The following is a 56694-nucleotide window of genomic DNA, read 5'->3' as shown; positions in this document are numbered from 1 at the left end:
AGCGTCAGGGTGATCCGCCCGCCATCCTTCAGAAGTGTCGAGGTACCGGGATAGATGCGGTCGACGCCGTGGAAGCTGAGCCGGCTTTCGCCCCCGAGCACCACCACGTCGCCGCTCGACAGGCGCAGCGATCGGGTCGGATCACGGCGCGACGTCCCGCCGATGCGAAACAGGCACTGGTCGCCCAGCGACACCGAGACGACGGGTGCCTCGAGGTTCCGCTCGTCGCGGTCCTGGTGCAGGCCCATCCTTGCCGCGCCATTGTAGAAATTGACCAGGCAGGCCTGCGGCGGCGTCGGATATAAGGACACCTCTTCCCACAGACGCAGCAAGGCCGCCGGAATCGGCGGCCACGGCTCCCCGCTGACGGGGTGACGCTCCTGATAGCGATATCCGCCGTCCCGGTCCGTCACCCAGCCGAGCGAGCCGCAATTGGTCATGCGGACGGACATGGGCTGGCCGGTCTTCGGCATCGCGGGAACGTAGAGCGGTGCGGCGGCCGCGACCGCCCTGATCTCGGCGACCAGCGTCTCCTGCTCCGAGCGAGAGAAATGACCGGGGAGATAGCGAAAGCCCGGGAGGAACTCATGCCCTGTCATTCGCCCGCACCGCCTGCCGCCATCTGCTTTGCCCGCAATCAGGCCTCGTTGAGGTCCGGGATCCGGAGCACCTGCCCGGAGTAGATCTTGTCCGGATCGCTCAGCATCGGCCGGTTGGCCTCGAAGATCACCTTGTGCTTGGCGCCCTTGCCCTTGCCGTAGGCGGCCTCGGCGATCTTCCAGAGATTGTCGCCCTTCTTGACCGTATGGAAGACGGGCTCCTTAGCCGGAGTCGCCGCGTTCACCAGCGCCGTCATGTCGGCCTCGGCGAGCTTCAGTCCGGACTCGGGGGCAACGATCTTGAGGTCGGCGGCCTCGACCTTGGAGATGCCGAGGGTGTTGCCGACGGCAACGACGGCCTTCTCGAAGATGCTCTGGTCGGCCACCACGCCCTTCAGGACGCATTTGTCGCCATCCATCGAAATCTCGACCTTGTCCGTGCCGAGCCCGAAGGAGTCCAATTCCTTCTTCACGGCCTCGGCTTCCGGCGGCTCGTCGTCGCCGATACCGAGCTTCTTTCCCGCATTCTTGATAAAGCTGAAGAGACCCATCGTTTTCTCCCAATCCCGGACCTGCTCGAGGTCAGCCGAACCCTTTGTCCTGCAAGAGGAAACTAGGTCAGGTGCCGGCATCGTCAACCCGAAACCGGCAGCAAGGCGCTCAATCCTTGTCAGGCTTGGCGCGCATGCGCTTGACGTCGGAGCGGCCGGACTTTTCCTTCAGTCTCCGCTCCACCGCGCCCCTGGAGGGACGAGTCTTCTTGCGCGGCGGTGGTGGTGGCTCGGCTGCCTCCAGGATCAGGGCCTTCAGGCGCTCGCGGGCATCCTCGCGGTTGCGCTCCTGGCTGCGGAACCGGTTCGCCTCGATCATCAGCACGCCATCCTTTGACAGCCGCCGTCCCGCCAGCCGGGCCGCATTGGCCTTGACCCGCTCGTTTAGCGCAGGCGAGTTCCTGAGGTCGAAGAAAAGCTGGACGGCGGTTGAGACCTTGTTGACGTTCTGGCCGCCGGGGCCGCCGGCCAGCACGAACTGCTCGACCAGCTCCCAGCCGGCAATGACGATGGAACCTTTTATGGGGAGCGGATCGCTGGCCATGGACCTTCCTTAAGTGGATGGCCCTGCATAACGCATGCACTGCAAAAAGCGAATGCCGTCCTTCAGGCCGCGGGGACCATGACGCGAAAAACCCGGCCGGAGCCGGGTTTCACGTGAATCACCGCTCGCGACGATGCTACTCGGCTGCGATCCGCAGGCCCGGTGCCGCATCGCGGACGCTGCCGTCCACGTGCTCCTCGAATTTTGAGAAGTTGGTGACGAACATGTCCACCAGCTTGCGGGCCTGGCCGTCATAGGCCAGCCCGTCCGCCCAGGTCGAGCGCGGGTCGAGGATCTTGGTGTCGACACCCGGCACGCAAATCGGAACCTCGAAGCCGAAATTGTCGTCGCGGCGGAACAGCGCGCTGTTCAGCGTGCCGTCGAGGGCTGCCGACAGGAGCGCGCGGGTGGCCTTGATCGGCATGCGGCGGCCTTCACCGTAGGCGCCGCCGGTCCAGCCGGTATTGACCAGCCAGCAGGTGACGCCGTGCTCGGCGATCAGGGTCTTCAGAAGGTTGCCGTACTCGGTCGGATGACGCGGCATGAAGGGGGCACCGAAGCAGGTGGAGAAGGTCGCTTCCGGCTCGGTGACGCCGCGCTCGGTGCCGGCGACCTTTGCCGTATAGCCGGACAGGAAGTGGTACATCGCCTGGTCCGGCGTCAGCCGTGCAATCGGCGGCATGACGCCGAAGGCATCGGCCGTCAGCATGATGATGGTCTTGGGGTGCCCGGCCCTGCCGGTCTCGCTGGCATTCGGGATGAAGTGCAGCGGATAGGCGCAGCGCGTGTTCTCCGTCAGCGAACCGTCGTTGAAGTCCGGCACGCCGTTGGCGTCGAGGACGACGTTTTCCAGAACCGTGCCGAAGCGCTGCGTCGTGGCGTAGATCTCCGGTTCCGCCTCGGCGGAGAGACGGATGGTCTTGGCGTAGCAGCCGCCCTCGAAGTTGAAGATGCCGTTCTCGCCCCAGCCATGCTCGTCGTCGCCGATCAGCGTGCGGTTCGGGTCGGCCGACAGCGTAGTCTTGCCGGTGCCCGACAGGCCGAAGAAGACCGCGGCGTCGCCGGCCGGGCCGACATTGGCCGAGCAGTGCATCGGCATGACGTTCTTCGCCGGCAGGATGTAGTTCAGTGCGGTGAAGACCGACTTCTTCATCTCGCCCGCATAATAGGTGCCGGCGATCAGGATGACGCCGTTGGTGAGGTCGCAGGCGATCATCGTCTCGCTGCGGGCGCCGTGGCGCTCGGGATCGGCCCTGAAGGTCGGCAGGTCGATGATCGTCAGCTTCGGCACGAAGCCTTCCAGGGTCTCCTGCTCCGGGCGGATCAGGAGGTTACGGATGAACAGCGAATGCCAGGCGAGCTCGGTCACGACGCGCGTCGGCAGGGCGTACTCGCTGTCGGCGCCGCCGATCAGGTCCTGGACGAACAGGTCCTTGCCGGTCGCATGCGCCAGCATGTCCTGCTTCAGCGCCTCGAAATGCGCGGGCGACAGTTCCTTGTTGTTGTCCCACCAGATCTGGTCCGTGGTGTTGTCGTCACGGACGACGAACTTGTCCTTCGGCGAGCGGCCGGTGTGCTGGCCGGTCAGGGCACGCAACGCGCCGTGGGCCGTCTTGACCGCTTCGCCACGCCCCAGCGCCTCTTCATAGAGATCTGCTTCCGTGAAGTTGTAGCGGACCGTTCCCGTGTCCTTGAAGCCGATCGATTCGAGACTGCAAGCGGGGTTGCGAATGCCCAGTTCCGTCATGGCCCAGTTTTCCTTCGCGTTTAAGGGGAGAGGGTGGATTTTCTGGGAAACTAGCTTCTGTCGCTGCGCATGACAAGCGCACTTTCAAAAAAGGCCAACAATATCAGTATATTAATCGATTTAATAAATAGTCTGACTTTTTAAATCGTTTAGAAAATCGATTTAAATGCCGGTTCGGCGAGCGGCCCTGCACGCTGTCGATCGCCCCGCCTAGACGCTTGCCACAATTTGTTCCACCTTTACCCCCAAAGGAAGCGCACCATATCGATGGCCGGGAAGAAGTGCCCAGGCAAATCAGTGAGGCGCACATGACCATGGAGACGAGCAGGATGCAGACAATCGCGCTGGTGGACGACGACAGGAATATCCTGACGTCCGTTTCGATCGCGCTGGAAGCCGAAGGATACCGTGTGGAGACCTACACGGACGGCGCATCCGCCCTCGACGGCCTTCTCGCCCGCCCGCCGCAGCTGGCGATCTTCGACATCAAGATGCCGCGCATGGACGGCATGGAGCTTCTGCGCCGCCTGCGGCAGAAGTCGGACATTCCGGTGATCTTCCTGACCTCGAAGGACGAGGAGATCGACGAGTTGTTCGGCCTGAAGATGGGCGCGGACGATTTCATCACCAAGCCGTTCTCGCAGCGCCTGCTGGTCGAGCGCGTCAAGGCGGTGCTGCGCCGCGCCTCGAACCGCGAAGCCGCCGCCGCTGGTATCGTCGTGCCGGCGAAGCCGGGCGAGGCGCAGGCCCGCTCGCTCGAGCGCGGGCAACTGGCGATGGACCAGGAGCGCCACACCTGCACCTGGAGGAACGAGCCGGTCACGCTGACGGTCACCGAGTTCCTGATCCTGCACGCGCTCGCGCAGCGCCCGGGTGTCGTCAAGAGCCGCGATTCACTGATGGACGCGGCCTATGACGAGCAGGTCTATGTCGACGACCGCACCATCGACAGCCACATCAAGCGGCTGCGCAAGAAGTTCAAGATGGTCGATACCGACTTCGACATGATCGAGACGCTCTACGGCGTCGGCTACCGGTTCCGCGAGAGCGGCTGAACGCCGGCCGGTTGGACCGAAGCGGCTGAAAGCCGCCGCCCGGATGCGATTTTGCTTGCATATCGCTAGGCGGCGGTGGCATCCCAGCCGGGACGGAGGCGGCCAGAAGCCGTTCAGGACCATTGACTGCTGTACCGCAAAACACGCTGGACAAGGAGTTGGACGACCTCGAGGGTCGCCCCGCCCCCCGGCATGGGCGCTCGTACTGGACCTATCCCTTCAAGCTGATCCGCCGGATCTTCGGCAACGCCGTCTTTTCCAGCCTGACGCGCCGGATCCTGTTCTTCAATCTCGTCGCGCTCGTCGTTCTCGTCGCGGGCATCCTCTACCTGAACCAGTTCCGCGAGGGCCTGATCGACGCGCGCGTGGAGAGCCTGCTCACCCAGGGCGAAATCATCGCCGGCGCGATCTCGGCGTCGGCCTCCGTCGACACGAACTCGATCACCATCGATCCCGAGAAACTGCTCGAACTGCAGGCCGGCCAGAGCATCACCCCGCTTCCGAACGACGAAGACCTCGATTTTCCGATCAATCCGGAGCGGGTGGCGCCCGTCCTCAGGCGCCTCATCTCGCCGACCAGGACGCGTGCGCGCATCTATGACACGGATGCGAACCTCCTGCTCGATTCCCGGCACCTCTATACCCAGGGCCAGGTTCTGCGTTTCGACCTGCCGCCGGTGGAGCCGGAGGAAACCTCGTTCCTCGACGGGTTCAACGCGTGGTTCAACCGCATCCTGCAGCCGGGCAACCTGCCTGAGTACAAGGAAGCCCCCGGCGGCGACGGCTCCATCTATCCGGAGGTCATGAATGCGCTCACCGGCGTCCGCGGCGCGGTCGTGCGCGTCACCGACAAGGGCGAACTGATCGTTTCGGTCGCGGTTCCGGTCCAGCGCTTCCGCGCTGTCCTCGGGGTGCTGCTGCTTTCGACGCAGGCGGGCGACATCGACAAGATCGTGCATGCGGAGCGGCTCGCGATCATGCGCGTCTTCGGTGTTGCTGCCCTGGGCAACGTGTTCCTGTCGCTGCTCCTGTCCAGCACGATCGCCAATCCGCTCCGCCGCCTCTCGGCGGCCGCCATCCGGGTTCGCCGCGGCGGCGCGAAGGAGCGCGAGGAAATTCCCGATTTCTCCTCGCGCCAGGACGAGATCGGCAACCTGTCGGTGGCGATCCGCGAGATGACGACGGCGCTCTATGACCGCATCGACGCGATCGAAAGCTTCGCCGCCGACGTCAGCCACGAACTCAAGAACCCGCTGACGTCGCTGCGAAGCGCCGTCGAGACCTTGCCGCTCGCGCGCACCGATGAATCGAAGAAGCGGCTGATGGACGTCATCCAGCACGACGTCCGCCGGCTCGACCGCCTGATCAGCGACATTTCCGATGCCTCGCGGCTCGATGCCGAACTCGCCCGCAGCGACGCACGGACCGTGGACCTCGAGAAGGTCCTCGGCGACCTCGTCGACATCTCGCGCCAGATCCGCAGCAACAAGAAGCCGGTGATCCTGGACTTCGTCGTCGACCGCAACGACAATCCGAAGGCGCGCTTCGACATCAGCGGCCACGAACTGCGCATCGGCCAGATCATCACCAACCTGATCGAGAACGCCCGCTCCTTCGTGCCCGAACACGGCGGGCGTATCGTCGTGCGGCTGTCGAACGGGCGAAACGGCCGGCGGATCGTCAAGATCGAGGACAACGGACCCGGAATCCAGGCGGAAGACACCGACCGCATCTTCGAGCGCTTCTATACGGATCGGCCCGACAGCGAGGACTTCGGGCAGAATTCCGGGCTCGGACTCTCGATCTCGCGGCAGATCGCCGAGGCCCATGGCGGCACGCTGAAGGCCGAGAACATCATCGACCGCAGCACCGGCGAGATCAAGGGCGCGCGCTTCCTCCTGTCCCTTCCGGCGGCGGGCCGCCGGCAATGAGCCGGGGCACGAACGTCCACGGCACGGCCATCGTCGTCGCCACCACTGGCCTGCTCTTCATCGGCCCTTCCGGCTCGGGCAAGAGCGCGGCAGCCCTTCATTGCATCGGCCGGGCGCGCCAGCGTGGCCTGTTCTCGGCGCTCGTTTCCGACGACCAGGTGCTGCTCGACGTCGCCGGCGGACGCATCGTCGCGCGCGCGCCGGCGGCGATCGCGGGGCTGGCGGAGATCCGCGGCTCCGGCATCGTCACCGTGGAGACCATCGACTGCGCAATCCTTGGGCAGATCATCCAACCTATCCGGATGCCGTCCGATGAACGCATCGCGCCCGAAGGAGAGGAACACGAAGTTCTTCCCGGCCATCGCCTGCCGTTGACCCGCCTGCCCGTTGCAGACGGCTTCGACTGCTTCGAGAGGCTGGTTCAGCTGCTGCCTTTTCTGGTCCGAAATCGAGACGCAAGCGCTGTGAAATGCCCGCTATCAGGCATTTTTAACTTGCACTCGGCCTTTTCATCGACAAGATGACCTCCCCAACGGTGGACGTCTTTTTCGCAGTGCGGTATTGGCGTCGCCTAAATGTTGGGCAATTGGAGCGGTGCTTATGATCGGACTGGTGCTTGTCACCCACGGCAAGCTGGCGGAGGAGTTCCGTCTCGCACTGGAGCACGTCGTGGGGCCGCAAGAGGCGATCGAAACCGTCTGCATCGGCCCGGACGACGACATGGACCAACGCCGGCAGGACGTGCTGGAGGCCGTGCAGCGTGCCGACCGTGGCCAGGGCGTCATCATCCTGACCGACATGTTCGGGGGCACGCCCTCCAATCTCGCGATTTCCGTCATGAACAGCGGCTCGGTCGAGGTCATCGCCGGCGTGAACCTGCCGATGCTGATCAAGCTCGCGGGCGTTCGCAACGACGGCGACATGGAGCGTTCGCTCGTCGAGGCCTCGGAAGCGGGGCGCAAGTACATCAATGTCGCCAGCCGCGTCCTCAGCGGCAAATGAAATGGATGCGCCCCAACCCATGCACGGTTCCACCCCGCCTCTCTCCAAGGATCTCCTGATCGTCAACAAGCGCGGCCTGCATGCCCGCGCATCGGCCAAGTTCGTGCAGACGGTGGATCGCTTCGACGCCGAGGTGACGGTATCCAAGGACGGCATGACGGTGGGGGGCACCTCGATCATGGGCCTGATGATGCTGGCGGCGAGCCCGGGCTGTTCGGTGCACGTCACCGCCGCCGGGGCGCAGGCCCATGAGGTGCTGGCCGCGCTCGAGGCCCTTGTCGCCAATCGCTTCGGCGAGGAAATGTAACGCCCAACGTCAATATAAAGATATAAAGACTTCTTTATATCATTGTTGCCACCCCCGATGTTTCCTGCTAAGCGTGCGCCAGACCGCGGACGGGCGGAGCCGCCTGCGCTGGCGTTCGCGCCGTTCAGTCCGGCTGGCGCCTCGCGCCGCGCCGGGACACGCTTCAATTCAGTCTGGAGACACGCATGAGCAACACCAAGGACTATCACGTCGCGGACATCGGCCTTGCCGACTTCGGCCGCAAGGAAATTGCGATCGCGGAAACGGAAATGCCGGGGCTGATGGCCTGCCGCGAAGAGTTCGGGGCCGCCAAGCCGCTGAAGGGCGCGCGGATCACCGGATCCCTGCACATGACCATCCAGACCGCCGTTCTCATCGAAACCCTCGTCGCTCTCGGCGCCGAGGTTCGCTGGGCCTCCTGCAACATCTTCTCCACCCAGGACCATGCCGCCGCCGCCATTGCAGCCGCCGGCATCCCGGTCTTCGCGGTGAAGGGCGAGACGCTCGAGGAATACTGGACCTATACCGACCAGATCTTCCAGTGGGCCGATGGCGGGCTCTCCAACATGATCCTCGACGACGGCGGCGATGCGACCATGTACATCCTGCTCGGCGCACGCGCCGAAGCCGGCGAAGACGTGCTCTCCAATCCGGGTTCGGAAGAAGAAGAGATCCTGTTCGCCCAGATCAAGAAGCGCCTGAAGGCCTCGCCCGGCTGGTTCACCAAGCAGCGCGACGCCATCAAGGGCGTGTCCGAGGAGACGACCACCGGCGTCAACCGTCTCTACCAGCTTCAGCAGAAGGGCCTGCTGCCCTTCCCCGCGATCAACGTCAACGACAGCGTGACCAAGTCGAAATTCGACAACAAGTACGGCTGCAAGGAATCGCTCGTCGACGGTATCCGCCGCGGCACCGACGTGATGATGGCCGGCAAGGTCGCCGTCGTCTGCGGTTATGGCGACGTCGGCAAGGGTTCGGCTGCCTCGCTGAGCGGCGCCGGCGCTCGTGTGAAGGTCACGGAAATCGACCCGATCTGCGCGCTACAGGCCGCCATGGACGGCTTCGAGGTCGTCCAGCTCGAGGACGTCGTCGGTTCGGCCGATATCTTCATCACGACCACCGGTAACAAGGACGTCATCCGCATCGAGCACATGCGCGAGATGAAGGACATGGCGATCGTCGGCAACATCGGCCACTTCGACAACGAGATCCAGGTCGCCAGCCTGCGCAATCTCAAGTGGACGAATATCAAGCCGCAGGTCGACATGATCGAGTTCCCCAAGGGCAACCGGATGATCCTTCTGTCGGAAGGGCGCCTGCTGAACCTCGGCAACGCCACCGGCCACCCGTCCTTCGTCATGTCCGCCTCGTTCGCCAACCAAGTGCTCGCGCAAATCGAGCTCTACAAGAACGACGGCAAGTACCAGAACGAGGTCTATGTCCTGCCGAAGCACCTCGACGAGAAGGTGGCTCGCCTGCATCTTTCCAAGCTGGGTGCGAAGCTGACCGAGCTTTCCCAGGATCAGGCGTCCTATATCGGCGTCACGACTGCGGGTCCGTTCAAGGCCGAACACTACCGGTACTGATCCTTACCCGACTTATCCACAATATGTGGTTAGCCGCAGCCTTGACAGGGCTGCGGCTTCTTTTTTGCCCGCGCGCCTTCCCGACGATTCGGGATGGAAGTATGGTTAATGTCGTTGATTCGACGCCATGATGGGACCTCGGATGCTGCTTGTCGCTTGCGACATGGAGCGGTTCTGTATCCCCATCGGCTGCCGGCCTTCGCCGTTTCGGGCGGGCCGCTGGGGCGTCGGATCTGGGATGTCTTGTCGATCAGGCGGCAAACAGACGGAGACATACCGGGGATGATGTCGGAATTGAAAAAGGGCCTCTCGGGCCCGGGTGCTGGCGCGCCCATGACGATCGCCACGCGGATCAGGACGATCTGCGAAACCAGCCTGAAGGCATTGAAATATCACAAAGGGTGGCTGCGGTTTCTGGCGGCCGGCTCGGCACTGTCCGTGTTCGCGACGCCGGCGCTGGCGCAGGAAGCCGTCGGCGCCACGCGACTTCTCGGTTCGTCCGAAGTCATCACCTTTTCCGTTCTTCTCGGCGTGGTCTCGGCCGCACTGTTCTCCGCCGTCTGGATGATCCGGCAGCGCGGGCGGCTGGAAGACGAGATCGGCGCGCTGCGCGCCACCGTCTCGGACGCCAAGCACCGCAATGCCCGGCTCCAGGCGCTGATCAGCGACAAGAACCGGCGCATCATCGTCTGGGACGGCCTTTCGCAGCGTCCCGAGATCCTGGGGCAATTGCCGCCGGAGACCGGGGCGCCCGCGGCCGACGCCGATTTCCTGGCGCTGGGGCGATGGCTGAAGCCGGCTTCGGCGGCCGAAGCCGAGCGGGCGATCGAGACGCTGCGCTCGCAGGCCCAGAGCTTCGACCTCATCGTGGAGACGACCCGCAACGAGATTATCGAGGTGCAGGGACGCGTTTCCGGCGGGCAGGCGTTCGTGCGTTTCGTCGCGCTGAACAATCTCCGTCGCGAGGCGGCGGAACTGCAGCTCGAACGCGACCGCCTCGAGCAGTCTCTGACAGTGTTCCAGCACCTGCTCGATTCGCTCGACCTACCGGTCTGGCAGCGATCGAGGGAAGGAACGCTGGTCTGGGCGAATGCCGCCTACGGCGAGGCGGTCGAGGCCCGCGACGCGCAGGAAGCCGTGCGCGAGGGCCGCGAGCTCCTGTCTGCCGTTGCCCGCGAAAAGATCAAGGCCACCAATACGCCGTTCCGCGACAGGGTCTCCACCGTGGTCCAGGGCAAACGAAGCTTCTTCGAGGTCGTCGATGCCCGCTGTGCCGCGGGCTCCGCGGGAATCGGGCTCGACATTTCCGAGGCGGAAGCGATCCGGGAAGAGCTCCAGCGCACACTGAAGAGCCACGCAGAGACGCTCGACCATCTGGCCACGCCCGTCGCCATCTTCGACGGCAGCCAGCGCCTGCAGTTCTACAACCAGGCTTTCCAGAGCCTCTGGAATCTCGATACCGCGTTCCTCGAGCGGCGGCCCGACCATGGCGAGATGCTGGACCGCCTGCGGGCGGCCTCGAAGCTGCCCGAGCAGCTCAACTGGCGGCAGTGGAAGGACAAGGTGCTCTCCGTCTACCGGGCGATCGATACGCAGACGGAACTCTGGCACCTGCCCAACGGTCAGACGCTGCGCGTCTTCGCCACCGCCCGGCCGCAAGGCGGCGCAACCTGGGTTTTCGAAAACCTGACCGAGAAGGTCGATCTGGAAACGCGCTACAATACCCTGGTGCAGGTCCAGGACGACACGATCGACCATTTGTCCGAGGGCGTGGCCGTGTTCGGGCCCGATGGCCGTATTCGCCTTTCGAATCCCGCCTTTCGCGCGCTCTGGGGCGTCACCGAGGCGCAGGCGCAGCCGGGAACGCACATCCGCGCCATCGAACAGGCTTGCGCGCCCTCCTATGACGGCGCCGACGGGTGGAAGCGCTTCGGCCGCATCATCACGAGTTTCGACGACGAGCGCCCGTCCTATCGGGGCCTGCTGGAGCTGCATACCGGCCTGGTGCTCGATTTCGCGGTCATCCCGCTTTCCAACGCGCAGACCATGCTGACCTTCGTCAACATCACCGACAGCGTACGGGTCGAGCGGGCGCTGACGGAGAAGAACGATGCGCTGCGCAAGGCGGACGCGCTGAAGAACGATTTCGTCCAGCACGTTTCCTACGAACTGCGCTCACCGCTGACGAACATCATCGGATTTGCCGACCTCCTGAAGACGCCGTCCATGGGGGCGTTGAACGAACGACAGGCCGAATATGTCGACCACATCGCCACTTCGTCCGCCATCCTGCTGACGATCGTCAACGACATCCTGGACCTTGCGACCGTCGATGCCGGCATCATGGAGCTCGAGCTCTCCGATATCGAGCTGTCCGACCTGCTCGAGGACGTGGCGATGGAGTTCTCTGACAGGCTGCAGGAGAACCATGTGTCGCTCGACATCGTCGCCTCGGAAAAGCTGGGCGGCATCGTCGCCGACCACCAGCGCCTGAAGCAGATCCTGATCAAGCTGCTCGCCAACGCCGCGAATTTTGCGGCCGAGGGCACGGCCATCGAATTGAAATGCTGGCGTGACGGCGAGGATTTCGTCTTCAGCGTCTCCGACAACGGACCCGGCATCCCGCAGGACGTGCTGCGCACGGTGTTCAACCGCTTCGAGAGCCACGGCCGCCGCGGCGGCGCGGGCCTCGGGCTTTCCATCGTCGAGAGTTTCGTCAGCCTGCATCACGGCACCGTCACCATCGACAGCCGCGAGGGCGAGGGCACCTGCGTCACCTGCCGGATCCCGCCCGGATCACTGCCGTCGGTCGTGGCGGCGGAATAGGCCATGTACACCGTGACTATTCATCTTGCCGACGAAGCCGAGACCATACGCTTCGGCGAGGATCTGGCGCGCGCCGTCCGGCCCGGCGACCTGATCGCCCTGTCGGGCGATCTCGGCGCCGGCAAGTCGACCTTCGCCCGCGCGCTGATCCGCGCCGTTGCCGACGATGAATTCCTCGAGGTGCCGAGCCCGACGTTTACGCTCGTACAGAGTTACGCGCTGCGCATCCCGGTCGCCCATTTCGACCTCTATCGCATTGCCGACGCAGCCGAGCTCGACGAACTGGGCCTCGACGAGGCGCTGGAAGACGGCGTCTGCCTGGTGGAGTGGCCGGAACGGGCAGCTGAGGCCCTGCCCTCCTCCCGCCTGACCTTGCGCTTCCTGCACGAGGGTCCGGGCCGGCGCGTCGAGATCGAGGGGCCGGAGGAACTCGGCGCGCGAGTCAGTCGCACGCTCGACATCCGTGCCTTCCTTTCGAAATCCGGACTGGCCGCGGCCCGTCGCCGCCACCTGACGGGCGATGCCTCGATCCGGGCCTACGAACATGTCTATGCGGACGGGCAACGCCTCGTGCTGATGGATTCGCCCCGCCACACGCCAGGGCCGATCCTTGCGGACGGCAAGTACTACCAGCAGATCGCCCACATCGCCGAAGACGTCCGCCCGTTCGTGGCGATCGCCGCCCATCTCGGTGCCCGCGGCTTCGCGGCACCTGCGGTCTATCATCGCGACCTCGACCGCGGCATCCTGCTGATCGAAGACCTGGGCCAGGAGGGCGTGCTCGACGGCGAGGGCCGGCCCGTTCCCGAGCGCTACCTCGAGAGCGCCGGCGTTCTCGCAGCCCTGCACGCCCAGCCGATGCAACATGCCGTTCCGGTCGGGGACGGTACGGACTACCGGATTGCCGATTTCGATCACGACGCGATGCAGATCGAGGTCAGCCTTCTGACCGACTGGTACCTGCCCTGGCGGGCGGGGGCGCCGGCGTCTGATGCGCTGCGCGCGGAATACCGGGCGATCTGGAGCGATCTGGTGGTCGCGCTGGCCGGCGCCGAGAAGAACCTGCTGCTGCGCGACTTCCATTCGCCGAACATCATCTGGCGGCCGCAGGCGGTGGGCATCGACCGCGTCGGCATCATCGACTTCCAGGACGCGATGATCGGACCGACGGCCTATGACGTCGCCTCGCTGGTGCAGGATGCGCGCGTGGACATCCCGAAGGACCTCGCAGGCCGGATTCTCGACCACTACCTTGCGCTCAGGGAAGGATCCGGCAACTTCGACCGCGACGCCTTCCTGGAGGCCTGGCACATCATGGCGGCGCAGCGGAACTGCAAGCTCGCCGGCCTCTGGGTGCGGCTGATGCAGCGCGACGGCAAGCCTTCCTACATGAAGCACATGCCGCGAACCCTGGATAACCTGCGCACGGCCCTGGCACATCCGCGCCTCTCCCCCTTGCGCGACTGGTGCGGAAAGGCTGGAATCCTGTCCAACGAATCATAGGGACGGATGCCGCGATGAAGATCGAAAACGCCATGGTGCTTGCGGCCGGGCTCGGAACGCGGCTGCGGCCCGTGACGAACACCATGCCGAAGCCGCTGGTGCCGATCGCGGGCAAGGCGATGATCGACTACGGCCTCGACGCGCTGGAGGCGGCCGGCGTGACGCAGGCTGTCGTCAACGTCCATCATTTCGCGGGCCAAATGATCGACCATCTGTCGCGCCGCAATCGCCCCGAAATCCTCATCTCCGACGAGACCGAGGCGCTGATGAACTCCGGCGGCGGGCTTGCCAAAGGGCTGAGGCTGCTGGGCTCCGAGCCGGTCTTCGTCCTCAACGCCGACCTGTTCTGGGTCGGGGAGCGGGCCGACGAGAAGACCAACCTGCGGCGGCTCGCCGCCTTCTTCGACCCGGACCGCATGGACATGGCGATGCTGTGCGTGCGGCTGGAGAACACGACGGGGCACAACGGCCGCAACGACTTCTCGATGGATGCCGATGGCCGGCTGATCCGCTTCAGCGATGGCGACGGCGAGCCCGTCGTCTATGCCGGGGCGATCGCCATGATGCCGGCGCTGCTCGACGACGCGCCGGACGAGGCCTTCAACCTCAACATCTACTTCGACCGGGCGATCGCGGGCGGCCGGCTCTATGGTCTCATCCTCGAAGGGCACTGGATCACGGTCGGCACCCCCGAAGCGATTGCCGAAGCCGAGGCGGTCATCGGCAGGCTGGCGGGTGCTGCATGAACGCGCGGCGGGACAGCCCCGGCAACGTGTTCTCGATACACCCGGGCCTGCCGTTCCTGAAGACGCTGGCAGAGAGGATCTGCGACGGCACGATTATCCGCGGCTTCCGCCACGACGAGAACGACCCGCTGTCGCTTGCGGACATGACGATCTACGTGCCGACCCGGCGGTCGGCACGAACGCTCCGGTCCGAGTTCGTCGATCTGCTCGGCGGGCGCTCCGCCATCCTCCCCATCATCCGCCCGCTCGGCGAAACCGACGACGACAGCGGCTTCTTCGACGAAGCGGCACCGGCCGCGCTCGACATGGCGGAGCCGCTTTCCGGCCCGGCACGCCTGCTGGAACTCGCGCGGCTCGTGCTCGCCTGGCGCAACAGCCTGCCGGCGGCGATCACCGCCGTGCACGCCGAGAGCCCCCTGGTCGCGCCCGCAAGCCCCGCCGATGCGATCTGGCTCGCCCGCGAGCTCGCCGAGCTGATCGACGCGATGGAGACGGAGGAGTGCGACTGGGACGCACTCAAGACCATCGATGCCGCCGACCACGCGCAATGGTGGCAGCTGACGTTGGCCTTCCTGAAGATCGCCAGCGAATACTGGCCGGCGCGGCTCGACGAGCTCAGTCGCTCGTCTCCGTCGATCCGCCGCAATGCGATCCTGCATGCGGAGGCAGACCGCTATCGCGATACGCCGCCGTCCGGACCGGTGGTCATTGCCGGCTCGACCGGCTCCATTCCCGCCACCGCGCGGCTGATCGAGGCGGTTGCGGGGATGCCGAACGGCGCCGTCGTGCTGCCCGGGCTCGACTTTTCGATGTCGGACGACGACTGGCGGCTGGTCACGCACGACCCGCTGTCCGGCGAACCCTCGCGCGAGGCGTCGAACCGCAGCCACCCGCAATACGGTCTCAGCCGGTTGCTGCAGCGGCTCGGGATCGAACGCCCGATGGTCGTTCCGCTCGGCACGCCGGAGACCGCATTGGCGGCGCGCGCCGACCTCTTGTCCCGGGCATTGCTGCCGGTTCATGCCACCGCAGGCTGGGAGCAGCAGCGGCAGGCCCTGCAGGATGACCAGACGCACGGCGCGTTCGACGGCGCCTGCCTGGTCGAGGCGGCGAACGAGCGCGAGGAGGCGACCGCGATCGCGATCGCCCTGCGGCTGGCACTCGAGGAGCGCGAGGAAAGCCAGGCCGCGCTGATCACGCCTGACAGGAAGCTTGCCCGGCGTGTTACGGCGGAGCTCGCCCGCTTCGGCATAGAGGCCGACGATTCCGCCGGCACCCCGCTGCTTTCCACCGCCCAGGGCACGCTCACCCGGCTGCTGCTGGAGGCGACGCTCCGACCGGGCGATCCGGTCGCGCTCGTCGCCCTGCTGAAGCATCCGCTGGCCCGCTTCGGCCTTCCGGCGGAAAAAATGCGCGACGCCGCGACCGCGCTGGAGCTGCTGGCACTGCGTGGTGGCACGGCCGAGGTCGACATCTCCGCTCTCGAGCCGCTCCTCGATGCGGCCATCAAGCGGCATGCGGCCGACCGGAAGCCGCCGGAATGGCGCAAGGCCATTACCGACGCTGCGGCACTGGAAGCGCGCGACCTCGCCCGGCGGATCGCCGCCGCGGTCGAGCCACTGGCCGGCGTCCTGGTGCGCCACGGCCGCACGGGACGGCGCTTCACGACGGCGCTTGCGATCTCGGAATGGACCGAGCGAACCGGCCGGGCGCTGGAAGCGGTCGCGATCGACGAGAACGGCAATCTGGCCGGCCTCTGGTCCGGCGAAGCAGGCGACGGGCTGGCTTCGCTGCTCAAGGGCGTGATCGAGGCCGACGGACAGCTCGAGGCGGACGGTCCGCAATGGTGCGATGCGCTGGAAGCGATCAGCGCCAGCGAAACGGTGAAGCCGCGCTCGATGCGCCATCCGCGTGTCTTCATCTTCGGCGCACTCGAATCGCGCCTGCAGAGCGTCGATACGATCGTCATCGGCGGGCTGAACGAGGGCACCTGGCCGGGGCAGACGACGAACGACGCCTTTCTGTCGCGCTCCATGAAGGCAAGCATCGGGCTCGAACCGCCCGAGCGGCGCATCGGCCAATTGGCGCACGACTTCCAGATGGCCTGCGCGGCGCGGAACCTGGTCCTCACCCGGGCGACACGCAGCGGCACCTCGCCGACGGTCGCCTCGCGGTGGCTGCAGCGGCTGCTCGCGGTCGGCGGTCCTTCGCTGGCTCAGGACCTGCGAAAGAGGGGCGCGGACCTGCTGCACTGGACCGCACTGCTGGATCGACGCCAGCGGCAGCCGGCAGCAAAGCGGCCGGAGCCCAGGCCGCCGGCCGACCTGCAACCGAAAAGCTATTCCTTCAGCGAAGTCGGCCGGTTGCGCCGCGATCCTTATGCCATCTATGCGCGGCGGATTCTGCGCCTCCATCCGATCGCGCCGTTCAACGTCGATCCGGGTGCCGCCGAGCGCGGCACGCTGTACCACCGCATCGTCGAGCGCTACGTGCGCGAGCAGCCCGGCGACAGCGAGGACGGGGAGCTGATGCGCCGGATCACGACGGAGGAGTTCGACCGCATGGCGCTGCCCCTGCATATCGATGCGGTCTGGCGGCCGCGCTTCCAAGCCGTCGCGAGCGCATTCCTCGCCTGGGACGGCAAGCGCCGGCAGGTGCTCGACAAATCCCTGACGGAGGTGCCTGCCTCGCTCGATCTCGCAATTGCCGGCATGCGGCTCACCGGCATCGCGGACCGCATCGACCTGCGGACCGACGGCCGCGGCGACCTGATCGACTACAAGACCGGCAGTTCGCCCTCGCTGAGGATCGCTCGTGCACTCCTCGATCCGCAGCTGCCGCTAGAGGCGGCGGCCCTGAAGCGCGGCGCCTTCAAGGGCCTGCCGTCGATGCCGCCCGGCGACCTGACCTATGTCCGCCTCAAACCCGGTGATCGCTTCGACGACGAGGTCGTCAACAACGAGCACGCCAGGCCGACGAAGGATCGACAGCCGAAATCCGCCGAGGACCTTGCCGACGATGCGATTCTCCAGCTGGAGAAGCTGCTGACACAGCTGCTTTCCGGCCATTACGGCTTCGCCTCGCGCGTCATTCCGGAAGCGGAACGGGAATTCGGCGGCGAGTATGACCACCTGGCGCGCGTGGCCGAGTGGTCGACGGCCGAAAGTTCTGAGGGAGAAGAGGATGCTTGACGCAGAGCGCCCGCCCGCCGACGATCCCGGCGCCTGGCTCGGCTGGACGAGCCGCATGCAGGCGGCCGCATCCGATCCTACCGGTTCGGCATGGGTCTCCGCCAATGCCGGCTCGGGCAAGACGCACGTGCTCACCCAGCGCGTGATCCGGCTCCTGCTCGCCGGGTGCCGGCCATCGGCCATCCTGTGCCTGACCTATACCAAGGCGGCGGCGTCGGAAATGTCGAACCGCGTGTTCGAACGCCTGGCCGAATGGGCGGTGCTGCCGGACGACGCGCTTTCTCGGCGTGTCGAGCAGATCGAGGGTGCCCCGCCCGACCGGTTGAAGCTGGAGGAAGCGCGCCGCCTGTTCGCGCGCGCATTGGAGACGCCGGGCGGACTGAAGATCCAGACGATCCACGCCTTCTGCGAGGCGCTGCTGCACCAGTTCCCGCTGGAGGCGAACGTTGCCGGCCATTTCGCCGTGCTCGACGACCGGGCCGCCGCAGTGCTACTCGCCGACGCCCGCCGCTCGCTCCTGACCGCGACCTCTGCGGAGGACGACGCCGCGCTCGCCGAGGCGTTTGCGACCGTACTCGAGATCGCAGACGACACTGGTCTCGATCGGCTGGTCGAGGACATCGTTGCCAATCGCAGCGCTATCCGCGCCTTCATCGAGCGGGCGGCCGCCCTTGGCGGCACCCGCGCCCTGCTGCGCGAGCGACTCGGGTTCGGGCCAAAGGACGATGCCGAAAGACTGGTCGAAGCCTTCTGGCCGCCGCCCGGCTTCGATGCTGCTGTCTTCCGCCGCTATCTCGACACCGCGCTCGAACTCGGCTCCGACACGGTCAAGGCGAGTGCTGCCGATCTGGCCGCCCTGCCCGAATTGCCGACGGCCGCCGGACGTCGACGGGCCCTCTGCGATCTCTTCTTCAACGGCGGTGGAAAGCCGGCCAGCCTCGACCGCGCCTTCCTGTCCAAGAAGGTGAAGGACCGCGATCCGGAGTTCGAGCCGTTCTTCGTCGACCTGCAGGCGCATGTGATCGCCTGCGACGACCGCCTCCGCCGCTTCCGCATGTTCGAGGCGACCAGCGCGGCCCTCGTGATCGCAGAGCGACTGATCGGCGACTACGAGGACCTCAAGCGCGGGCGCAGCCTGCTCGATTTCGACGACCTGATCGAGCGTGCCGCCACGCTTCTGACCCGCAGCGACGTTGGCGCCTGGATCCACTACAAGCTCGACCAGGGGATCGACCACGTCCTCGTCGACGAGGCCCAGGACACGAGCCCGCGGCAATGGGAAATCATCGGCGCGCTGACCAGCGAATTCTTCGCCGGTGCCTCGGCCCGCCAGGCAAACCGCACCGTCTTCGCCGTCGGCGACGAGAAGCAGTCGATCTATTCCTTCCAAGGGGCGCGCCCGGAGCGTTTCGCCCAGGAGGGGCGCAAGGCGGCGCGGCGCGCCGGGGATGCCGACGCATTCTTCCGCTCGATCCGGCTGCTGCTGTCCTTTCGCTCCACTCGCGACGTGCTTACTGCCGTCGACCAGGTGTTCTCGGTCGCCGACCATGCACGCGGGCTTTCTCCCGATGGCGACGCCGTCATCCATGCCTCCAACCGCGGCCAGGAGCCCGGCGCGGTCGACCTATGGGAGGTGATCGCACCGGCCGAGACCATCGACGAGGACGACTGGACCGCGCCGTTCGACGCCGTGCCGGAGAAGGCACCGGTGAACGTCCTGGCAAGGCGCATCGCCGACACGCTCGCAGGCTGGATCGGACAGGCGACGGTGACCGAGAAGGGCGTATCGCGACCCATGCGTCCCGGCGATGTCATCGTGCTGGTGCGCAAGCGTGACGCCTTCGTCAACGCGCTGACCCGCGCCCTGAAGCAGCCTCACAACATTCCCGTCGGCGGCGCGGACCGGCTGGTGCTGAGCGGCCATATCGCCGTGCAGGACCTGCTCGCACTCGGGCGTTTCGCGCTCCTGCCGGAAGACGACCTGTCGCTTGCGGCCCTTCTGAAAAGCCCCCTCCTTGGGCTTTCCGAAGAACCCCTGATGGACCTTGCGGCACGGCGACCGGAGGCGACCAGCCTGTGGCAGCACCTTCAGTCGCAAGCACCGCAAGACCTGTTCCTCGGTGCCGTGGTGCGCCAGCTGGAGGCGTTCATCACCATCGCGCGGGAACTCCCCGCCCATGATTTCTACGCGCGGGTCATCGGTGTCCTGGGCGGACGCGCCGCGTTTCTGGCGCGACTGGGGCAGGAGGCCGGCGAGATCATCGACGAGTTCCTGTCCTTCGCCCTCGATCAGGAGGAAAACGGCCTTCCCGGCCTGCAGGCCTTCATCTCGACGCTGGAGCTCGAGGCCCCGACTGTCAAGCGCGAGCAGGACAAGGGGCGAAACGAGGTGCGCATCATGACGGTGCATGCCGCCAAGGGTCTGGAGGCCCCTGTCGTCTTCCTCGTGGACAGCGGCGGGGCGCCCTTCACCCACGCCCACATGCCGAAGCTGCGGTTCCTCGCCGCGGGCGGGGACGACGCCGGCGGGCTGCCCGCATGGCTGCCGGTCAAGGACCTCGGCAACGACATGACCGACCTCGATGCGCAGCGCATCCGCGCGCAGGCGGAGGAAGAATACCGCAGGCTTCTCTATGTGGCGATGACGCGTGCTGCCGACCGTCTCGTCGTGTGCGGTTATCGCGGCAGGCGGCCGAGCAGCGGCACCTGGCACGAGATGGTGACCGCCGGGCTCTCCAGCGACGCGCGCTGCAGCGAGGCGCAGTTTTCCGCCGGATCGGATACGTGGTCCGGTGCGATCTGGCGCGAGGCATCGCCGCAGGCCGGCACACCCCGCGAGGCCGTCGCGGATGTGACCGAGGCGGGGGCGCCGCTGCCGCAAGCGCTGGGACGCCCGCTGCCGCCGCAGCGCCGCCTGCCGCGTCCGCTGAGCCCGTCCGGCGCCGCCGCGGTGATCGATACGGCCGAGGCCGACCTGATGGTCGGATCCGCGCTCTTCGCCACCCATGCGCCTTCGGGCGCAGGCCGGGCACTGGAACGCGGCCGGATCCTGCACCGGCTTCTGCAGGTCCTGCCCAGCCTGCCGGCACCGGATCGTCCGGCTGCGGCGGAGCGCTATCTCGAACGGGCGGTGCGGCACTGGCCGGGCCGCGATCGGGCTCGCCTCAGCGCCGACGTCGCCACGATCATGCAGGAGCGGTCGCTTGCGGCGATCTTCTCGCCCCTCAGCCGTGCGGAAGTCGAAATCATGGGAACGCTCGGCGTGGGACGCACCGACTATGCGGTCTCCGGCCGGATCGACCGGATGGTGGTGACGGAGGACAGCGTCGAGATCGTCGATTTCAAGACCAACAGGCAGCCACCGGCGAGCCCCGCAGACATCCCCTTCGAGCATCTCGCGCAGCTTTCGATCTACCGCGCCCTGCTCGCTCCCCTCTATCCCGGCCGGGCGATCCGCTGTGGGCTCGTCTATACCGAGGCGCCTGCGATCTACTGGCTCGAGGACGAGGCGATGACGCGAAGCCTTGCCGAGCTGGCGACAAAGTGAGATACCAACCATTGAAATGGCAGCCGCCGCGCATCACATGAAATGCAACTTCAATTTGCCAAGGAGCAGCCCCTCATGGCCACCGTGAAAGTCGACAATTCCAATTTCCAGGCCGAAGTCCTCGATTCCGCCGAGCCGGTGGTCGTTGATTTCTGGGCCGAATGGTGCGGCCCGTGCAAGATGATTGCGCCTGCGTTGGAGGAGATCTCCGCGGAACTCGCCGGCAAGGTGAAGGTTGTCAAACTCAATATCGACGAAAACCCCGAGCTTGCAGCCCAGTTCGGCGTCCGCTCGATCCCGACGCTCGCCGTGTTCAAGGGCGGCGAAGTGGCCGACATCAAGGTCGGCGCGGCACCGAAGACGGCACTGTCGTCCTGGATCTCGACCGCCGCCGCCTGAGCCTCACGCAAGATATCGAAATTCAAGGCCCGGCTCGTCCGGGCCTTTTTCGTTTCCGCAGGGAAGAATGACGGAGCCTGCCGATTCAGGTCGGCGGCGTGCCGTTGTCGGCGAGCACATCGCCGATGAGATAGAGCGAGCCGCCGATCAGGATCCGTGGCGCCACGGCATCCTCCTCGACGATACGGCCGATCGCCTGCAGCGCCTCGGCCACCGATGAGACCGGTTCCGCCTCGAGGCCGGCATCGACGGCATCACTTGCGAGCACGACCGGATCGATACCGGCGTCCGATCCGCGGATCGGTACGGTGAAGACACGTTCGGCGATGCCACGGAAGGCATCGAAATAGCCGACCGGGTCCTTCGTGTTGATCATGCCCGTGACCAAAAACAGCGGACGCGGATCGCGCTCCTCGAACGTGGCCATGGTTTCGGCGATCACGACGCCGGCGCCGGGATTGTGGCCGCCGTCGACCCAGATCTCTGAGGATCCCGGCGCGGCCTTCGCAAGCGCACCGGCGTGGAGCCGCTGAAGGCGCCCGGGCCACTCGACCGAAACGACACCCCGTTCGAACGCCTGCTCGGTGACCGGCAGGCCGGTCGCCTTGACGGCGCGTATCGCGGCTGCCGCATTGGCATACTGGTGCCGGCCCAGAAGCTTCGGCGGCGGCAGGTCCATCAGGCCGAATTCGTCCTGGTAAACCATCCGGCCGAACTCGCCATAGGCCAGGAAATCCTGCCCGTAGACCGTGTAGGGACAGGAAAGCCGCTCCGCGGTCGCGATCAGGACATTGCGCGCAGCCTCCTCTTCCTGATGGCCGATGACCACGGGCGAACCCTTCTTCATGATGCCCGCCTTCTCGGCTGCGATCAGTTCCACGCGGTCACCCAGATAGGCCTGGTGGTCGAGCGAGATCGGCATGATCACAGACACCGCCGGCTTCTCGATGACGTTCGTCGCGTCGTAGCGACCGCCGAGGCCGACTTCGATGATCGCAACGTCGGCCGGATGCTCGGCGAAGAGCAGAAAGGTGACCGCCGTCAGGATCTCGAAGACCGTAATCTTCTGCCCGCCGTTGGCCCCTGCCACGCGACGGACCGCATCTGCCAGAACCGGATCCGAAACGAAAGCGCCGCGCCCGCCCTTGCGCCCGAGGCGATAGCGCTCGTGCCAGTTGACGAGGTGGGGAGAGGTGTGGACGTGAACCGAAAGGCCGGACGCCTCGAGGATGGCACGGCTGAATGCCGTGACCGAACCCTTACCGTTGGTGCCGGCGACATGAATGACCGGAGGAAGGCGCTTGTGCGGGTCGCCGAGCGCAGACAGCAGCCGCGTGATGCGGTCAAGCGACAGATCGAAACCCTTCGGATGCAGCGCAAGGAGCTTGTCGATCTCCCGCCCCGCCTCTGTGGTGTCGGCCGCCTCCATCGCGCCACCCGCTCGCGCGCGGTTCAGGCGCTGGCGGCGATGGCGACGACGCCAGCCGCCTTGGTGGTTTCGGTCACAGGCTTCTTGGTCAGGATCCGAAGCAGGCGTGCCAGCGTTCCGGGAATGTCGTGGCGCTTGATGACCATGTCGACCATGCCGTGCTCCAACAGGTACTCGGAGGTCTGGAAGCCTTCGGGCAGCTTCTCGCGGATCGTCTGCTCGATGACGCGCTTGCCGGCAAAGCAGATTTCGGCGCCCGGCTCGGCCAGGTGGATGTCGCCGAGCATGGCATAGGAAGCGGTCACGCCGCCGGTCGTCGGATTGGTCAGGACGACGATATAGGGCTGGCCCGCTTCCTTCAGCATTTCGACGGCGACGGTGGTGCGCGGAAGCTGCATCAGAGACAGGATGCCTTCCTGCATGCGGGCGCCGCCGGAGGCCGGGAACATGACCAGCGGGCACTTCTCGGAGATGGCGCGCTCGAAGGCCTTGACGATCGCCTCGCCGGCGGCCATGCCGAGCGATCCGCCCATGAAGCCGAACTCATGCACGACCGCGACGAGCTTGACGCCGCGCACCTTGCCGACGCCGGCCAGGATCGTGTCCTCCTGCTCGGTCTTGATGCGGCTGTCCTTCAGGCGGTCTATGTATTTCTTGGAATCACGGAACTTCAGCGGGTCCTGCGCCACCTTGGGCTGCGGCAACGCTTCGAAGGCGCCGTCGTCGAACAGGTCCTTCAGGCGGGCCTTCGCCGGCATCTTCATGTGATAGCCGGACGCCGGAATGACCCACTTGTTCTCTTCGAGGTCACGATGGAAGACCATTTCGCCCGTCTCAGGGCACTTGATCCAGAGGTTCTCGGGAACCTCCCTGCGGCCCAGCATCGAATTGATCTTCGGCCGAACGTAATTTGTGATCCAGTTCACTGAAGCTACTCCTGAATTTTCGCCCCTATGTGGGGATTTATTCCGCTGCCGCAACCCGGGCGCCGCGCACGCCGGATGCAAGGCTGCGCACCAGCGCCTCGACGCCAGCCACGGTCGCTTCAGTGGCGGCGCCGTCCGCCGTCAGGCTGGAAGCGATCTGGTTGACGATGGCGCTGCCCACGACCACGCCGTCCGCAGACGCGCCGATGGCACGCGCCTGTTCCGCCGTCTTGACGCCGAAGCCGACGCAGACCGGGAGTGTTGTGTGGTCCTTGATGTGCCGGACGGCGCCGCCGATCACGGACGGATCCGGCAGGGCGGAACCGGTGATGCCGTTCATCGAGACGTAGTAGACGAAGCCGGAAGTGTTCTCCAGTACGGTCGGCAGCCGCTTGGCATCCGTCGTGGGCGTCGCCAGGCGGATGAAGTTGATGCCGCGGCGGAGCGCCGGAATGCAGAGTTCGTCATCCATCTCGGGCGGCAGGTCGACGACGATCAGGCCGTCTATGCCCGCTTCGAGCGCATCCTCGAGGAAGCGGTCGACACCGTAGATGTAGATCGGGTTGTAGTAGCCCATCAGCACGATCGGCGTGTCTGCGTCCTCCAGCCGGAAGTCGCGCGCCATCTGGATGGTCTTGGCCAGTGTCTGGCCGCCCTTCAGCGACCGCTGTCCGGCCACCTGGATGGCCGGCCCGTCGGCCATCGGATCGGAGAACGGCATGCCGAGCTCGATGACGTCGGCGCCGGCCGTCGGCAGCGCCTTCATGATGGCGAGCGATGAGGCATAGTCCGGATCGCCGCCCATGAAGTAGGTCACGAGTGCCGGGCGGCCTTCAGCCGCGAGAGCGGAGAATCGTCTGTCCATGCGGGCGGTCATCTTAGAGCTCCATGCCGAGGATCTTGCCGACGGTGAAGATGTCCTTGTCGCCGCGGCCGGAGAGGTTCATCAGGATGATTTCGTCCTTGCCCATGCCGGGTGCGCGCTTGATCACCTCGGCCAGCGCATGGCTGGGCTCAAGGGCGGGAATGATGCCCTCGATGCGGGTAAGAAGCTGGAAGGCCTCCAACGCCTCGTGATCCATGATCGGAACGTATTCCGCGCGGCCGACGTCGTTCAGCCACGAATGCTCCGGGCCGATGCCGGGATAGTCCAGGCCCGCCGAAATCGAGTGGCCTTCCTTGATCTGGCCGTCGCCGTCCTGCAACAGGTAGGTGCGGTTGCCGTGCAGGACGCCCGGCGAGCCCGCGGTGATCGAGGCGCAGTGCTCGTCGCCGTCGAGGCCCTTGCCCCCGGCTTCGACGCCGACCATCTTGACGCCCTTGTCGTCGAGGAAGGGATGGAAGATACCGATCGCGTTCGATCCCCCGCCCACGGCGGCGATGACGAGGTCAGGCAGCCGGCCTTCCGCCTGAAGGATCTGCTCGCGGGCCTCGCGGCCGATCACCGCCTGGAAGTCGCGGACCATCTCCGGATAGGGGTGCGGGCCGGCGGCGGTGCCGATCAGGTAATAGGTGTCGTCGACATTGGTCACCCAGTCGCGCAGCGCCTCGTTCATGGCGTCCTTCAGCGTGCCACTGCCGGCTGTGACCGGCTTGACCTCGGCGCCGAGGAGCTTCATGCGGAAGACGTTCGGCGCCTGGCGCTCGACGTCGGTGGCGCCCATGTAGACGACGCAGGGCAGGCCGAAGCGCGCGGCCACCGTTGCCGAGGCCACGCCATGCTGGCCGGCACCGGTCTCGGCGATGATGCGCGTCTTGCCCATCCGCTTGGCAAGCAGGATCTGGCCGATGCAGTTGTTGATCTTGTGGGAGCCGGTGTGGTTCAACTCCTCGCGCTTGAAGTAGATCTTCGCACCGCCGAGATGCTCCGTCAGGCGCTCGGCGAAATAGAGCGGCGAGGGCCGGCCGATATAGTGCGTGCCGAGATGGCCCAGTTCCTTCTGGAATTCCGGATCCGTCTTCGCTTCGTCCCACTTCTCCTGCAGTTCCAGGATCAGCGGCATCAGCGTCTCGGCGACGAAGCGGCCGCCGTAGATTCCGAAACGGCCGTCCTCGTCAGGACCGCCGCGAAACGAATTCAGATAGGGTGACTGGTTCACATCCTGCTCCTTGCGGCAACGGCCCGACCGGTCGCCCGCCGCAACGCCTCGAAAAACTCTTCCATCCTGCCGAGGTCCTTGACGCCCGGCGCGCTTTCCACGCCGGACGACACATCGACGCCGGGCGCCCGCGTCGCCGTGACCGCCTCTTCGACATTGTCCTTGTTCAAACCACCGGAAAGCATGTAATCGACGCCGCCGTCAAGCGCATCCATCAGCGACCAGTCGAAGGAAACGCCGTTGCCGCCGGGCAATTGCGAGCCGGCGGGCGGCTTGGCGTCGAACAGGAAGCGGTCGGCGATACCGGCATAGGCCTCGACCTTATCGAGGTCCGCGGCCTCCCGGACCGAGAGGGCCTTGATCACCGGCAGGCCATAGACCGCCTTGATCGTCAGCACGCGCTCGGGCGTTTCCTTGCCGTGAAGCTGGAGGATGTCCGGGCGCAGAAGCGAAACGATCTCATCGAGTTCGTCATTGTCGGCATCGACGGTAACGGCGACGATCTTCGCGCGCCCCCTGACCAGATCCGCCAGCCCGGAGGCATCGGCAGGCTCGATGTTGCGCGGGCTCTTTTCGAAGAAGATGAAGCCGACATGAGTGGCGCCGAGATCGACGGCGCGCAGCACGGCTTCCGGCGTCTTCAGGCCGCAGATCTTGATATCGATGCTCTTGCCGACATTGCTTTTCATGAGCCACGGAACTCGCATGAAACGGCCGCGGAGTCGAGGACATTTGCGCGCCCGCGACGGCACGTCAGTCGAAGTCGAGGGCGTGCAGCATCGTGCCGTTCCGCTTCAACCAGCGCTTGGCCTCTTCCACCCTCGGGCATAGTTCGCGGCAGAGGCTCCAGAAGTCCGGACCATGGTTCATTTCGCGCAAATGCGCGACCTCGTGGGCCACCAGATAGTCTAGCACGAAGGGCGGAGCCATGACGATGCGCCAGGAAAAGCTGAGCGCGCCATCCGCCGAACACGACCCCCAGCGGCTGCGGGTATCGCGCAGCGTCATCGAGCGAACCTTGCGACCGATCCTGGGCGCATGGAAGGCGACGCGCTCCTGAAGGTCCCTGCGGGCCTCCTTCTTGAGATAGTCGCTGATGCGCCGCGGGACATGTTCGCTTTGCCCGCTGACGCGCAGGACCGCCTCGCCGTCGACCGTCACCGCCTCCGTCAGCCCGCGCAGCATGCCGGTCTCCTCGATGCGATGGGCGACGCCGCGGATGAAAAGATGGTGGCCGTCGGCAAGGGCGCTGCGGCTGGAGAAGCGCGCGAGCTTGGTCATCAGCCAGGCATGATGGCGATCGAGGAAGTCACGGATATCGCGCTCGGGCAGGCCGGTGGGAACCGTCATCTTCAGCGCCCGGCCGCCCGGTTCGATCCGCAGGGTAAGCCGCGTCGCCTGCGCATTTCGACGGATCGTCAAGGGCACGGAGCGGCCGTTCACCTCGACCGCCCGCATTTCCGGCGGCGGGGGGGTGCGCAATGCACGACGGGGCTTCAGGATCGAGGAGAACATAGCGCTCCTTCATAGCCGATTCGCGTGGCCTTTGAACCAAGCAAAACCGGCGCCACAGGGGCGCCGGCGCAGCATGACGTTTCAAGACGTTCGGCCCGTTCAGGCGGCCGGGAAACCCGGCACCGTGCCGCCATTGCCGGAGCGGCGTTCGCGCATGAAGCGGTCGAACTCTTCCTTGTCCTTCGCCTTGCGCAGTTCGCGCATGTAGGCGTCGAACTCCTCGCGCATCTCGTCGAGCTTGCGGCGCTCTTCCTCGATGCGGCTCAGTTCGGCTTCGCGCCATTCGTCGAAAGCGACATTGCCTGTTCCCGAACTCTGGCCGAAGCCCTGGCCGCGGAAACCGCGACTACGCCCGCGGCATGCGGAAAAGAAGCCGTCCGCGGCGTTGTTCGCATCCTTCTTGAAACTCTTGAGGCGCTCGCCGAAAACGATGTAGGCAAGCATGGCCAGGCCGAGAGGCCAGAAGACCATAAAACCCAGCACCATCAGCGCGACGGTCGCAGGCGTCCAATCCGGACGCAGCAATGCAGACTGGTTCATTTGCAATCTTCCTCACATTCGCCGGACCGCCACCGTGGCGACCGATGATTTCGATGTGGTAAGACCATGAACACGCTTCAAGGCAATGCCCGACAGAATCGGGCAAGCCCATGAAAGCCCCACAACAATTCGACCGGCTGCCTACTTGCCTCCGGCCCTGCCGCCCTTGATGACGCGCGGCACCGGTCGCTTTTCCCGCCGGTTCGCCTCGATGAACGAAACGATGCGCGGCGCGATCTCACGCCGGAAGCGCGAGCCGTTGAACACGCCGTAATGGCCGACATCGGGCTGCATGTAGTGCAGGCGGCGGCTGTCGGGGATGTTGGGGCAGATCGTCTGCGCCGCCTTCGTCTGGCCGACGCCGGAAATGTCGTCGTTCTCGCCCTCGACCGTGAGCAGCGCGACGTTGCGGATCGCACCCGTATCGACGCGGCGCGAGCGATGCATCATCTCACCCTTCGGAAGGGCGTGCCTCATGAACACGGTCTCCACCGTCTGCAGGTAGAACTCGGCTGTCATGTCCATCACGGCAAGGTATTCGTCGTAGAAGTCGCGGTGTTTCTCGGCCGCATCGCCGTCGTTCTTGACGAGGTGCTCGAAGAACTCGTTGTGGGCGATCAGATGGCGATCGAGGTTCATCGACATGAAGCCCGACAGTTGCAGGAAGCCGGGATAGACCATGCGCATGAAGCCCGGCTGTGGCCACGGCACCGGCATGATGACGTTGTCGCGGAACCACTCGATGGGCCGCTCTTCGGCCAGCCTGTTGACGGCCGTCGGATTGACGCGCGTATCGATCGGCCCGCCCATCAGCGTCATCGAGGCCGGCGCCAGCGGATCGCTGTCCTCCTCCATCACCGCGACGGCGGCAAGCACGGGCACAGACGGCTGACAGACCGCGATCACATGGGTATCGGGCCCGAGCGCATGCAGCATGTCGATGATGTAGTCTATGAAGTCGTCGAGATCGAACGATCCGTCCGAAAGCGGCACCATGCGGGCGTCAACCCAGTCGGTGATGTAGATCTCGGCGTGCGGCAGGAGAGTCTCGACGGTTCCGCGCAGGAGCGTCGCGTAGTGGCCCGACATCGGCGCCACCATGAGTATCTTCGGGTCGGCTCGATGTCCGCCGGGCAGCATGCGTTCGAAATGGACGAGGTTGCAGAACGGACGCTGCCAGACGACCTTTTCGTGGACCGATACGGGCTGGCCGTCGACGGTGGTCGTGTCGAGACCGAAGGCCGGCTTGCCGTAGCGCCGCGTCGCCCGCTCCAGTACTTCCAGCCCGGCCGCCATGGTTCGCCCGAAACAGGTGTGCGAAAGCGGATTGAGGGGGTTGCTGTAGGCGAGCCGCATGTGGTCGGCGACGGCGCGCCAGGGCGCCATCATGGCATGGTTCAGTTCATAGAGCTGATAGTACATGGGAAGAAATCCCTGTCGTGACATGAGGAAACCGGAGTTTCCCTGAGCGCTTCCAGGCTCGGGTGATCCAGCCCTTCATGCAATTGCCAACAGGGTATCATGTTTCCGTTGCGGTGCAACAGAACAGGAGACCGATTGATTCTCAAGCGGTCCACCCCCCATCGATCACATAGGCCTGGCCGGTCGTATAGCTTGCGCCGGCCAGATAGACGGCGAGATCGGCGATTTCCTCCGGCGTTCCGAGCCGTCCCATCGGCTGGCGCGCGATGAAGGCGGCACGCGCTGCCTCATAGTCGCCGCCGGCGCGCATGCGCTCCTGCAACGACGGACTTTCCACCGTACCCGGGCAGATCGCGTTGCAGCGGACACCCTGTGCGACATAGTCGGCGGCGATCGATTTTGTCAGGCCGATCACGGCCGCCTTGGTGACCGAATAGGCGAAGCGGTTCGGAACGCCCTTCACGCTGCTGGCCACCGAGGCCATGTTGACGATCGCACCGCCGCCGCGGGACAGCATGCCTGGCAGAAAGGCGCGGGCCGTGCGCACCATCGCGCGAACGTTGAGATCCCAGGCGAACGCCAGGTCCTCGTCGCTCGTCTCCAATACGGTCCCGCCGTGAACGACGCCTGCACAATTGAACAGGATGTCGACGGGACCGATCTCGGCGGCGGCATCCTTTACCGCCTGGTCGGAGAGTACGTCGAGAAGGCGTGTCTCGATCCCTTCGGCGGCGAGCGACTCCACCGCCGCCGCGTTGATGTCGGTGGCAATCACCCTGGCGCCGGCGCGCTTATAGGCGAGCGCCGAGGCGCGGCCTATCCCCTGCCCGGCCGCCGTCACCAGCGCTGTCTTTCCTCCCAGATCCTGGCTCATAGTCTTTTCCTCGTCACTTGATCGAAACAGGCCGAACGATGATGGATGCGCACGGGGTCAGCGCGCAACCCTCACTACTGCCTTTATAAGTCCGTCCTTCGTCGTCGCCCAGCGCGGCAGGTCCGCCGGCACGGCCTCCAGCGTGGTGCGGTGCGTCACCAGCGCCTCGACCGGAACATGGCCCGCCTCGATGGAGGCAACCACATGCCGGAAGTCCTCTGCGGTGGCGTTGCGGCTGCCGACCAGCGTCATCTCCCGTTTGTGAAACTCGGGGTCGGCGAAGCGAATGTCGTCCTTCACGACGCTGACATAGACGAGCGTGCCGCCATGAGCGACATAGGCGAAGGCAGCTTCCATCGACTTCGCATAGCCCGTCGCATCGAACACGACGTCGAAGCCCTCCGCGTCGGTGATGTCCGCCAGAGCCGATGCAACGTCCGCATCCGCCACCACCCCGCTTTCGAAGCCGAGCCTGTCGCTCGCCATGGCGAGCCGCTCCGTGGAGGTGTCGAGCAAGGTGACGTCGTGGCCGGCGATGCGGGAGAAGAGCGCCGTTCCGAGCCCGATCGGACCGGCACCGATCACCAGCGACCGGGATCCTTTCGGCATCTGCGCCCGGCGGACGGCGTGGGCGCCGATGGCAAGAAACTCGACGGTAGCGGCCGCCTCCAGCGACAGGTTGCCCGCAGGGTACAGATTCATTGCCGGCACCACGATCTCGTCGCAGAAGGCGCCGTCGGTGTGCACGCCCAGCACCCGGATCGCCACACAGCAATTCGGCTTACCTTTGCGGCAGGCCACGCAGGAACCGCAGGAGATGTAGGGGTTGACGATGACCGGCTGGCCCGCCGCCAGGCCGGATCCGGCGGGAGCCTCCACCACGGTGGCGGAGACTTCGTGGCCCATGACGCGCGGATATTCCAGGAAGGGGTGCTTGCCCTCGAAGATATGATAATCCGTGCCGCAGATCCCGACATGGCTCACGGCGATGCGGGCCCAGCCTTCGGGGATGGCGGAGGGGGACGGCCGTTCCACGAGTTCGAGCCGCCCCGGCTCCTGGCAGACGATGGTGCGCATTTCGCAATTCTCCCGGCCGTCAGCGGCTTCCGCGACGGCGAAGCTGGTCGAAATAGACGATGATGATGATCAGCAGGCCGGTGATGATACGCTGCCAGAACGAATTGACGTTCAAAAGGTTCGCACCGTTGTTGATCGTCGCCAGGATGAACGCGCCGATCAAAGGGCCGTGTACCGAGCCGACGGCGCCGAAGAGACTGGTGCCGCCGATCACCGTGGAGGCGATCGCCTGCAGTTCCCAGCCTTCGGCCTGGGTGGCGTTACCGATGCCGATGCGCGAGGCGAGCAGGACGCCGACGAAGGCGGCGCATGTGGCCGACAGGATGTAGGCCGTGTAGATCGTGCGGTTGACGTTGACGCCGGACAGGCGCGCCGCCTCGCTGTTCGAACCGACGGCGAAGAGATAGCGTCCCCAGCGGCTCAGATGCAGGAAGATATAGGCCGGCACGGCAATCAGGATCACCATCCAGAACAGGCTGGGGATGCCGAGGAAATCGGCGCGGGCGAAATTGGTAAAACCTTCGTTGGTGATCGAGATCGTCGATCCGTTGGTGATCAGCAGGCCGACCCCGCGCAGGGACGTCAATGTTGCCAGCGTGATGATGAACGGCGGGAGCCCCATGCGGACGATGCCAAAGCCGTGGAAGGTGCCGATGGCGACGCCCATGAGAAGCGTTAGCGCGATCGCGATCCAGAGCGGAACGCCCGCCTGCAGGAGCCAGGCAAGAATGACGGTCGAAAAGCCGACGATCGCGCCGACCGAGAGATCGATGCCGGCGGTGATGATGACGAAGGTCTGGCCCACGGCGAGGATCGCCGTCATCGCGCCCTGCCGCAACAGGTTGGAAATGTTCAGTGGCGTCCAGAAGCTGGCGGTGCCGATGCCGAGTGCGATCCAGAGCGCGAGCAGGAGGCCGATCAGCGTCAGACTGAAGAGGATGTTCATCCCGCGCCGCGGGGCGGCAGCCGGGCTCTCCGTTGTAGTGATGGTCATTCTTGCTTCTCCCGCTTCAATCTCAATTCTGGCTCAGACGCCTATTGCCTCGCCGAGCACGTCCTCGTGGGTTGCGGCGTGGAAATCGTGGCTGCCGACAAGCCTGCCGCCCCGGAATACGTGCAGCCTGTCGGCAAGCTCGTAGACTTCCGGCAGGTAGGAGGAGATGAGGATGATGCCGGCCCCCTCCTTCAAAAGCTTTGCGAAGAGCCGGTAGATCTCCGCCTTGGTGCCGACGTCGACGCCGACCGTCGGCTCGTCGAAGATGAACAGCTTGGCACCATGGCTCAGCCACTTGCCGATAACGATCTTCTGCTGGTTACCGCCGGACATCGACGACGCCGGCACGCGCCGGCTCGGCGTCTTGATGGCGAGGTCGCGGATCTGCCTGTCGGCGTTCGCCGCCTCCTCGGCCCGACCGATCACGGGGCCGCGGCTCAGCCGCCCGAAGACCGGCAGGTTGATATTGAGGCCGATCGGCAGGTTGAGGCAAAGGCCCTGGTCGCGCCGGCTTTCCGGAGCGAGCGCGATCCCGAGTTCCATCGCGTCGCGCTCGTTGCGAATCTTCACCTTGCGGCCCATCCAGTGGACTTCGCCCGCCGACAGCGGATGGCGTCCGTAGAGACCGAGCGCGAACTCGCTGCGGCCGGCGCCGATCAGCCCGTAGAGGCCGACGATCTCGCCGGCCCGGACGGTCAGCGAGATATCCTCGAAGCCCGGCCCGGACAGCCCGCGCGCTTCCAGGATCGGCGCGCCGATCGGGATGTCTTCCTTGTGGTAGATCTGCTCGATCGAGCGATTGATCATCAGCGCGATCAGCTCGCTCTCGTTGGTCTCGCCGATCGCCCGCGTGCCGACATGGGTTCCGTCGCGCAGAACTGATACGCGGTCGGCCAGCTCGAAGACCTCTTCCATCCGATGACTGATGTAGACGATCGTGACGCCCTCGCTCTGCAGGCGGCGGATCAGCTTGAAGAGCTGGGCGGATTCCTGTCGCGTCAGGTAGGCGGTCGGCTCGTCGAAGATGAGGAACTGCGTGCCGCGCATCGCTGCGCGCGCGGTGGCGACGAGTTGCTGCTGGCCGATGGTCAGCGAGCCGAGGTCGGCTGCGGCCGGGAGGTAGAAGCCGAGGTCGTCGAGGACGGACTGCGCCATCCGCTCCATCTGCCTCTTGCGCATCAGCCCGTGCCGCTCGACTTCGTCGCCGAGGAAAAGATTGGCTGCGACCGACAGGTGCGGGCAGAGGACCACCTCCTGATGCACGGCATTGATGCCGCGCGCGATCGCCTCGTTGGGGGTGGAAAGGGCGACCGGATGGCCGCACCAGAGCACTTCGCCGGCCGTCCGCGTGATGACGCCGGTCAAAAGCTTGATGAGCGTCGACTTGCCCGCGCCGTTTTCCCCGACGATGGCGTGGATCTCGCCCGCCAGAAAGGTGATCGTCGCCGGCTTCAGGGCCTGCACGTAGCCGTAGTTCTTCTGAAGGCCCTTCAATTCGAGGATCGGCGTGCCCGCCGGCACGCGGCTGCCTTCCGTCAGAAGAGCGCTGGCCTCGTCGTGGCGATGCGCAATATCCTCCAGCCGGGTCATGGTGCTCTCCTCCTGCTTGCGGCCTTTCCAATCGCCCGGCGCAAGCGCCGGACGGTTCCGCGATCAAAGTCGGGAAACCGCGCCGGCGGGAAACCGGCGCGGCTGCCCTTGGGTCAGTTGACCTTCGGGTTGATGAGCGCGTCGATCTTGGGCTCGCTCATGTTGGCCTTCGTCACCAGGTTGGCGCCGGTATCGACATTGGCCTCGACCTTCTCGCCCTTGGAAACCGCCAGCGCCGTCTTCACGCCGTCGTAGCCCATGCGATAGGGATCCTGCACCACGAGGCCGGCAAGCGCGCCGTCCTTGAGGAAGCCGATCGTCTTGTCGTCGCTGTCGAAGCCGATGACCTTGATCTTGTCGCCGAGCTTGTTTTCCGAGATCGCCTGACCGACGCCCTGCGCCATGATCAGGTTGGAGGCGAAGACGCCGACGAGGTTCGGATTGGCGGTGATAAGGTCGGTCATCATGTTGAGGCCGGTCGTAGCCTGTCCGTCCGCATACTTGTCGGCAATGACCTTCAGGCCCGGATACTTGGTCTTGACCTGGTCGAGGAAGCCCTCGCGGCGCTGCTCGAGCGAGCCGGCACCGGGCAGGCTGGTGATGATGGCGACTTCGCCCTCTTCCTTGCCGGTGGCTTCCTTGATGGCGGCGGCCAGACCGTCGGCGGCAATGCGACCGCCCTGGACGTTGTCTGTCGTCAGGAACGAAGAAAAGGCCTTCGAGTCGGCGCCGGAATCGATGCCGATGACCGGAACGGACTTTGCGGCCTCGTCGACCGGCTTTCCGAGCGCCTTGAATTCGGTCGGCGAGATGACGACGGCGGCCGGCTTGCCGGCGACGGCATTCTCGAGAATGCTGATCTGGCCGTTGATGTCGGCCTCGGACTGGGCGCCGAGTTCCGGCACGCTCACGCCGAGATCCTTGCCGGCTGCGCGTGCACCGGCAAGAACGATCTGCCAGTAGAACGATGTGGTGTCCTTCACGATAATCGGGATGGTGACGTCCTGCGCGAACGACGCGGCGGGCGTCATCGTCGCAAACACGGCTGCACCGGCCAGCGCGGTGAATGTGCGTCGCGACAGAAGCTGCTTGGCAATGCTCATCAGGGTTCTCCTCTCAGGGTGCGTTCTCCTCCAGTGAAACCGAACCGCTGAACGCGAGCGGACGATTCTTATCGATAAAATACATTTATGTTCGCGGCCGGTGTGGAAAGATCGGGTCGTAAGCCCCAGCGCCCCCAGGCCATCGCGCTCCTGCGCATACGGCCCGGGCGCAGCCCGCTATCGATTTCCTCCTTCGCGACGCCACCGCCTCCACGGTGACATGCAGCCCCAACAATCAGGCGATGCTCAATTGAAACAATAGTTCCGCCAAACTGTCAACATGGAATGTTCATTCCATTTTGACGTTCCGTCCCCGGCTCCGTCAGACCTTGAAGACTTCGTGCGGATGCAGCACGCCCTTTTTGAGAATGATGTTGCCATAGAGCCGAAACTCGGTCGTTGCGATGATGTAGGCCGCCTTCCGCGTCATCTCGTAGAAGGCGAAGCGTTCGACCGACCGAACGGTGAAATCACCGGCCAGGCGGTTGACGATGTTCTGGAATTCGACGCAAACCGGCGGCACCGCGTCCGGATCGCCGACGACCTGCATCCGCCAGGCGACGTCCGACACGAACGTATCGAGCGGCATGTGGGCGAGGACGGCCTCGGTCATGGCGAGCGCATCGACGCCATCGGCGCGGATGACTTTCGGCCCCATCGAATGGGCCGGGAAGTTCGCGTCCACGATGGCGATATCGTCCCCGTGCCCCATCGACTGCAGCGCGTGCAGGAGATCGGGGCCGAGCAGGGGGTGAATGCCTTTCAACATGCGTATGCTCCTGAATATCTTTCAAATCTGCCGGCAACCCTATTGCCGCACCGCCTCGGTTCCGAGCGGCGGAGCGACCAGAGTATGGCCGTCGGCTTCCATGTAAAGGGCTTCCGGCACCGTGATCCGGGTGAGTTCGGCGTTACGGTGCAGGCTGGACGGCTTGGCCGTGCCCAGAAGCACCGAAGCGACCGCAGGATGCCGCAGAGGAAACTGCATCGCGGCAGCCGCAAGCGGCACGCCGTTGATGCTCGCCAGTTCCTCAAGGGCGCGCACGCGCGCCACGACGTCGTCATTGGCGGGCATGTAGTCGAAATGCGCACCCGCGACCGCGCCGGTCGCCAGAATGCCCGAGTTGAACACGCCTCCGACCACCAGCGAAGTCTTCAGTTCCTGGCAGAGCGGAAGCAGTTCCTCGACTGCAGAGCGATCCAGAAGCGTGTACCGCCCGGCCAGCAGGATGCAGTCGATCGGCGCGCGCTTCATGACCTCCAGGCAGACAGGCACCTCGTTCACGCCGAGGCCATAGGCCTTGATGGTGCCGGACGCCTTCAGTTCCTCGAGCGCCTTCAGCCCGGAATCCATCAGCGCCTTGAAATGCGCTGCATTGCGCTCGGCGCCATGGGTATAGGCACCGATGTCGTGAACATAGAGGATGTCGATGCGGTTGAGCCCGAGCCGCGTATAGCTCAGTTCCAGCGAGCGCATGATGCCGTCGTCGCTGTAGTCGTAGCGCACATCGAAGGGCAGCGGATCGACATAGCCGTAGTCCGTCGGCACCTTGTCGTCGTCCACCGGAAACATGATCCGGCCGACCTTGGTGGAGAGCACCCACGCGTCTTTCGGCTTGGCGCGAAGGAAATCGCCGGTCGCGCGCTCGGCAAGGCCGAAGCCATACCAGGGCGCCGTATCGAAGTAGCGCATGCCCTCGTCCCACGCTGCTTCCAGCGTTGCGATCGCGGTGTCGCGCGGGCAGGGACGGTAAAGGCCGCCGAGAGCAGCCGTTCCGAAGCTGTACTCGCCCACGGCGAGGCCCGTCGTACCGATGGTCCGTGTCCGCATCGCTGCCTCCCGCTGCGCGCTTGCACCCCTCACTCCCAGGTTGCGCGCAGAACAATCCGACTTCTGTCTTTTATCTACAATAGACAGATCAAGGTCAATGGGTATTATGGGCGACGGGAGGATCACATGCAGGGACCGGCTCCGGCATGGCCGGAGGACAGATCCGGCGAAGCCCGTCCATGCGCTGGATTATTTTTCCGCCGCCACTTAAACGAGCAGATCTCAACCCGATCGATCGACGAGAGCCATGGCCAAGCAGAATACCGTCTTCAAGGATGCCTTCAATCGTTGCCTCGTTCTCCTCGATACGAGCAGTGCGCTCGCATCCGAACCGGAGCTCGGCAACAAGCTTGGGGTCAGCCGCACGACGATCCGGGCAATCTTGACGCGGCTGGAAGAGATCGGGCTGATAGAATGGTCGAAGCGCCGCAAGGTCGTGCTCCGCAAGCCCGTTGCCGCCGACTACTTCCCGACCGCGGAAACCGATTCGCTTTCGGAGATCATCGAGCGCAGCTTCATGCGCCGCATTCTTGCCGGCGGCGCCGAACCGGGCATGCAGATCAACGAGCTGGAGCTTGCCCGCGAGATCGGCACCGGCACCACGAGCGTGCGGGAATTCCTCATCCGGTTCAGCCGCTTCGGGCTGATCGAGAAGCGCCCGAACAGCCACTGGGTACTGAAGGGGTTCACGCCGGAGTTCGCGCTCGAGCTGACCGAGGTGCGCGAAATGTTCGAGCTGCGCTCGGCCGCCGCGTTCGCGCATCTGCCGGACGACCATCCCGCATGGGCGGAGCTGGACTCTATAGCGGCCCTCCACCGCGAGATCCTTGCCGACGTGGACAACCGCTACCGTGAATTTTCCGAGCTGGACGAGCGGTTTCACCTGCTCGTGCACCGGGCCTCGCGCAACCGGTTCATCATCGATTTCTACGACATCATCGCCATCGTCTTCCACTATCACTACCAGTGGAACAAGACGAATGCGCGCCAGCGAAATGCACGGGCGATGGAGGAGCATCTGGTCTACATCGACGCGCTGAAATCGCGCGATCCCGCACGGATCGAGGATGCCTGCCGGCGGCACCTGAAATCGGCCCGCGAGACGCTGCTGCAATCCACCAACTGAGCTGCAGGATCCGCCTCAGTATCCGCCGCCCTTCTGGTCTGCTCCAACGGGCAGGCCCAGGAAGGTGCGGCGCAGGCCGTCAATCGATCTCACCAGGCAATTGACGTCGGTGCCGATCGCCATGAAGTCCGCGCCCATCGCCCGGTACTCGTGCGCCTGGTCGACCGCCACGGTCATGATCCCGCGCGCCTTTCCATGCCGGTGGATGCGCAGGAAGGCGTCACGGATCGCCTCCTGTACGGCTGAGGCGGACGGCTGGCCCAAGTACCCCATGTCCGCGGCCAGGTCGGAGGGGCCGATGAAGACGCCGTCCACGCCCTCGACCGCGGCGATGTCGTCGAGCGCCTCGAGACCGGCGCGGCTTTCGACCTGCACGATCAGGCAGATCTCTTCGTCGGCCGTGGCGAGGTAGTCCGGTATCCGGTTGAAATCGCTGGCGCGTCCAAGTCCGGCGCCGACGCCGCGGATGCCCCGGGGCGGATAGCGCACGGCCCTCACCAGCGTGGCTGCCTGCTCGGCGGTCTCCACCATCGGGATCAGGAAGGTCTGTGCGCCGAGATCGAGCAACTGCTTCAGCAGCCATGCCTCGCCCATCGGCGGTCGGACGATCGGGTGGCTCGCGCTGCCGCGCAAGGCGCCGAGCTGCGCCCCGATCAGCGGCATGTCGTTCGGCCCGTGCTCGCCGTCGATCAGCAGCCAGTCGTAGCCGCTGCCGGCGGCAATCTCGGCGGCGTAGGCGCTGCCGAGCGCCACCCACAGACCGAGCTGGAATTTTCCCTCGCGGAGCGCGGCCTTGAACGGATTGGTGGGAGCGGGCATGCGCAAATCCTCCTCGACTGCAATAAGATCAGTGACCATCGGCCGACGGTGCGCCGGCCGATGGAGAGTCGAGCGTCGTCAACCGATGCCGCCGAGGCAGACGTACTTCATCTCGGTGAACTCCTCGATACCGTACTTCGACCCCTCCCGGCCGAGGCCCGACAGCTTGACGCCGCCGAACGGCGCTTCCGCCGTCGAGATCAGCCCGGTGTTGACGCCAACCATGCCGTATTCCAGCGCCTCGGCGACGCGGAAGACGCGTGCCAGATCCTTGGCGTAGAAGTAGGAGGCGAGCCCGAACTCGGTATCGTTCGCCTGCGCAATGACGTCCGCCTCGTCCTTGAAGCGGAAAACGGGCGCCACCGGCCCGAACGTCTCCTCGCGCGCCACCGCCATATCGGATGTTACACCGGTGATAACGGTCGCTTCATAGAATGTGCCGCCTAGCGCGTGGCGCTTGCCGCCCTGGACGACGCGCGCACCCTTGCCGAGCGCGTCGGACACATGCTCCTCGACCTTGGCGAGCGCCGCCTCGTCGATCAACGGACCGAGAATGACGCCTTCATCGAAGCCGTTTCCGGTCTTGAGCTTTGCGACCGCAGCGGCCAGCTTTTCGGAGAACGCATCATAGACACCCTCCTGCGCATAGATGCGGTTGGCGCAGACACAGGTCTGGCCGTTGTTGCGGAACTTCGCGATCAAGGCACCCTCGACCGCCGCGTCGAGGTCGGCGTCGTCGAAGACGATGAAGGGTGCATTGCCGCCGAGCTCGAGCCCCAGCTTCTTGATCGTCGTCGCGCTCTGCCTGTAGAGCTCGGCGCCGACCTCGGTCGAGCCGGTAAAGGTGAGCTTGCGCACCGTCGGGTTTGCCGTCATCTCGGCGCCGATCTCCCTGGCGGATCCGGTGATGACGCTGAACAGCCCCGGCGGCAGGCCGGCGCGTTCGGCAAGGACCGCGATCGCGATGGCGGAGAACGGGGTTTGCGAAGCCGGCTTCAGAACCATGGCGCAGCCAGCGGCGAAGGCCGGCCCTGCCTTGCGGGTGATCATCGCATTGGGGAAGTTCCACGGGGTGATCGCGGCAACCACGCCGATCGGCTGCTTCATCACCAGGATGCGCTTGTCCTTCTGGTGGCCGGGCACGATATCGCCATAGAGGCGGCGCGCTTCTTCGGCGAACCATTCGATGAAGCTTGCGCCATAGGCGATCTCGCCCTTGGCCTCGGCCAGGGGCTTGCCCTGTTCCATCGTCAGGATACGGCCGAGATCGTCCTGGTTGGACATCATCAGCTCGAACCACTTGCGAAGGATGATGGAGCGCTCCTTGGCCGTGCGCGCGGCCCATTCCTTCTGCGCCTTCTCGGCGGCGGCGATCGCCTCCTTCGTCTCGGTCGCACCCAGTTTCGGCACGTAGCCGACGCGTTCGCCAGTCGCCGGATTGTTCACGGCGATTCCTGTCGCAGGGTCGGCCTCGATCCAGCGCGTGCCGACGAGCGCCGCCTGGCGCAGGAGGGTTGGATCTTTGAGGCTCATGGTGCTGTCTCCCTGTTCACGACCTTGAATTCCCGGATGCGGTTATAGGCTCTTTTCCGCCCACTCCACAATGCGGCGAAGGCTGTTGCGGCGACCGCGCCCGGTCGACATCGGTCGCGCGTCGGTGCATCCTGCCCCCGTCAAGGGCCCTTTCAAGGACAGCAACACTGGTGGTGAAATTTATGCATGAGATCAATGGCCGCACGGCCGATCACGACATTCATCCGGTCTTTCTCGAGCGATGGTCGCCCCGCGCCTTCACCGGCGAGGCGATGCCGCAGGAGGACCTTCTGCGCCTGTTCGAGGCCGCGCGCTGGACGCCATCGGCGAGCAACCGCCAGCCCTGGCGCCTCGTCTACGCCCATCGCGGCACAGAGGCCTTCCAGGCCATCCTGTCGACGCTGGACGAGGGCAACCGGCGCTGGACGCCCAATGCCTCGGTTCTGGCCGTGATCGTTTCCAAGACCCACAACCGCACCGCCTCCGGGGAGATCCGCCCCGCCTATACGCATGCCTTCGACACGGGTGCGGCCTGGAGCGCGCTGGCGTTGCAGGCGACGTTTTCGGGCTACCACGTCCACGCCATGGCGGGGATCGATCGCGACAAGGCGATGGCGGCTGCCGGTGTGCCGGAGGGTTACCGGGTCGAGGCGGGCCTCGCCATCGGCAAGATGGCGCCGAAGGAAACGCTGCCCGAGGACCTGAAAGCCCGTGAAGTTCCAAGCCAGCGCCACCCGGTCGAGGCCTTCGCCTTCGAAGGCCGCTTCAAGCCGGACTGACGGCGCAGCCGGAGATCAAAACAACATCTCCTGCGCCGGTCCGACGGGCACGATTCCGGTCGGGTTCAACGAGGCAATCGAGTAATAGCCGCGCTTGATGTGGTCGAGGCTGACGGTCTCGGCCACGCCCGGCCAGTCGTGCATGCGCCGGACGAAGCGGCGCAGGCGCGGATAGTCGGCCAGCCGACGCAGGTTGCACTTGAACAGGCCGTGATAGGCAGCGTCGAAGCGGACGAGGGTGACGAACAGCCGGATATCGGCCTCGGTGGGATGGTCGGCGAAGAGGAAGTCCCTCTCGCCGAGTTCGCCGTCGACCCAGTCCAGCGTCGCGAAAACGTCGAGGAAGGCTTCCTCGTAGGCAAGCTGCGTGGTAGCGAAGCCGGCGCGATAGACGCCGTTGTTCAGGCCCGGATAGATGCGGGCGTTGAACGAATCGATCGCCTCGCGACGGGCCGGCGGATAGAGATCGATCGTCCTGGTCGCGAGCGATCCGAAACCGTCGTTCATCATGCGCAGGATGTCGGCTGATTCGTTGTTGACGATGGTGCCGCGCTTCCTGTCCCAGAGAACGGGCACCGTGGCGCGGCCGGTGTAGTGCGGGTCGGCGCGGGTGTAGATCTCGTGCATGTAGCTGGCGCCGTTGACCGTGTCCGCGGTCGCACCGGGATAGTCTCCGAAGCGCCAGCCTTCCCTTGTCAGGACCGGCTCGACGACCGAGACGCCGATCGTCTCCTTCAATCCCTTGAGGCTGCGGCCGATCAGCGTGCGGGACGCCCAGGGGCAGATGTAGGCGACGTAGAGATGGTAGCGGCCGGGCTCTGCGGCAAAGCCGCCCTCGCCGGTCGGCCCGGGCGCGCCGTCCGGCGTTACCCAGTTGCGAAAGCCGGAGACCTGGCGGACGAAGCCGCCCTTTTCGTCCTTCGCCTGCACCGGATGCCAGTCGGCCGTCCATTTTCCATCCACCAGCATGACGTGCTCCCGTCTTCCATATCCATGACGGCCGTGCCGCCCAGCCGATCGGCGGGCGGGATTCGGTAGCGACCGTCCCGCGTGGCCGCATATTGACCCGTCCCGGCAGCTTCCGCCATGGAAAAACCCCGCACCGGGCGGCGCGGGGTTCACTTTATTATCCGGATTCTCGACCTGCCTTCACGCGCGAGGGCACGCGTCAGATGTCGAGGTTGGCAACGCTGAGCGCGTTGTCCTGGATGAACTCCCGGCGTGGCTCGACCTCGTCGCCCATCAGGCGCGAGAACAGTCCGTCGGCGTCGGTGGCGTCCGCGACGCGGACCTGCAACAGCGAGCGGACGTTCGGATCGAGCGTCGTTTCCCAGAGCTGGTCGGCGTTCATTTCGCCCAGGCCCTTGTAGCGCTGCAGCGACAGGCCCTTGCGGCCGGAGGCAAAGACCGCATCGAGCAGGGCGCGCGGTCCGCTGATCTCGGTTTCCAGGTCCTTGCGCTTCAGCCGGGGCGGAATGGCGTAGATATCCTTCAGCCGCACGGCCATCTGGTCGATATGGCGGGCGTCGGACGAGCCGATCAGCGCCATGTCGAGATGAGCGAACTCCTTCACGCCGCGCACGGTGCGCTCGAACTTCAGCCCGCCATCGGCTGCAATCGCGCCCGTCCAGCCGCGCTCGGTCTCCTCGGCAATCAGGTCCAGCCGGCGGGCGACCTCCTCGGCCATCTCGGCATAGGCCTCGCGGTTGTGGCTGAGCTCGAGGTTGAGCGCGCCGCAGATCGCTGCCTGCTCGACGATGGAGCGACTGTAGCGCGAATGCAGGCCGTCCAGCAGCGAGCGCAGGCGCAGCGCGTCCTGGATCACCTCGCGCATGTCCTGTCCGGCGCGCACCTCGCCGGAACCCAGCTCCAGCGTCGCCTCGTCGAGGCCGGCGTTGATCAGGTAGTCGTCGAGGGCCTTCTCGTCCTTGAGATACTGCCCCGACTTGCCGCGCGCGACCTTGTAGAGCGGCGGCTGGGCGATATAGAGATGGCCGCGTTCGATCAGTTCCGGCATCTGGCGGAAGAAGAACGTCAAGAGCAGCGTGCGAATGTGGGCGCCGTCGACGTCGGCGTCCGTCATGATGATGATCTTGTGGTAGCGCAGCTTTTCCGGATTGAATTCGTCCTTGCCGATCGAGGTGCCGAGCGCGGTGATCAGCGTTCCGATCTCCTGGCTCGACAGCATCTTGTCGAAACGAGCCCGTTCCACATTGAGGATCTTGCCGCGCAACGGCAGGATCGCCTGGTTCTCGCGCGAACGGCCCTGCTTGGCCGATCCTCCGGCCGAGTCGCCCTCGACCAGGAACAGCTCGGACTTGGACGGATCGCGCTCGGAGCAATCGGCAAGCTTGCCGGGCAGCGACGAGATGTCCAGCGCGCCCTTGCGACGGGTGAGCTCGCGCGCCTTGCGGGCGGCTTCGCGCGCTGCGGCGGCCTCCACGACCTTGCCGACCAGCACCTTGGCATCGGAGGGATGCTCCTCGAGCCAGTGGCTCAGCGCCTCGTTGACGAGGCTTTCGACCACGGGCCGGACCTCGGACGACACGAGCTTGTCCTTGGTCTGCGAGGAGAATTTCGGATCCGGCACCTTGACCGAGAGAACGGCGGTCAGGCCTTCGCGGCAGTCGTCGCCGGTGAGCGACACCTTTTCCCTCTTCAGGATGCCGGAGCTCTCCGCATAGGAGACGACCTGGCGGGTCAGCGCGCCGCGGAACCCGGCGAGGTGGGTGCCGCCGTCGCGCTGGGGAATGTTGTTGGTGAAGCAGAGCACGTTCTCGTGGTAGCTGTCGTTCCACCACATCGCCACTTCCACGGTGATGCCGTCACGTTCGCCGCGGATGGAAACCGGCTTGGCGACGAGCGGCTTCTTGGCCCGGTCGAGATAGCTGACGAAAGCCTCGAGCCCGCCGTCATACATCAGCTCGTCCTGCTTGACGTCGGAATGGCGGCGGTCGGTCAGAAGGATGCGGACGCCGGAATTCAGGAACGCGAGCTCGCGCAGGCGGTGTTCGAGCGTCGAATAGACGAATTCGATATTGGTGAAGGTCTCCGGGCTCGGCAGGAACGTCACTTCGGTTCCGGTCTCGCTGCCGCATTCGCCGGTCACGGCCAGCGGACCGTCGGCGACGCCGTGGGTGAAGCTCATTTCGTGAATGCGCCCGGCGCGGCGGATCTTCAGCTTCAGCGCCACCGACAGCGCATTGACGACCGAAACGCCGACGCCGTGGAGGCCGCCGGAAACTTTGTAGGAGTTCTGGTCGAACTTACCGCCGGCGTGCAACTGGGTCATGATGACCTCGGCGGCGGAAACGCCTTCCTCCTTGTGGATGTCGGTCGGAATGCCGCGGCCGTTGTCGGTCACGGTCACGGAGCCGTCGGCATTGAGCGTGACGGTGACGATATCCGCATGTCCGGCCAGCGCCTCGTCGATGGCGTTGTCCACGACCTCGTAAACCATGTGGTGCAGGCCCGAGCCGTCATCCGTGTCGCCGATATACATACCCGGGCGCTTGCGCACCGCATCAAGGCCCTTGAGCACCTTGATGGAATCTGCGCCGTACTCGGCCGGGCCGTTGTCGGTCTCGGGTGTATCAGTCATGGGGGATGTCTTTCCAGCGTACCTGAGGACATGGGAAACGGCGAATCACCGACCTTCCAGACCCGTGAATATAGGGATTCAGGCCCGGTTTTCCAAACGATGTGGCCGCCAATAGCGGCAGAAATCAGGGGATCACGTCGATTTAGAGCGCGAATTGCAAGCCTTTTCGAGAATGCCCGCCAGGCGCCTGATCGTTGCCGGCGGCAGATCGCGGATTTCGGCGGAAAGGCGGTTGGCGAAGGCGGTATATTCGGGCGGCAAGCCGGCGGTGTCGACCGTGATGCGGGGATCGGAAATCCGCGCGATCCGGAACAGTTCCTCAGCCTCGTCCCAGATGATGTTGAAGTAGCCTGCGACCTTCTGCAGGAACTCAAAGCTCGGCGTGCCGCGCCGACCGTGCTCGAGGGCAGAGAGATAGGCCGGCGAGACGCCCAGCGCAGCGGCCATCTCCTTCTGCGAGACACCTTTCCTCGACCGCAGGTGGCGTACCGCCACGCCGAAGGGGGTGGTCATTCGCGCTCTCCCCTGGCCCTTGCCAGCCGCACGTAGAGCGCGCCCTCACCGCCGTGGTTTCGGGCGGCAGTCTCGTAGGACGATATCAGCGGGCGAAATTCCGGCAGCGAGAACCACAGCGGCACTGCCCGCTTGAGGGCGCCGTCGCTGCCGATGGAGGCGCCCTTTCCGGTAATCACCAGGACATGACGCAAGCCGCGCATGTGCGCCTGCATCAGGAAGCTCAAGAGAAACCCGTGCGCCTCGCTCTGGATCATGCCGTGCAGGTCGACGCGCGCCTCCAGCGACAGGTGACCTTTCGCCAGCTTGCGCTTGACCGGCCGTTCGAGCGGATAGTGCTTCTTCTCGCTTTCGCGGGCGTTCGTTATCCGGATTCCCGCATCATCCGATTGAGCCTTCTTCGATGCCGGCTTTTCACCAGCCGGCGAAGCGACGTCCGTAACGGGCTGGAAGGTCGCCTCCAGCATCTCCAGGTCCTGCATGCGGCCGGGAAGCGCCTTTGCGCTCCTGGCGACCTTGCCCCAGAGGATCCGGTCCTCCGTGCTGAGCGGCTTATCCTTCGCCATGGTGAAATCTCGCGGCGATCGACCTTGGAACGAAGACGTAGAAATCCGCCGCGTTGCGGACATTGCCGGCAAGCGATCCGGCGATATCGCCCGACCCGGTGAAGATGTCCCCGCGCGCAGGACCGACTATCGCCGACCCGGTGTCGAGCGCCAGCATGGTCCGGGCGAACGGCCTGCCGCCGTCCAGATGGGTCAGGTTGTCGCTGCGGATGAAGAACGGGGTGGCAAAGGTGTGGATCAGGCGGTCGACCGCAAGCGAGCGTCCGGCAACGATCGGCACCTTGGCTGCAGCGACCGGGCCGAGATGCAGGTCCTCGACAGGCGCATCGCGGAAGAAGATGAAGGAACGGTTGTGCCAGAGCACATCGTCTACCTGCTCCGGATGCCGGGCGAGCCAATCCCTGATCGAGGCCATGGAGACCGTCGCCGCATCGATTTCACCGCGCTCGATCAGGAGCTTGCCGATCGGTGAGAAGCGGTGCCCGGTCTTGGCCGCATAGGTGATGCGCCGGACCGCGCCGTCGGGATAGATCAGGCGGGCCGCCCCCTGGACGTGAATAAAGAAGACATCCACCTTCGAGCGCGCATAGGCGATCTCGAGCCCGCGAGCTGCGAGCAGGCCCTGCTCGATCGCCTTGCGATCCGGATATTCCTCGATTTGACCTTCCCGCAGGCGCGCAAAGGCGAAATAGGGATCGAGCCCGGGTGGCCGGTTGCTGTCGTCGACATCGACCAGGTCGTCCGGACGCCGGTAGAAGGGGAAGCGGAACGCTTCGTCCGGCTCGGCTTGCACCTCGACCTCCGGCTCGTAATAGGCCGTGACGAACCCCTGTTGGCCGTCGATCCTTTCGATCAGGAAGGGCTGGAACCACTGCTCGAAATACGCGCGCGCTCGTGCGGCGTCCGCCGGCGCTGCCTCGCTCGCAGCCGCAAGCGCCGGCAACAGGTCCGCCGCGGCGATGCCCAGCGAACCGGTGCGATAGGGTTTGTTCCCCGCGATATGGTCGCGACAGTTCGACATGGCCCCGAGAATCGCCGTCGGGTCGTCTTCCACCCATCCGGGCAGAGCAGGGAAGGCGACCGGCTTCAGACGGAATTCCATGATCGCGCCGATCAGCCTTCGGATTCGGTGGCGATCAGCTTCCAGTTCGGATCGCGCGAGCGGATGTCGCGAGCGAAAGTCCAAAGGTCGTTGACCTCGGCCACCGTGTCGGCATCGCCGTCCGTCAGCTTGCCCGCCTTGTCGTAGGTCGCCGAGATCAGCTGGCTGATGACGCGCACCGTGACATTGACCTCGTTGTCCTTGGCTTCGGCCGATACGATGTCCGCCTTCTCGATGCCGACGAAGTTGGACTTGACCACCTCGCCCTTGGCCTCGCGGTCGGCGATGGCGGCGTCGAAGCCTTCGTAGACCTCGCGGGACAGGAGGTTTTTCAGCGTCTTGCGGTCACCGTCGGCAAAGGCGACGACGACCATCTCGTAGGCAAGCTTCGCGCCGTTGACGAACTCCTTCGGATTGAAGGACGGATCTCTGTCCACCACGCGGCGGAGCGATTCGTTGAGCGGCGTTCCGGCGGGCGTGAAGGCATCGACGCTGGCATAGGCGCCCTCTTCGCCTTCGGTTCCATCCCGGCGCGGCAGCGTAACGACCTTGCCGCGTTCGGGAGCGGCGGCCGGGTCGGCGGGGTCGCGACGCGAATAGGGGTCAAACGGCGGTTTTTCATTCCCCGTACGTCGGCCGAGTACATTGCGCAGCTGCAGGAATATCACCACCGCCGCCACGAGGAAGAAAATCGTTACAAAGTCGAATGAGCCCATGTCGATCCGGAACCGCCGTTCATCTTTTCTGAGTTGCCCCCCATATAATCCGCAAAAGCCCAATCTTCAAATCGAAGCCGAGGCGATTGTACGAATAAGCATCACTTAACCTTGACCGCGACGTTCCGTCCGGGGACAAAGACCGCTGATTATCCCTCGGCGCAGGAGACCAGGCCAGAGAACATGACCCGATCGATCACAGCCATCCTGCTGCTTTTGCTTCCATTTCTCGAGATAGCGGGCTTCGTCTTCGTCGGGCGGCATATCGGTATCGCCTATACGCTGCTCCTCGTCGTCGCTTCCGTGATTATCGGCATGATCGTCCTGCGCCGGCAGGGATTCCAGGCGCTCACCAGGCTCAGGCAGCGCGATCTGCCCCGCGACATGCCCGCCGAACGCTTCTTCGGGACCGCCTTGGTGCTGCTCGCCGGGCTACTTCTGATCGTCCCGGGGTTCATTACCGACGCGATCGGCCTCTTTCTGCTCGTGCCGTTCTTCCGCCGCCTCGTTGCCCGGCGCCTCGCCTCCCGCGTGGTCGTCGTCAATGTCGATGCCGCTGCACAGCCGCGCGATCCACCGCCTGCGAAGCCGAGAACGATCGACCTCGATTCGGACGACTACAGGCGCGACGACCAGCAGTGACCCCTTCGGCGGCGCGCGGGCCGCAGGGTTGTAAGCCCCCCGGCGAAATGCTAGATGGCTGCCACGATTTTATGTCCCCGAGGAAAGTCCCATGGCAACCGACAATGCACCCGCCAACAGCGCGGCCAGCCCGTCCATTAATATCCTGGCACAGTATGTGAAGGATCTTTCCTTTGAAAACCCGGGCGCCCCGCGCTCGCTGCAGGCGCGCGACAAGGCTCCCTCGATCAACATCAACGTCAATGTGAACGCCAACCCGCTGTCGGAAACCGAGTTCGACGTGGTGCTGTCGCTCACCGCCGAAGCCAAGGACGACAGCAAGGTCCTGTTCAACGCCGAACTCGCCTATGGCGGCGTGTTCCGGATCGTGGGCTTCCCGCAGGAGCACATGCTGCCGGTCCTCTTCATCGAGGCCCCTCGGCTGCTGTTCCCGTTCGCCCGCCAGATCATCGCCGATGCCACCCGCAACGGCGGCTTCCCGCCGCTGATGATCGACCCGATCGATTTTGCACAGATGTTCCAGCAGCGCATGGCCGAAGAGCAGCTCAAGGCCAAGGTCGCAAGCAATACGAACTGATCGACCATTCGATCCAGTCGAGAGCGCCCGGCACCGCCGGGCGTTTTGCGTTCCGGACTACTCCTGGTCACCCGCAGACTGCTGGTATTGCAGCCAGATCGCCTTGTCTTTCATCTTCGCCACCATGGCCGCATGTGCTGCCAGATCGGCTTCACTGATGCGATCCGGCAGCGGGCGCGGGCGTTGGGCGATCGGCAGGACGATCTCTTCGCCATCTGCCTGGTCGAGCCGTTCCCGCTGTTCGGCTACTGCAAGGCCGAGCGCGGCCTGACGGCCGCCGATCATCTCGATATACACCTCGGCGAGAAGCTCGGAGTCGAGAAGGGCGCCGTGCTTGGTGCGGTGGGAATTGTCGATACCGTAGCGCCGGCAGAGCGCATCCAGTGAGTTCGGTCCCATCGGATGCTTGCGCCGCGCCAAGGCAAGCGTGTCCGTCACGCGATCGCTCGGAACCGGCGGGATGCCGAGGCGCTCGAACTCGGCATTGATGAAGCCCATGTCGAAGTTGGCGTTGTGCGCGACCCAGCGCGCATCGCCGAAGAAGTCCTGCAACTCGGCGACGATGCCGGAGAAGAGCGGCTTATCCTTCAGCGACTCGTCGGTGATGCCGTGGATCGCAAGCGCGTCGGGATGGACCTTCCTGTCGCCCGGATTGATGTAGACATGGAAGGTCCGGCCGGTGGGAAAGTGATTGTCGAGTTCGATGCCGCCGATTTCGATGATCCGATCAGCACGATTATCCAGGCCGGTCGTTTCCGTATCGAAGATGATTTCACGCATGGGCGCCGCTTTTCCCCTTCAAGATGTCGACGATGAGTTTCACCTGTTTGCGTGCGTCTTCAAGACCGTTGTCGGACTTGACCACAAAATCCGCTCGCTGCCGCTTCTCCGCATCCGGCATCTGCCTTGCCATCAGCATCGCGAACTTTTCTTCCGTCATCCCCGGACGGGCGAGCACGCGCTGGCGCTGCAATTCGGGTTCGCAAGTCACCACCAGAACCTTGTCGACACGCTCGTCGGCGCCGGTTTCGAACAGCAGCGGGATATCGAGCACGACGAGGGATGACCCGGCCGCCCGTTGCCTCCAGAGAAAATCCGCCTCCTTCTGGCGAACCAGCGGGTGGACGATGGCCTCCAGCCGGGAAAAGCCGGCCGGCCGGGCTGCTAGCTCTGCCGCCAGTGCCTTGCGATCGACGATGCCGCCCTTGATCGCAGCTGGAAACGCCGCGCCGACGGGGCCGACTGCCTCTCCCTGATAGAGCGTGTGGACCGTCGCATCGGCATCATGCACGGGCACGCCGAGTTCGCGGAACATGCCGGCGGTCGTCGACTTGCCGGTTCCGATCGAGCCGGTAAGACCGAGGACGATCATCCGTGGCCCTCCATATCGGCTATGATTCGCCGGCGAAGGTCGTCATCGACCGTGGGCCGCACGCCGAACCATTTTTCGAAACCGGGTGCGGCCTGATGCAGGAGCATGCCGAGCCCGTCGACCGTCTTCAGGCCGTGGCGCTCCGCCTGCGCCAGGAAGGGCGTCTTCAGCGGAACGTAGACAATGTCGGTCACGATCGCGCCGCGCGCCAGGCGGTCGAAGTCGAGTTCCGGCGCAGGCATTCCATCCATTCCGAGCGAGGTCGTGTTGACGAAGAGCGCGGCTCCGCTCATCACCTCGGCGAGGGCGTCGACGGGATGGGCATGCAGCCTGTCGCCGAACCAGTCGGCCAGCTCCCGGGCACGGCCGACGGTGCGATTGACGACATGGATCTCCCCGATGCCGCGGTCGCGCAATGCCTGGAGCACGGCTCGGCTCGCGCCTCCGGCACCCAGGACGACGGCGCGATCGATGCGATCCCAACCGGGCGCCCGTTCGTCGAGATTGGCCACGAAGCCGTAGCCATCGGTGTTGGTGGCATGGACCAGGCCGTCTTCCAGCCACACCGTGTTGCAGGCGCCAAGCTCCTCGCTGCGTTCATCCGGCCGATCCGCCAGACGGAATGCGGCTTCCTTGTGCGGGATGGTCACGTTGCCGCCGACGAAGCGGCCATTCTTCAGGTCCGAGAAGAATGCGGCGAATGCCTCCGGCGGAACGTCGAGCCGCGTGTAGCTCCCGGCAATCCCGAGCTTGTCCAGCCAGTATCCATGGATCAACGGCGAGCGCGAATGGTTGATCGGATGGCCGACGACGAAGGCGCTGTTAACCAATGTTTCACGTGAATCACGCATCGATCGCCCCCATCGCTCTCAGTTGGGCGAGGAGTGGCAGCATCGGCAGGCCGATGATCGTGAAATAGTCACCGTCTATGCCCTCGAACAGCTGGATCCCCTCGCCTTCCATCTGATAGGCGCCCACGCTTCTCAGCACCTTGTCACCAACCCGCGCCAGATGCCGGTCTATGAAAGCCTCGGTGAGCGGCCGCATGGTCAGCCGCGCCGTGGACACATGCCGCCATTTGACCTCGCCGTCCGCGACGATCACCACGCCGCTGTTCAGCGCGTGGGTCTTGCCGGAAAGGGCCGCGAGATGCTCCCTCGCGTCTTCAAGGTCGGCCGGCTTGTGAAACACGCGGCCCCCGAGCGACAGGGTCTGGTCGGATCCGATGACGAGGCAGCCCGGATTGGTCGCGCCGACGGCCCTGGCCTTCGCCTCGGCCAGATGAAGCGCGGTCTCGGAGGGTGTAGGCGACAGCCGTTCCAGCTCGACCTCGATCGCACGTTCGTCGATCTCTGCGGCAATGGCCTTGAAGGTGAGCCCGGCATTTTCCATCAACGCGCGACGGAACGGGCTCTGGGATGCGAGAATAAGAGGCTTGGTCATGGGTTTGGTCATGGGCGGTCCCGGTTTTCACTCAGCGGGACTAGCGAAGTCTGGGCCTGAGAGCAACAATTGCCGCAGCCGTCTCCTCGATCGACCGGCGGGTGACGTCGATGAGCGGCCAATTGTTGCGGGCGCAGAGCGAGCGGGCATACTTCAATTCTTCGGCGATCTGGGCCCGGTCGGTATAGTCCTCCCCCTTGAAATCCTTGGCCGATCCGAGAACCCGGTTCTGCCTTACCTGGGCGACGCGATCGGTCGTGGCGATCAATCCCACCACGAGCGGCTTGTCGACCTGCGACAATCGCTCCGGCAGCGGCACGCCGAGCACGATCGGAATATTGGCCGTCTTGATGCCGCGATTGGCGAGGTAGATGCTCGTCGGCGTCTTCGAGGTGCGGCTGATGCCGACGAGGATGACGTCGGCCTCCTCGAGGTCCGCGGGCAGCTGTCCGTCATCGTGGTCCATGGTGAAGTTGAGCGCCTCGATGCGGGCGAAGTACTCCGCATCCATCACATGCTGGGCGCCGACACGGCGGCGCGAGACCGCGCCGAGATAGGTTTGGAACACATCGATGATGGGTTCGAGGACCGAGACGCAGGGCAAGCCCATTTCGCGGCAGCGCTGGTCGATGATGGCCGAAAGCTCGCTGTCGACGATCGTATAGAGGACGATGCCGGGGGCCGTGTCGATCGCGTCGAGCACCGGCGTCAGCTGCTTCCTGTTGCGAATGAGCGGATAGACGTGTTCCAGCGCCTGTGAGGCCTGGAACTGGGCCGCAGCGGCGCGCCCGGCCGCAATCAGCGTCTCGCCAGTCGAATCGGAGATCAGGTGAAGGTGAAAGTAGTTTTTCGGGTTCTCCACATGATCCTCCGTGGGCTGTTGACAGGCCGGGACAGGAGAGCCGGTTCGGCGGCTTCAGGCGCCGCCTCGTGGAAAACTGCCGACTTTTCCACAAAACGGGTTTCGCTGGAAAACGGACCGGGTCGGATGTGGACAAATCGCGGCGAGTGACATTGTGTCACGCGATTGCGGATGCTGTCCACAGGATGTTCGGATCGCTCGGTCCTTTAAGGCTCTGAATCCGCCGCCTTTTCTCACCTGTCCACATCGACGCCGATTTGCCGCGAGATCTCTCCCGTTACAAATGCGGCCGAGGGATCTCCATGGCTTTATGTGGAGGGAATTTAATCCTTGATAGTCACCGACTCTAAGAAATAGAAACCTCTTCAATATAGATTTCTTTGTTTAGAGGGAGCGCGCAAAGGCGATGACCGGCACGCGAAAAATCGTCGAAGTCCTGAACGGAAAAACGATCTCCCCTCCTCCCTTGTGGCTGATGAGGCAGGCGGGGCGCTATCTGCCGGAGTACAGGCAAACGCGGGCCAAGGCCGGAAGTTTCCTCGATCTCTGTTATTCGCCGGATCATGCCGTGGAGGTCACTCTGCAGCCGATCCGGCGCTACGCTTTCGATGCGGCGATCCTGTTCTCCGACATCCTGGTCATTCCTGACGCCCTGAAGCGCGAGGTTCGCTTCGACGAGGGCACTGGACCGCGCCTGAGGCCGCTGGAGATCGACGAGATCCGCCCGCTGGCATCGATGCCGGTGATGGACCATCTTTCCCCGGTGATCGAGACTGTCCGCCGTCTCCGGCGCGAACTGCCGCAGGAGACAGCCCTGCTCGGCTTCTGTGGTGCGCCCTGGACGGTGGCGACCTACATGATCGCCGGGCACGGGACGCCGGACCAGGCACCGACGCGGTTCTTCGCCTACAAGGAACCTAAGGCCTTTGCCGCCCTGCTCGACATCCTGGCAGAGAAATCGGCGGAATATCTGGTGGCCCAGCTCGACGCGGGGGCGGATGCCGTGCAGATCTTCGATTCCTGGGCGGGCGTGCTCGGCGAGGCCGAGTTTGCCGCCTATGCGGTGAAGCCGGTCCGGCGTATCGTCGATCTCGTGCGGGCGCAGCGACCACAGGCGAAGATTATTGCGTTTGCCAAGGGCGCTGGGCTGTTCCTGAAGGACTATCGCCAGGGCACCGGGGCGGATGCGATCGGGCTGGACTGGACGATCCCGCTGTCGTTGGCGGCCGAGCTCCAGAAGGACGGCCCGGTGCAGGGCAACCTCGATCCGCAGCGCGTCGTTGCCGGCGGTGCTGCGCTCAACGAAGGGATCGACGCCATCCTGGATGCGCTGGGCAACGGTCCGCTGATCTTCAATCTCGGCCACGGCATAACGCCGCAGGCGGACCCGGCGAATGTAGCAGCGCTGGTTCGGCGGGTGCGGGGACAGGTCTGATGAGCGAGCGCCAGACGGGCCCCACGGTCGGCCGGCATGCCCGGATCCGGGCGGCGGTCGTCATCGTCCTGTTCACGCTCGGAGTTGTGGCGCTTGTTTTCCATCCGCCGGAGAATCTCTACCTCTGGCTGAAGGCGTTGCACATCGTTGCGGTGATCTCCTGGATGGCGGGGTTGCTCTACCTGCCGCGCCTGTTCATCTATCACAGCGACGCCGCCCGCGGCTCCGAGGCGTCCGAGACGTTCAAGGTGATGGAACGGCGGCTCTACCGGGTCATCATGAACCCGGCGATGATGCTGACCTGGTTGCTGGGCCTCTATCTCGCCTGGTCAGTCTATGGCTTCCATGGCGGCTGGCTGCACGGAAAGCTGGTGCTTGTGCTGCTCCTGACCGGGGTGCACGTCTTTTTCGGCCGGTCAGTCAAGGCCTTCGCGCGGGACGACAACAGGATCACCGCGCGCCAATGGCGGTTTCTCAACGAAATGCCGGCGCTTTTGATGATTGCGATCGTGATGCTAGCCGTGGTAAAGCCGTTCTGAGGACGCCTTACGGATCCGGCCGGGTCCATTCTCGGGAAAATTTACGAGGCCCTTGCAGGCGTTGCCCTGAATCGCTATTTTCGCGTTATCTCATCTCTCGTGGCATGTGTATCCCGCATCGTGAACTGCCTCCCTGCAGCTCAGTCTTGACCCGCACGCCAATCCCCAATCCTGAAATCACGCATGGTCCCCCTTCATGGCTGAAATGAAGCTACAAGAACTGAAAAACAAGACGCCGACCGATCTCCTGGCATTTGCGGAGTCGCTCGAGGTCGAAAACGCCAGCACGATGCGCAAGCAGGAGCTGATGTTCGCGATCCTGAAGATGCTGGCGGCGCAGGACACGGAGATCATCGGCGAAGGCGTGGTCGAGGTTCTCCAGGACGGGTTCGGCTTTCTGCGCTCGGCGAATGCGAACTATCTCCCGGGTCCCGACGACATCTACATTTCCCCCTCCCAGATCCGGCGCTTCTCGCTGAAGACCGGCGATACGGTCGAGGGGCCGATCCGCGGGCCGAAGGAAGGCGAGCGCTACTTCGCGCTGCTGAAGGTCAACACGATCAACTTCGACGATCCGGAGAAGATCCGCCACAAGGTTCATTTCGACAATCTGACGCCGCTCTATCCCGACGAGCGCTTCAAGATGGAGCTGGAGGTACCGACGTCGAAGGACCTCTCTCCCCGTGTCATCGATCTCGTGGCGCCGCTCGGTAAGGGTCAGCGCGGGTTGATCGTAGCACCGCCGCGCACCGGCAAGACCGTTCTGTTGCAGAACATCGCGCATTCGATCACCGCCAATCATCCCGAGTGCTATCTCATCGTTCTTCTGATCGACGAGCGCCCGGAAGAAGTCACCGACATGCAGCGTTCCGTGAAGGGCGAGGTCGTCTCGTCGACCTTCGACGAGCCTGCGACGCGGCACGTGCAGGTCGCTGAGATGGTGATCGAAAAGGCCAAGCGCCTGGTCGAGCACGGCCGCGACGTCGTGATCCTGCTTGATTCGATCACCCGCCTCGGACGCGCCTACAACACCGTCGTTCCGTCTTCCGGCAAGGTCTTGACCGGTGGTGTCGATGCCAATGCGCTGCAGCGGCCGAAGCGGTTCTTCGGTGCGGCGCGCAACATCGAGGAAGGCGGCTCGCTGACGATCATCGCAACGGCGCTGATCGACACCGGAAGCCGCATGGACGAGGTGATCTTCGAAGAGTTCAAGGGTACGGGCAACTCCGAAATCGTGCTCGATCGCAAGGTCGCCGACAAGCGGATCTTCCCGGCCATGGACATTCTCAAGTCCGGTACCCGCAAGGAGGACCTGCTCGTACCGCGTCAGGATCTGCAGAAGATCTTCGTGCTTCGCCGCATTCTGGCACCCATGGGGACGACCGACGCTATCGAGTTCCTGATCGACAAATTGAAGCAGACGAAGAACAACGGCGACTTCTTCGATTCAATGAACACCTAAATGGTAAGCCGGATTTTTCTTCGGATTCTGTGGTGAATAAGGCGGAACCTTCTGGGTTCCGCCTTTTCCGTATCTACCAAACCAAGTCGGAGCTATGCTTCCATACTGGACGCTACGGCCGCATTCGTGTATTGCGTGCGCCGACTGGTTGATCGCCCAACGACTGCGCGATCGAAACCGAATTCTCCGCACTCCCGGGTGACACATGGTCGGAAACGACACCATCTTCGCGCTTTCGAGCGGGGGGCTCCCCTCTGGCGTTGGCGTTGTCCGCGTCAGCGGGCCTGATAGTGCGTCCGTGATCCGTACGATGACGGGGTCGCTGCCGGCGCCCAGGCGTGCAGAGTTGCGCTCGATTCGGTCCCGAAACGGTCTATTTCTGGATCAGGGGCTCGTCATCCACTTTCCGGGTCCCGCATCCTTTACCGGAGAAGATTCGGCCGAGCTACATGTTCATGGCGGTCGCGCCACCGTCAGGGCCGTGCTCGACGCCCTCGCCGAGTTTCCCGGGCTGCGAGCTGCGGACGCCGGTGAATTCAGCCGTCGTGCCTTTCACAACGGCAAGCTCGATCTCGTCGAGATCGAGGGGCTCGCGGATATCGTCGCTGCGCAGACGGAAATGCAGCGCCGCCTGGCTCTGGAGCACGCATCGGGTGGCGTCTCCCGCCTCTAC

At 64.8% G+C, this 56694-nt stretch carries 52 protein-coding genes (2 of these 52 only partly in view); 20 read left to right on the top strand and 32 right to left on the bottom strand.

Annotation, left to right across the window (positions count from 1 at the left end; genetic code table 11):
* The 4 genes from GGQ64_RS11770 to GGQ64_RS11755 form a co-directional block, all read right to left on the bottom strand.
* On the bottom strand, positions 1-599 hold the 5' portion of the coding sequence (locus GGQ64_RS11770; protein ID WP_183804119.1) for an alpha-ketoglutarate-dependent dioxygenase AlkB family protein. The gene continues 19 nt to the left of window position 1, outside the view; only the first 599 of its 618 coding nucleotides appear in the window; it begins with the start codon at positions 597-599; its stop codon lies beyond the left edge, outside the window.
* 38 nt (positions 600-637) lie between these two features.
* Positions 638-1150, bottom strand: a complete 513-nt coding sequence (lysM, locus tag GGQ64_RS11765) for a peptidoglycan-binding protein LysM (RefSeq protein WP_183804116.1) — start codon at positions 1148-1150, stop codon at positions 638-640.
* 109 nt (positions 1151-1259) lie between these two features.
* A complete protein-coding gene (gene arfB / locus GGQ64_RS11760; protein ID WP_183804113.1) occupies positions 1260-1694 on the bottom strand; it encodes an alternative ribosome rescue aminoacyl-tRNA hydrolase ArfB in 435 nt (144 codons plus the stop codon).
* Between the two features lie 136 nt (positions 1695-1830).
* Positions 1831-3441: a phosphoenolpyruvate carboxykinase gene (locus GGQ64_RS11755; protein WP_183804110.1), complete on the bottom strand. Its 1611-nt coding sequence runs from the start codon at positions 3439-3441 to the stop codon at positions 1831-1833.
* Between the two features lie 329 nt (positions 3442-3770).
* Here GGQ64_RS11755 and GGQ64_RS11750 point away from each other — a divergent pair, with 329 nt between their 5' ends.
* The 12 genes from GGQ64_RS11750 (at position 3771) to trxA (ending at position 21534) form a co-directional block, all read left to right on the top strand.
* Positions 3771-4496, top strand: coding sequence for a response regulator transcription factor (locus GGQ64_RS11750; protein WP_183804311.1), 726 nt, complete (start codon positions 3771-3773; stop codon positions 4494-4496).
* A gap of 158 nt (positions 4497-4654) precedes the next feature.
* Positions 4655-6427 carry a stimulus-sensing domain-containing protein gene (locus GGQ64_RS11745; protein WP_281380518.1) on the top strand — a complete coding sequence of 591 codons (1773 nt, stop codon included), beginning with the start codon at positions 4655-4657 and terminating at the stop codon, positions 6425-6427.
* Positions 6424-6951, top strand: a complete 528-nt coding sequence (locus tag GGQ64_RS11740; protein ID WP_183804107.1) for an HPr kinase/phosphorylase — start codon at positions 6424-6426, stop codon at positions 6949-6951. The genes GGQ64_RS11745 and GGQ64_RS11740 overlap by 4 nt, the downstream gene beginning before the upstream one ends.
* A gap of 76 nt (positions 6952-7027) precedes the next feature.
* Positions 7028-7429 (top strand): PTS sugar transporter subunit IIA, encoded by a 402-nt coding sequence (locus tag GGQ64_RS11735; RefSeq protein WP_183804104.1) that lies wholly within the window; start codon positions 7028-7030, stop codon positions 7427-7429.
* 19 nt (positions 7430-7448) lie between these two features.
* Positions 7449-7736: an HPr family phosphocarrier protein gene (locus tag GGQ64_RS11730; protein ID WP_183804101.1), complete on the top strand. Its 288-nt coding sequence runs from the start codon at positions 7449-7451 to the stop codon at positions 7734-7736.
* A 185-nt stretch (positions 7737-7921) separates the two neighbouring features.
* Complete coding sequence (gene ahcY / locus GGQ64_RS11725; RefSeq protein WP_183804099.1) at positions 7922-9322, top strand: adenosylhomocysteinase; 1401 nt, start codon at positions 7922-7924, stop codon at positions 9320-9322.
* Between the two features lie 285 nt (positions 9323-9607).
* On the top strand, positions 9608-12148 hold the full coding sequence (locus GGQ64_RS11720) for a sensor histidine kinase (RefSeq protein ID WP_183804096.1): 2541 nt from the start codon (positions 9608-9610) through the stop codon (positions 12146-12148).
* Positions 12149-12151: 3 nt separating this feature from the next.
* Positions 12152-13651: a tRNA (adenosine(37)-N6)-threonylcarbamoyltransferase complex ATPase subunit type 1 TsaE gene (tsaE, locus tag GGQ64_RS11715; RefSeq protein WP_183804093.1), complete on the top strand. Its 1500-nt coding sequence runs from the start codon at positions 12152-12154 to the stop codon at positions 13649-13651.
* A gap of 14 nt (positions 13652-13665) precedes the next feature.
* Positions 13666-14397: a nucleotidyltransferase family protein gene (locus GGQ64_RS11710; protein WP_183804081.1), complete on the top strand. Its 732-nt coding sequence runs from the start codon at positions 13666-13668 to the stop codon at positions 14395-14397.
* The gene (addB, locus tag GGQ64_RS11705) at positions 14394-17588 is read left to right on the top strand and encodes a double-strand break repair protein AddB (protein ID WP_183804079.1); all 3195 of its coding nucleotides are present in this window, start codon (positions 14394-14396) and stop codon (positions 17586-17588) included. Before GGQ64_RS11710 ends, addB begins: the two co-directional genes overlap by 4 nt.
* Complete coding sequence (gene addA, locus GGQ64_RS11700) at positions 17581-21135, top strand: double-strand break repair helicase AddA (RefSeq protein WP_183804078.1); 3555 nt, start codon at positions 17581-17583, stop codon at positions 21133-21135. Before addB ends, addA begins: the two co-directional genes overlap by 8 nt.
* Positions 21136-21210: 75 nt before the next feature.
* A complete protein-coding gene (gene trxA, locus GGQ64_RS11695) occupies positions 21211-21534 on the top strand; it encodes a thioredoxin (protein WP_183804076.1) in 324 nt (107 codons plus the stop codon).
* 85 nt (positions 21535-21619) lie between these two features.
* Here the strand turns inward: trxA and GGQ64_RS11690 are convergent, their stop codons facing one another.
* The 15 genes from GGQ64_RS11690 to GGQ64_RS11620 all read right to left on the bottom strand — a co-directional run bounded on the left by GGQ64_RS11690 (position 21620) and on the right by GGQ64_RS11620 (position 36934).
* Positions 21620-22963, bottom strand: coding sequence for a bifunctional folylpolyglutamate synthase/dihydrofolate synthase (locus tag GGQ64_RS11690; RefSeq protein WP_183804073.1), 1344 nt, complete (start codon positions 22961-22963; stop codon positions 21620-21622).
* A 23-nt stretch (positions 22964-22986) separates the two neighbouring features.
* Positions 22987-23889: an acetyl-CoA carboxylase, carboxyltransferase subunit beta gene (accD, locus tag GGQ64_RS11685; RefSeq protein ID WP_183804071.1), complete on the bottom strand. Its 903-nt coding sequence runs from the start codon at positions 23887-23889 to the stop codon at positions 22987-22989.
* Positions 23890-23926: 37 nt separating this feature from the next.
* Positions 23927-24766 (bottom strand): tryptophan synthase subunit alpha, encoded by an 840-nt coding sequence (trpA, locus tag GGQ64_RS11680; protein ID WP_183804069.1) that lies wholly within the window; start codon positions 24764-24766, stop codon positions 23927-23929.
* Position 24767: 1 nt separating this feature from the next.
* Complete coding sequence (trpB, locus tag GGQ64_RS11675; RefSeq protein WP_183804067.1) at positions 24768-25988, bottom strand: tryptophan synthase subunit beta; 1221 nt, start codon at positions 25986-25988, stop codon at positions 24768-24770.
* The gene (locus tag GGQ64_RS11670) at positions 25985-26677 is read right to left on the bottom strand and encodes a phosphoribosylanthranilate isomerase (protein WP_183804065.1); all 693 of its coding nucleotides are present in this window, start codon (positions 26675-26677) and stop codon (positions 25985-25987) included. Before GGQ64_RS11670 ends, trpB begins: the two co-directional genes overlap by 4 nt.
* A gap of 64 nt (positions 26678-26741) precedes the next feature.
* Positions 26742-27503, bottom strand: coding sequence for a M48 family metallopeptidase (locus tag GGQ64_RS11665; protein ID WP_183804063.1), 762 nt, complete (start codon positions 27501-27503; stop codon positions 26742-26744).
* A gap of 99 nt (positions 27504-27602) precedes the next feature.
* Positions 27603-28043 (bottom strand): DUF2852 domain-containing protein, encoded by a 441-nt coding sequence (locus GGQ64_RS11660; RefSeq protein ID WP_183804061.1) that lies wholly within the window; start codon positions 28041-28043, stop codon positions 27603-27605.
* 141 nt (positions 28044-28184) lie between these two features.
* Entirely contained in the window at positions 28185-29465 is a 1281-nt protein-coding gene (locus GGQ64_RS11655; protein ID WP_183804059.1) for a polyhydroxyalkanoate depolymerase, read from the bottom strand.
* 142 nt (positions 29466-29607) lie between these two features.
* Positions 29608-30339, bottom strand: a complete 732-nt coding sequence (locus tag GGQ64_RS11650; RefSeq protein WP_183804057.1) for an SDR family oxidoreductase — start codon at positions 30337-30339, stop codon at positions 29608-29610.
* A gap of 57 nt (positions 30340-30396) precedes the next feature.
* Positions 30397-31416 carry a zinc-binding alcohol dehydrogenase family protein gene (locus tag GGQ64_RS11645; RefSeq protein WP_183804055.1) on the bottom strand — a complete coding sequence of 340 codons (1020 nt, stop codon included), beginning with the start codon at positions 31414-31416 and terminating at the stop codon, positions 30397-30399.
* A gap of 19 nt (positions 31417-31435) precedes the next feature.
* Positions 31436-32410 (bottom strand): ABC transporter permease, encoded by a 975-nt coding sequence (locus GGQ64_RS11640; RefSeq protein WP_183804052.1) that lies wholly within the window; start codon positions 32408-32410, stop codon positions 31436-31438.
* A gap of 33 nt (positions 32411-32443) precedes the next feature.
* Positions 32444-34000 carry a sugar ABC transporter ATP-binding protein gene (locus GGQ64_RS11635; protein WP_183804050.1) on the bottom strand — a complete coding sequence of 519 codons (1557 nt, stop codon included), beginning with the start codon at positions 33998-34000 and terminating at the stop codon, positions 32444-32446.
* A 113-nt stretch (positions 34001-34113) separates the two neighbouring features.
* Entirely contained in the window at positions 34114-35103 is a 990-nt protein-coding gene (locus GGQ64_RS11630) for an ABC transporter substrate-binding protein (RefSeq protein WP_183804048.1), read from the bottom strand.
* Positions 35104-35425: 322 nt separating this feature from the next.
* Entirely contained in the window at positions 35426-35872 is a 447-nt protein-coding gene (locus tag GGQ64_RS11625; protein WP_183804046.1) for an RbsD/FucU family protein, read from the bottom strand.
* 39 nt (positions 35873-35911) lie between these two features.
* Entirely contained in the window at positions 35912-36934 is a 1023-nt protein-coding gene (locus GGQ64_RS11620; RefSeq protein ID WP_183804043.1) for an aldo/keto reductase, read from the bottom strand.
* A gap of 247 nt (positions 36935-37181) precedes the next feature.
* Here GGQ64_RS11620 and GGQ64_RS11615 point away from each other — a divergent pair, with 247 nt between their 5' ends.
* Entirely contained in the window at positions 37182-38060 is an 879-nt protein-coding gene (locus GGQ64_RS11615; protein ID WP_183804040.1) for a GntR family transcriptional regulator, read from the top strand.
* Between the two features lie 15 nt (positions 38061-38075).
* On the opposite strand, the gene GGQ64_RS11610 is transcribed toward GGQ64_RS11615, so the two are convergent.
* The gene (locus GGQ64_RS11610) at positions 38076-38879 is read right to left on the bottom strand and encodes an aldolase/citrate lyase family protein (RefSeq protein ID WP_183804037.1); all 804 of its coding nucleotides are present in this window, start codon (positions 38877-38879) and stop codon (positions 38076-38078) included.
* A gap of 78 nt (positions 38880-38957) precedes the next feature.
* Positions 38958-40412: an NADP-dependent succinate-semialdehyde dehydrogenase gene (gene gabD / locus GGQ64_RS11605; protein ID WP_183804034.1), complete on the bottom strand. Its 1455-nt coding sequence runs from the start codon at positions 40410-40412 to the stop codon at positions 38958-38960.
* A 182-nt stretch (positions 40413-40594) separates the two neighbouring features.
* Between gabD and GGQ64_RS11600 the strand changes: the two genes are divergently transcribed.
* Entirely contained in the window at positions 40595-41191 is a 597-nt protein-coding gene (locus GGQ64_RS11600) for a nitroreductase family protein (RefSeq protein ID WP_183804031.1), read from the top strand.
* 15 nt (positions 41192-41206) lie between these two features.
* Here the strand turns inward: GGQ64_RS11600 and GGQ64_RS11595 are convergent, their stop codons facing one another.
* The 6 genes from GGQ64_RS11595 to GGQ64_RS11570 form a co-directional block, all read right to left on the bottom strand.
* Complete coding sequence (locus GGQ64_RS11595) at positions 41207-42160, bottom strand: glutathione S-transferase family protein (RefSeq protein ID WP_183804028.1); 954 nt, start codon at positions 42158-42160, stop codon at positions 41207-41209.
* A 199-nt stretch (positions 42161-42359) separates the two neighbouring features.
* Positions 42360-44792, bottom strand: a complete 2433-nt coding sequence (gene gyrB / locus GGQ64_RS11590; RefSeq protein ID WP_183804025.1) for a DNA topoisomerase (ATP-hydrolyzing) subunit B — start codon at positions 44790-44792, stop codon at positions 42360-42362.
* 132 nt (positions 44793-44924) lie between these two features.
* Positions 44925-45305, bottom strand: coding sequence for a helix-turn-helix domain-containing protein (locus GGQ64_RS11585; protein ID WP_183804022.1), 381 nt, complete (start codon positions 45303-45305; stop codon positions 44925-44927).
* A complete protein-coding gene (locus tag GGQ64_RS11580; RefSeq protein ID WP_183804020.1) occupies positions 45302-45871 on the bottom strand; it encodes a Smr/MutS family protein in 570 nt (189 codons plus the stop codon). The genes GGQ64_RS11585 and GGQ64_RS11580 overlap by 4 nt, the downstream gene beginning before the upstream one ends.
* Positions 45858-46973: a murein transglycosylase A gene (gene mltA, locus GGQ64_RS11575; RefSeq protein ID WP_183804017.1), complete on the bottom strand. Its 1116-nt coding sequence runs from the start codon at positions 46971-46973 to the stop codon at positions 45858-45860. The genes GGQ64_RS11580 and mltA overlap by 14 nt, the downstream gene beginning before the upstream one ends.
* Before the next feature lie 11 nt (positions 46974-46984).
* On the bottom strand, positions 46985-47689 hold the full coding sequence (locus tag GGQ64_RS11570; protein WP_183804013.1) for a Tim44/TimA family putative adaptor protein: 705 nt from the start codon (positions 47687-47689) through the stop codon (positions 46985-46987).
* A 183-nt stretch (positions 47690-47872) separates the two neighbouring features.
* On the opposite strand from GGQ64_RS11570, the gene GGQ64_RS11565 reads away from it, so the two are divergent.
* Together GGQ64_RS11565 and secB are read left to right on the top strand one after the other, a co-directional pair.
* On the top strand, positions 47873-48331 hold the full coding sequence (locus GGQ64_RS11565) for an FxsA family protein (RefSeq protein WP_183804010.1): 459 nt from the start codon (positions 47873-47875) through the stop codon (positions 48329-48331).
* 91 nt (positions 48332-48422) lie between these two features.
* Positions 48423-48908 (top strand): protein-export chaperone SecB, encoded by a 486-nt coding sequence (secB, locus tag GGQ64_RS11560; protein WP_183804006.1) that lies wholly within the window; start codon positions 48423-48425, stop codon positions 48906-48908.
* A gap of 57 nt (positions 48909-48965) precedes the next feature.
* On the opposite strand, the gene dnaQ is transcribed toward secB, so the two are convergent.
* From dnaQ to GGQ64_RS11535, 5 genes are read right to left on the bottom strand one after another with little or no spacing between them, the layout of a single operon-like run.
* Positions 48966-49688: a DNA polymerase III subunit epsilon gene (gene dnaQ, locus GGQ64_RS11555; protein ID WP_183804003.1), complete on the bottom strand. Its 723-nt coding sequence runs from the start codon at positions 49686-49688 to the stop codon at positions 48966-48968.
* Entirely contained in the window at positions 49681-50280 is a 600-nt protein-coding gene (gene coaE, locus GGQ64_RS11550; RefSeq protein ID WP_183804000.1) for a dephospho-CoA kinase, read from the bottom strand. Before coaE ends, dnaQ begins: the two co-directional genes overlap by 8 nt.
* On the bottom strand, positions 50277-51131 hold the full coding sequence (locus tag GGQ64_RS11545; protein ID WP_183803997.1) for a shikimate dehydrogenase: 855 nt from the start codon (positions 51129-51131) through the stop codon (positions 50277-50279). Before GGQ64_RS11545 ends, coaE begins: the two co-directional genes overlap by 4 nt.
* Positions 51124-51723 carry a Maf-like protein gene (locus GGQ64_RS11540; protein ID WP_183803994.1) on the bottom strand — a complete coding sequence of 200 codons (600 nt, stop codon included), beginning with the start codon at positions 51721-51723 and terminating at the stop codon, positions 51124-51126. Before GGQ64_RS11540 ends, GGQ64_RS11545 begins: the two co-directional genes overlap by 8 nt.
* A gap of 40 nt (positions 51724-51763) precedes the next feature.
* A complete protein-coding gene (locus tag GGQ64_RS11535; RefSeq protein WP_183803991.1) occupies positions 51764-52585 on the bottom strand; it encodes a pyruvate, phosphate dikinase/phosphoenolpyruvate synthase regulator in 822 nt (273 codons plus the stop codon).
* 406 nt (positions 52586-52991) lie between these two features.
* On the opposite strand from GGQ64_RS11535, the gene hemE reads away from it, so the two are divergent.
* From hemE to mnmE, 4 genes are all read left to right on the top strand, one after another.
* The gene (gene hemE, locus GGQ64_RS11530) at positions 52992-54020 is read left to right on the top strand and encodes a uroporphyrinogen decarboxylase (RefSeq protein ID WP_183803988.1); all 1029 of its coding nucleotides are present in this window, start codon (positions 52992-52994) and stop codon (positions 54018-54020) included.
* On the top strand, positions 54017-54559 hold the full coding sequence (gene hemJ, locus GGQ64_RS11525; protein WP_183804305.1) for a protoporphyrinogen oxidase HemJ: 543 nt from the start codon (positions 54017-54019) through the stop codon (positions 54557-54559). Before hemE ends, hemJ begins: the two co-directional genes overlap by 4 nt.
* A gap of 196 nt (positions 54560-54755) precedes the next feature.
* Positions 54756-56021 (top strand): transcription termination factor Rho, encoded by a 1266-nt coding sequence (rho, locus tag GGQ64_RS11520; RefSeq protein ID WP_183803985.1) that lies wholly within the window; start codon positions 54756-54758, stop codon positions 56019-56021.
* Between the two features lie 205 nt (positions 56022-56226).
* A protein-coding gene (gene mnmE / locus GGQ64_RS11515) for a tRNA uridine-5-carboxymethylaminomethyl(34) synthesis GTPase MnmE (protein ID WP_183803982.1) crosses the window boundary here: on the top strand, positions 56227-56694 show its beginning. The gene runs 852 nt beyond the window's last position; 468 of the gene's 1320 nt are visible here — the first part of the coding sequence; the start codon lies at positions 56227-56229; the stop codon falls past the right edge of the window.

It is taken from the genome of Mycoplana azooxidifex (assembly GCF_014196765.1).
Taxonomy (GTDB): Bacteria; Pseudomonadota; Alphaproteobacteria; order Rhizobiales; family Rhizobiaceae; genus Mycoplana; species Mycoplana azooxidifex.
The sequence above is the reverse complement of the archived record's forward strand: the minus strand, read 5'-3'. Positions and strand labels throughout refer to the sequence as shown.

What these genes read in the sequence shown, in the direction of transcription:
- GGQ64_RS11655 (WP_183804059.1), bottom strand. Translation starts at nt 29,465, where the DNA reads ATGTACTATCAGCTCTATGAACTGAACCATGCCATGATGGCGCCCTGG.
- GGQ64_RS11545 (WP_183803997.1), bottom strand. Translation starts at nt 51,131, where the DNA reads ATGCGTGATTCACGTGAAACATTGGTTAACAGCGCCTTCGTCGTCGGC.
- GGQ64_RS11580 (WP_183804020.1), bottom strand. Translation starts at nt 45,871, where the DNA reads ATGGCGAAGGATAAGCCGCTCAGCACGGAGGACCGGATCCTCTGGGGC.
- arfB (WP_183804113.1), bottom strand. Translation starts at nt 1,694, where the DNA reads ATGGCCAGCGATCCGCTCCCCATAAAAGGTTCCATCGTCATTGCCGGC.
- GGQ64_RS11640 (WP_183804052.1), bottom strand. Translation starts at nt 32,410, where the DNA reads ATGACCATCACTACAACGGAGAGCCCGGCTGCCGCCCCGCGGCGCGGG.
- GGQ64_RS11540 (WP_183803994.1), bottom strand. Translation starts at nt 51,723, where the DNA reads ATGACCAAGCCTCTTATTCTCGCATCCCAGAGCCCGTTCCGTCGCGCG.
- GGQ64_RS11650 (WP_183804057.1), bottom strand. Translation starts at nt 30,339, where the DNA reads ATGAGCCAGGATCTGGGAGGAAAGACAGCGCTGGTGACGGCGGCCGGG.
- GGQ64_RS11600 (WP_183804031.1), top strand. Translation starts at nt 40,595, where the DNA reads ATGCATGAGATCAATGGCCGCACGGCCGATCACGACATTCATCCGGTC.
- tsaE (WP_183804093.1), top strand. Translation starts at nt 12,152, where the DNA reads ATGTACACCGTGACTATTCATCTTGCCGACGAAGCCGAGACCATACGC.
- GGQ64_RS11750 (WP_183804311.1), top strand. Translation starts at nt 3,771, where the DNA reads ATGCAGACAATCGCGCTGGTGGACGACGACAGGAATATCCTGACGTCC.
- gyrB (WP_183804025.1), bottom strand. Translation starts at nt 44,792, where the DNA reads ATGACTGATACACCCGAGACCGACAACGGCCCGGCCGAGTACGGCGCA.
- addB (WP_183804079.1), top strand. Translation starts at nt 14,394, where the DNA reads ATGAACGCGCGGCGGGACAGCCCCGGCAACGTGTTCTCGATACACCCG.
- GGQ64_RS11645 (WP_183804055.1), bottom strand. Translation starts at nt 31,416, where the DNA reads ATGCGCACCATCGTCTGCCAGGAGCCGGGGCGGCTCGAACTCGTGGAA.
- trxA (WP_183804076.1), top strand. Translation starts at nt 21,211, where the DNA reads ATGGCCACCGTGAAAGTCGACAATTCCAATTTCCAGGCCGAAGTCCTC.
- GGQ64_RS11630 (WP_183804048.1), bottom strand. Translation starts at nt 35,103, where the DNA reads ATGAGCATTGCCAAGCAGCTTCTGTCGCGACGCACATTCACCGCGCTG.
- GGQ64_RS11565 (WP_183804010.1), top strand. Translation starts at nt 47,873, where the DNA reads ATGACCCGATCGATCACAGCCATCCTGCTGCTTTTGCTTCCATTTCTC.
- GGQ64_RS11730 (WP_183804101.1), top strand. Translation starts at nt 7,449, where the DNA reads ATGCACGGTTCCACCCCGCCTCTCTCCAAGGATCTCCTGATCGTCAAC.
- ahcY (WP_183804099.1), top strand. Translation starts at nt 7,922, where the DNA reads ATGAGCAACACCAAGGACTATCACGTCGCGGACATCGGCCTTGCCGAC.
- GGQ64_RS11615 (WP_183804040.1), top strand. Translation starts at nt 37,182, where the DNA reads ATGGCCAAGCAGAATACCGTCTTCAAGGATGCCTTCAATCGTTGCCTC.
- GGQ64_RS11610 (WP_183804037.1), bottom strand. Translation starts at nt 38,879, where the DNA reads ATGCCCGCTCCCACCAATCCGTTCAAGGCCGCGCTCCGCGAGGGAAAA.
- mltA (WP_183804017.1), bottom strand. Translation starts at nt 46,973, where the DNA reads ATGGAATTCCGTCTGAAGCCGGTCGCCTTCCCTGCTCTGCCCGGATGG.
- GGQ64_RS11755 (WP_183804110.1), bottom strand. Translation starts at nt 3,441, where the DNA reads ATGACGGAACTGGGCATTCGCAACCCCGCTTGCAGTCTCGAATCGATC.
- GGQ64_RS11620 (WP_183804043.1), bottom strand. Translation starts at nt 36,934, where the DNA reads ATGCGGACACGGACCATCGGTACGACGGGCCTCGCCGTGGGCGAGTAC.
- GGQ64_RS11720 (WP_183804096.1), top strand. Translation starts at nt 9,608, where the DNA reads ATGTCGGAATTGAAAAAGGGCCTCTCGGGCCCGGGTGCTGGCGCGCCC.
- dnaQ (WP_183804003.1), bottom strand. Translation starts at nt 49,688, where the DNA reads ATGCGTGAAATCATCTTCGATACGGAAACGACCGGCCTGGATAATCGT.
- GGQ64_RS11690 (WP_183804073.1), bottom strand. Translation starts at nt 22,963, where the DNA reads ATGGAGGCGGCCGACACCACAGAGGCGGGGCGGGAGATCGACAAGCTC.
- coaE (WP_183804000.1), bottom strand. Translation starts at nt 50,280, where the DNA reads ATGATCGTCCTCGGTCTTACCGGCTCGATCGGAACCGGCAAGTCGACG.
- GGQ64_RS11595 (WP_183804028.1), bottom strand. Translation starts at nt 42,160, where the DNA reads ATGCTGGTGGATGGAAAATGGACGGCCGACTGGCATCCGGTGCAGGCG.
- secB (WP_183804006.1), top strand. Translation starts at nt 48,423, where the DNA reads ATGGCAACCGACAATGCACCCGCCAACAGCGCGGCCAGCCCGTCCATT.
- GGQ64_RS11660 (WP_183804061.1), bottom strand. Translation starts at nt 28,043, where the DNA reads ATGAACCAGTCTGCATTGCTGCGTCCGGATTGGACGCCTGCGACCGTC.
- hemE (WP_183803988.1), top strand. Translation starts at nt 52,992, where the DNA reads ATGACCGGCACGCGAAAAATCGTCGAAGTCCTGAACGGAAAAACGATC.
- lysM (WP_183804116.1), bottom strand. Translation starts at nt 1,150, where the DNA reads ATGGGTCTCTTCAGCTTTATCAAGAATGCGGGAAAGAAGCTCGGTATC.
- GGQ64_RS11665 (WP_183804063.1), bottom strand. Translation starts at nt 27,503, where the DNA reads ATGTTCTCCTCGATCCTGAAGCCCCGTCGTGCATTGCGCACCCCCCCG.
- GGQ64_RS11735 (WP_183804104.1), top strand. Translation starts at nt 7,028, where the DNA reads ATGATCGGACTGGTGCTTGTCACCCACGGCAAGCTGGCGGAGGAGTTC.
- gabD (WP_183804034.1), bottom strand. Translation starts at nt 40,412, where the DNA reads ATGAGCCTCAAAGATCCAACCCTCCTGCGCCAGGCGGCGCTCGTCGGC.
- addA (WP_183804078.1), top strand. Translation starts at nt 17,581, where the DNA reads ATGCTTGACGCAGAGCGCCCGCCCGCCGACGATCCCGGCGCCTGGCTC.
- GGQ64_RS11670 (WP_183804065.1), bottom strand. Translation starts at nt 26,677, where the DNA reads ATGAAAAGCAATGTCGGCAAGAGCATCGATATCAAGATCTGCGGCCTG.
- GGQ64_RS11710 (WP_183804081.1), top strand. Translation starts at nt 13,666, where the DNA reads ATGAAGATCGAAAACGCCATGGTGCTTGCGGCCGGGCTCGGAACGCGG.
- GGQ64_RS11625 (WP_183804046.1), bottom strand. Translation starts at nt 35,872, where the DNA reads ATGTTGAAAGGCATTCACCCCCTGCTCGGCCCCGATCTCCTGCACGCG.
- trpA (WP_183804069.1), bottom strand. Translation starts at nt 24,766, where the DNA reads ATGACCGCCCGCATGGACAGACGATTCTCCGCTCTCGCGGCTGAAGGC.
- GGQ64_RS11585 (WP_183804022.1), bottom strand. Translation starts at nt 45,305, where the DNA reads ATGACCACCCCCTTCGGCGTGGCGGTACGCCACCTGCGGTCGAGGAAA.
- GGQ64_RS11570 (WP_183804013.1), bottom strand. Translation starts at nt 47,689, where the DNA reads ATGGGCTCATTCGACTTTGTAACGATTTTCTTCCTCGTGGCGGCGGTG.
- GGQ64_RS11740 (WP_183804107.1), top strand. Translation starts at nt 6,424, where the DNA reads ATGAGCCGGGGCACGAACGTCCACGGCACGGCCATCGTCGTCGCCACC.
- rho (WP_183803985.1), top strand. Translation starts at nt 54,756, where the DNA reads ATGGCTGAAATGAAGCTACAAGAACTGAAAAACAAGACGCCGACCGAT.
- GGQ64_RS11635 (WP_183804050.1), bottom strand. Translation starts at nt 34,000, where the DNA reads ATGACCCGGCTGGAGGATATTGCGCATCGCCACGACGAGGCCAGCGCT.